This is a genomic window from Streptomyces sp. NPDC002795 (genome assembly GCF_042888725.1).
Classification (GTDB): Bacteria; Actinomycetota; Actinomycetes; order Streptomycetales; family Streptomycetaceae; genus Streptomyces.
Map to the genome: position 1 here is coordinate 1 of NZ_JBIAQB010000009.1, position 54,710 is coordinate 54,710.

Below are 54,710 nucleotides of genomic sequence, written 5' to 3' on the forward strand. Positions count from 1 at the left end.
CAGCACCCCCCGGATCATCAACGACAGGGGCAACAAGTCCTACCGGCCCTGGAGGCCACGAACCCGAACCGGGCTCCACGAAAACGGTAATGGGCGTCACGGCTGGGGAGCCGTGGTGGGCGGGGTGAGTTTGCGGTCTGTCGTCGGGAGTTCCGCGCGGACCTCGAAGCCGCCCGCAGGGGACTCGCCCGCCTCCAGGGACCCGCCCGCCGCCGCGAGGCGTTCGGTCAGGCCCTTGAGGCCGGTGCCGCCGACGGCGGGTGCGGGGCCCGCCCCGTTGTCCGTGACCCGGAGCCGGACCAGGTCGTCCGCACCCTCGATGGTGATCGTGCAGGTCGTGGCCGCGCTGTGCCGGATCGCGTTCGTCACCGCCTCCCGCACCACCCACCCCAGCAACGCCTCCGTCCGCGCCGACAACGGCGGCCCCGACTGACGTACGACGGGCTCGATGGCCGCCGCTGTGAGGGCCGAGCGTGCCCGGTCCAGCTCCATGGCGAGGCTCCCCTCCCGGTAGCCGCTCACCGCCTCGCGGATCTCGGTGAGCGCCTGCCGGCCCACCGCCTCGATGTCGCTGACCTGATCGAGCGCCGCGTCGATGTCGCGCGGCGCGATACGGCGCGCGGCCTCCGACTTCACCACGATCACCGAAAGCGTGTGGCCGAGCAGATCGTGCAGGTCACGGGAGAAGCGCAGCCGTTCCTCGGCCACCGCGTTGCGCGCCAGCTCCTCCCGGGTCGCGCGCAGCTCCCGTACGGTCTCGCCGAGCGAGAGGATCGCCGCGGTCACCATCGTCGAAAGGAACGTGGCGTAGCCGACGGTCGCCCCCGTGCTCGGGTTCTGCGCACCGGCGACGGCGCCGCCGAGCGCGGAGAGAACGATGGCGACCTTGACGAGGTGCCGCCCCCGCATCGCCGCCCCGGCCGCGAGCCCGAGCAGCGGGAAGAACGCCACCCAGCTGCCGCCGTACAGACCCGCGAGCGTGCACGTCACGACGGCCATCGCGAGCAGCGCGAGGCGGGTGGAGAGGGCGTCGCGGGTGACCGGGACGAAGGACCGGAACGCCACGTAGATGTAGAGGGAGTTGAAGGTCAGGAGGCCGATGCCGCCGACCCAGGGGTTCGGGGTCTCGCCCTGGAGGAGGTTCGAGAGCGCTCCGAGGCCGAGGACCAGCCAGGGCAGCATCGTGTACCCGTTCACCCGTGCGCCGCCGATGCCGGCGACGGGCCAGTCCTGCTTGCCCGCCCCGTCCCGCCTGTCGCACTCCCGGCCGGCCGCCTTCGTCTTCGATGTCATGCCGGAAGCGTACGAACGGGTACCCAGGGGAGGGCAGATCCGCTTGTCCCCGGTTCGGCAGTACAAATGTCACGGCCGTCGCCCGGCCGCCCGTATCTGACGTAGTGTCAGAAAACCCGTTCGCGACTCTTCCCAAGCCAACCGCACTTGGCTATACATGGGGATCGCCGGAGGAATGAAACAGGTTCTAGAACCGATCCGGCCCGTGACGACCTCGGTGCGGCCGACGGTGCGGACGGTCGCACCGAGGTCTTCGACCAGCCTTAGGAGCGTTTGCCTCAATGCCCATCGACGCCGCGAAGGCCGTAGCCGCAGAGCCCAGGTCCGCCGAGATCACCTGGGACCATAAGGACATCCAGCTCTACCACCTGGGTCTCGGCGCGGGCCGCCCCGCCACCGACCCCGACGAGCTGCGCTACACGCTCGAGTCGAAGCTGCACGTCCTGCCGAGCTTCGCGACCGTCGCGGGCGCCGGCATGGGCGTCGTCGGCGGCCTCTCCGCGCCCGGCGTCGACGTGAACCTCGCGCACGTGCTGCACGGCGGCCAGACCATCGAGCTGCACCGCCCCATCCCGGTCAAGGGCAGGGCCACGACCACCTCGCGCGTCGCCGCCGTCTACGACAAGACCAAGGCCGCCGTGCTCGTGCTGCGCAGCGAAGTCGCCGACGCGGACGGCCCGTTGTGGACCAGCGACTCCCAGATCTTCGTACGAGGAGAGGGCGGGTTCGGCGGCGAGCGCGGCCCCTCCGAGCGCCTCGACGTCCCCGAGCGCGCGCCCGACCGCACCGTCGAGCGCGCCATCCGCGAGGACCAGGCCCTCCTCTACCGCCTCTCCGGCGACTGGAACCCGCTGCACGCCGACCCGGAGTTCGCCAAGCTGGCCGGCTTCGACAAGCCGATCCTGCACGGCCTGTGCAGCTACGGCATGACGCTGAAGGCGGTCGCGGACACGGCTCTCGGCGGCGACGTCTCCCGCATCACCCGGTACAGCACACGCTTCGCCGGGATCGTCCTCCCCGGCGAGACGCTGCGCATCCGTATGTGGGAGCAGCCGGGCCGGGTGCAGGTCACGGTCACCGCGGTGGAACGCGAGGACACGCCGGTGCTCGCGGACACGCTCGTCGACCACAACTGAGCCCCGCAGGAAGCAGATCACACCCGAAGGAGCCGCACGCCATGCGAGCAGCCGTACTGCACGAGATAGGCCAGGACAAACTCGAGGTACTGGACGACGTCGAGACGGTCGGCTTCGGCCCGGGCAAGGTACGGGTCCGGCTGCGCGCCACCGGCCTGTGCCACTCCGACGTCTCCGCGATGAACGGGGTGCTGCCGCAGCCGGCCCCGTTCATCCCGGGACACGAGGGCGCGGGCGAGATCATCGAGGTCGGCGACGGCGTCACGAACCTGGCCCCGGGCCAGCGGGTCCTGATGTGCTGGCTGCCCGCCTGCGGCACCTGCCCCGCCTGCAAGCGCGGCCAGACCGAGCTCTGTCTCGCCGGATTCATGAACGCCGGCACCCCCAACTTCAAGCGCCCCGGCGGCGACGTCTTCGGCTTCGCGGGAACCGGCACCTTCACCGAGGAGGTCGTGGTCGACGCGGCGTGCGCCGTACCGATCCCCGACGACGTGCCCTTCGACATCGCGGCGCTCATCGGCTGCGGCGTCACCACCGGGCTCGGCGCCGCGATCAACACCGCTGACGTGCAGGCCGGCTCGTCCGTCGCCGTCATCGGCTGCGGCGGCGTCGGCATCTCCGCGATCCAGGGCGCGCGGCTCAAGGGCGCGGCGCAGATCGTCGCCGTGGACCCGGTGGAGTCGCGGCGCGAGTCGGCCCTCAAGTTCGGCGCGACGCAGGCGATCTCACCGGACGAACTGGCCGACGCCAAGCAGAACATCACCGGCGGCGAGGGCTTCGACTACGTCTTCGAGGTCGTCGGCAAGTCCGCCACCGCCCGCACGGCGTACGAGACGACGCGCCGCGGCGGCACGCTCTGCGTCGTCGGCGCGGGCGCGATGGACGACTTCCTCCAACTCAACATGTTCGAGCTGTTCTTCGACGAGAAGAAGATCCTGCCGTCGATGTACGGCGGCGGTGACGTCCTCCAGTCCTACGAGCGGGCGATCGCCCTGTGGCGGGCGGGACGCATCGACCTGGAGTCCCTGATCACCCACCGGGTGCCCCTGTCGGAGATCAACGAGGCCATCGACCAGATGCGAACGGGCGTCGCGCTGCGAACGTGCATCGAGCTGTAGGCGATCAAGCCCCTGCGGTGATTGAGCAGCGGGGTCCGGGGCAGAGCCCCGCGCCCGCAACGCCGTCGCAGCAACACATCTCGGAGAGGAACCGCAACCGTATGTCTACGCCGCTCACCGGCCGCACGGCCATCGTCACGGGTGCCGGCCGCGGCCTCGGCCGTGCCGAAGCCCTCGAACTCGCCCGCCTCGGCGCCAACGTCGTCGTCAACGACTTCGGCCAACCCGGCAGGGACGGCTCCGGCGAGGCCACGACAGGCCCCGCGGAGCAGGTCGTCGCGGAGATCGAGGCCGCGGGCGGTACAGCCACCGCGCACACCGGTGACGTAGCCGACCACCAACAGGCCGGGGAACTCGTCCAGTTGGCGATCGACACCTACGGTCAACTGGACATCCTGGTCAACAACGCCGGTATCCTCCGCGACCGCATGATCTTCTCGATGACCGAGCAGGAGTGGGACTCGGTCATCCACGTCCACCTCAAGGGCCACTACAACACCAGCCACTTCGCGGCCCGCCACTGGCGCGAGGCCTCGAAGGCGGCCGGCGGCCCGGTCTACGGGCGCGTCATCAACACCTCGTCCGAGGCGTTCCTCGCGGGCTCGGCAGGTCAGCCCAACTACGCCGCGGCGAAGGGCGGCATCGTGGGGCTGACCACGTCCACGGCGCTCGCGCTCGCCAAGTACGGGGTGACCGCCAACGTCATTTGCCCCAGGGCCCGCACCCGTATGACGGAGGACGTCTTCGCCGGGTTCGCCGAGCCGGAGGACGGGCTCGACCCGCTCGCGCCCGAGCACGTCGCCCCGCTCGTCGGCTACCTCGCCGCACCCGCCGCGGGCAACGTCAACGGCCAACTGCTCGTGGTGCACGGCGGCATGGTCGCCGTCGTCGACCGGCCCAGGGTGCAGGCGAAGTTCGACACGGCCAAGGACGCGTTCACGTACGACGAACTCGACGCGCTGCTCACCCCGCACTACAAGGACCGGCCCCCGAACGAGACGTTCGCGGCCGCGGAGGTGCTCGGCCTCAAACACGGCTGAGACCGGCCGAGGACATGACTGTCTGGACATGACTGAGGGGCCCGGCTCGCGCCGGGCCCCTCAGAGATACGTTTCCTCACATCGAGTGTCGAGCGTTACGCCTCGTCGGCACGCGGCCCACGGTGCCGCCCGCGCGGCCTCGATTCCTGGTCGCCGCCCACCATGGACGGCGAGGACACCTCGCCGCGGTGCCGACCCGAGCCGGCCCGCGCGCGGTGCGCCGTCTCCGTGTCGAACTCGACATCTGTGCCGTTGCCTTGCGCCATCGGAACATTCACCCCGTAAACACGTACAAGATCTTTCAGTTGCAGCCGGGAAAGTCTAACGGTCCGTGGCTCGGCCACCGAGGGGTGCCTGGGCCAGGGGGACGGGACGCGCCGCGGCGGGTTCCGGCGGTCCGGACTCCTCCCTCGGCTCCCGCCGCGCGGGGCCGGGCTCGGGCGCGGGGAGCCTCGCGAGCCCGCACGGCACCTCCTCGGTGACGTATGGGAGGGAGAGCACCCCGTCGCGCGAGAAGAAGCCGCTGCCCGCGAGCCATCCGCCGGGCGCCGCGACCTGATGCATCCGGCCGTCCGCGGGCCGCCACAGGCCGAGCCACGGGGCGCCGCCCTCCGCGCTCGCCACGTGCAGCGCCACCGCGCAGCCCTCCGGCATCAGCGACTGTCCCGGCTGGATGGCGAAGGGCGTCAGCTCGCAGTCGGTGAGGCGCAGCGACTCAGGGAAGCGGATCGGCAGCGTACTGCCCAACACGCCCCAGCCGAGCCGGAGTTCACCCGGCGTCGGAGCGTCCGAGCGGAGCAGGATCAGGCCGCTGTCGAGATCGGCGAGAAGCAGCCGGTCCTCGCTGTCCTCGGCGATCTGGAGGAGTGGGGAGACCTCGCCGCCCCGGTCCAGATCCACCACCACCGTCTTCACCGGGCCGCCGTCGCCCGCGCCGCCCGCGTCCGCCGGTGCGCGGTCGAGGGCGAGCAGCCGGGCCTCGCGGGACAGCCAGACCCCGCCCGAGCAGTGCCCCGGCACCTCGGCGAGCAGTTCGGGCCCGGAGCCGGTGCCGGCCACCTGCCACACCGCGGTCGACTTCTCGCCGGCCGCCAGCGCGTAGCCACACCGCCCGTCGGGCGCGGGCGGCAGCAGGGTGAGCTCCTCGCACTCCACGGACCCGAGCGGCACCTCGCCCGTGCCGGGGCCCGTCGGGTAGAGCAGCGAGAACATCTGGCGCCCCGCCGCGGCGCGCTGGATCAGCACCCGGCCGTCGGTGAGGGGCAGCACGGCGGTGCCGGGCTCCTCCGGCTGGGGTCCCGGCAGCGGGACCGCGTACGGCTCGGGTCCGTCCAGGGTCCAGCGCTCGGGGAACCACGAGTCGGGGCTCGTGCCGTGCCGTGCGAGGCGCGCCGCGTACGACGCGTCCATCGTGAGCACACATCCGGTGTGCGGCGGTCGTGCCCGAGTCTCCGGCGTGGGTTCCGTGGCCAGAGCCGTCATGGATCAGTCACCTCCGCTTGTTCGGGCCGACGCTAGTTTTCGCACGAACCTCCGTGGCACCTCGCGCCCGCCGTTTCACACGAAAGGTGGGCCATGCCCCGAATTGGCTGTGAACGATGGGTCCCGTGTGCTCTCCTGCTCACCCCTTCCGGGCCGGGGCGGGACGGGCCGGGCTTGGGGGTGGGGCGGGCGGCGCAGGTAACCTGTCTGCGTGCCCCGTCTGTCTGAAGTAACCGCCGCTCTCGAAGCCCTCTGGCCCCCGGCCCTCGCCGAGGGATGGGACGCGGTCGGCACGGTCGCCGGCGACCCGGACGCCGAGGTGGGCCGGGTGCTCTTCGCCGTCGACCCCGTCCAGGAGATCGTCGACGAGGCGGTGAAGCTCGGCGCGGACCTGCTGGTCACCCACCACCCCCTCTACCTGCGCGGTACGACGACGGTGGCGGCCTCGCACTTCAAGGGCCGCGCCGTCCACACGCTGATCAAGAACGACATCGCGCTGCACGTCGCGCACACCAACGCCGACAAGGCCGACCCCGGCGTCTCCGACGCACTCGCGGGCGCGCTCGACGTCCGCGTCGTACGCCCGCTGGTCCCGGACCCCACCGACCCCACGGGCCGCCGCGGCCTCGGCCGGGTCTGCGAGCTGGAGCACCCGCTGACGCTGCGCGAGCTCGCGGGCCGCGCCGCCGACTGGCTGCCGGCCACCGCGCAGGGCATCCGGGTCGCGGGGGACCTCGACGCGAGGGTGCGTACGATCGCTGTGAGCGGTGGCTCCGGCGACAGCCTCTTCGACGAGGTGCGTGCGGCGGGCGTCGACGCTTTCCTCACCGCGGACCTGCGCCACCACCCGGTGAGCGAGGCCCGCGAGACCACGCCTCTGGCGCTGCTCGACGCGGCGCACTGGGCCACCGAGTGGCCCTGGTGCGAGCTGGCCGCAGCTCAGCTCGACGAGATCTCCGACCGCGAGGGATGGGACCTGCGGGTCCACGTCTCGAACACGGTCACCGATCCCTGGACCGCCCACGCGGCGTCCTCCCCTCAGTCTGTATCTACTTTTGGAGCCCCCAACTGAACGCCGCGCCCGCCGACCAGATCCGTCTTCTCGACGTCCAGGCCCTGGACACCCGTCTCCAGCAACTCGCTCACAAGGAGCGGTCGCTGCCCGAGCACGCCGAGGTCGAGTCGCTGACCAAGGACCTCACGCAGCTGCGCGACCTGCACGTCGCCGCGACGACCGAGGAGAGCGACTGCGCCCGCGAGCAGACCAAGGCCGAGCAGGACGTCGACCAGGTCCGCCAGCGCGCCGCCCGCGACCAGAAGCGCCTCGACTCCGGCGCGGTCACGTCCCCCAAGGACCTGGAGAACCTGCAGCGCGAGATCGTCTCGCTGGCCAAGCGCCAGGGTGACCTGGAGGACGTCGTCCTTGAGGTCATGGAGCGCCGCGAGTCCGCGCAGGAGCGCGCGGGTGAGCTGTCCGAGCGGCTCTCCTCGGTGCAGGCCAAGGCCGACGACGCGGTCTCGCGGCGTGACGGGGCGGCTGCCGCCATCGAGGCCGACATCTCCTCCGCCACCAAGGAGCGCGAGGTCGTCGCCGGGTCGATCCCGGCGGAGTTGCTGAAGCTGTACGACAAGCTTCGCGTGAAGGAGGGCGGGGTCGGCGCGGCCAAGCTGTTCCAGCGGCGCTGTGAGGGGTGCCGGCTCGAGCTGAACATCACGGAGCTGAACGAGGTCCGGGCGGCTGCGGCGGATGCCGTGGTGCGGTGCGAGAACTGTCGGCGGATCCTGGTGCGGACGTCCGAGTCGGGGCTGTAGGCGGATGGCGTCGCGGTCGCGGGGCTCTGCCCCGGACCCCGCTGCTCAAACGCCGCAGGGGCTTGATTTGACCGGCTCCACCTTCCTCCTGCTTCGGCACGGGGAGACCGCCCTCACGCCCGAGAAGAGGTTTTCCGGGAGTGGGGGCGGGGACCCCGAGTTGTCCGAGGTCGGGCGGTCGCAGGCCGCGGCCGCCGCCGATGCCCTGGCCGCGCGTGGCGGCGTCGAGGCGATCGTCGCCTCGCCCCTCACGCGCTGCCGGGAGACCGCCGCCGTCGTCGCCGCGCGCCTCGGACTCGACGTACACGTCGACGAAGGGCTGCGCGAGACGCACTTCGGCGCGTGGGAGGGGCTCACGTTCAAGGAGGCGGGCGCCCGCTACCCGGACGACCTGAGCGCCTGGCTCGCCTCGTCCGACGCCGCCCCGACCGGCGGGGGCGAGAGCTTCGCCGAGGTCGCCGAGCGGGTCGCAGAGGCGCGGGACCGGCTGACCGTCGCGTACCGGGGGCGCACCGCGCTGCTGGTCAGCCACGTGACGCCGATCAAGACGCTGGTGCGGCTCGCGCTCGGCGCCCCCGCGGAGGCGATGTTCCGCATGGAGCTCGCGGCGGCGTCCCTGACCACGGTCGCGTACTACGCGGACGGGAACGCGAGCGTGCGCTGCCTCAACGAGACAGCGCACCTGGCGTAGGGACCGCTCAGCGCAGCGAGGACGCCTCGCGGGCCAGGGCCTCGACCCGGTCCCAGTCCTTCGCCGCGATCGCGTCGGCGGGGAGCATCCAACTGCCGCCCACGCAGCCGACGTTCTTCAGCGCGAGATAGCCGGGCGCGTTGGCCGGCGAGACGCCGCCCGTGGGGCAGAACCGGGCCTGCGGCAGCGGGCCCGCCAGCGACTTCAGGTACGCGGTGCCGCCCGCGGCCTCCGCCGGGAAGAACTTCATCTCGTGCACGCCGCGTTCGAGCAGCGCCACGACCTCCGACGTCGTGGAGACGCCCGGCAGGAACGGCACGCCCGACCCCTTCATCGCGTCGAGCAGCGTGTCCGTCCAGCCGGGGCTGACCAGGAAGCGGGCGCCCGCGGCCACCGAGTCGGCGACGTTCGCGGGCGAGATCACGGTGCCCGCGCCGACGACGGCGTCCGGGACCTCGGCGGCGATCGCCCGGATCGCGTCGAGCGCGGCGGGCGTGCGCAGGGTCACCTCGATGGCGGGGAGGCCGCCCGCGACGAGCGCCCGCGCGAGCGGCACCGCGTCAGCGACATCCTCCACCACGACGACGGGGACGACGGGGGCGAGATCCAGCACGGAGGCGGAGCCGGCAGAGGCGGCGGCAGTCGAGGTCATGGCCCCATCCTGCCCCGCCCGCAGCAGCATGCGCAAAGGGCGTTGCGCATGCTGCAATCGATGGTGTCGCGGGTCAGTGGACCTCGTCCACCAGCACGTCCAGGTTCCACGGCCGCCCGGCCTTCGCGGGCTCCTCGACCTCCACGACGTACCCGAGGCCCCGCAGTACGTCGACGAGCTCGGCGGGCCCGGCCGGCGCGGATCCCGCCATCAGCAGCGACCGGACGATCCGCCCCTTGGTCGCCTTGTTGAAGTGAGAGACGACCTTGCGGGTCGGCGCGTGCAGCACGCGCACCGTCGCCGTCCGATCCGCCACCTCGCCCTTCGGCTTCCACGCGCTCGCGTACGCGGAGGACCGCAGGTCCAGTACGAGCCCGTCACCGGCGGCCGCCGGCATCACCTCGGCCATAGGCCCGCGCCAGTACGCCCCGAGCGCGCCGAGCCCCGGCAGCTTCACGCCCATCGAGCACCGGTAGGAGGGGATCCTGTCGGTCACGCCGACCGCGCCCCACAGCCCGGAGAACACGAGCAGTGACTTCGCCGCCCGCTTCTTCGCGGCGGCGTCGAGGGAGGCCAGGTCCAGGGCGTCGTACAGGACGCCGGTGTAGATCTCGCCCGCCGGGCGCGCGCCCGCCGTGCGCAGCTCCACGTTCTTGGCGATCTCGCCGCGCAGCCCCTCGCTCAGGCCGAGCACCTCGCGCGCCTTCTCCTCGTCGGCCGCGCACAGCTCCACCAGCTCGTCCAGGACGGCCGCCCGCGCCTCGGCGAGCCCCGGCAGCGCGAGCCCTTCCGGCTTCAGCGGCGCCCCGCGTCCGGAAGCGGCCTTACCCTCCGACGGCGGCAACAGCACAAGCACGGGGCACTCCTCAAGCACGTACGGGAACACAAGGGGATTCGACGCCCCAGCCTACGGCGTGCCGTCCCCGCTGCCCGCGCCTACGCTCGTGCCATGCCCCGCCGCCACCTCCGTGTGACCGGCGCCGCGCGGGAGCCGCTCGGCGCCGTGCTGCGCGAACTGCGTACGAAGCTGGACGTGCCCGAGGAGTTCCCGGCCGACGTGCTCGCGGAAGCGGAGCGCGTCGCCGCCGCGCCGCCCTGGCTCCCGGACCGCGACGAGACGGCGGTCCCCTTCTTCACGATCGACCCGCCCACGTCGACCGACCTCGACCAGGCCATGCACCTGTCCCGGCGCCCGGGCGGCGGCTACCGCGTGCGGTACGCGATCGCCGACGTCGCCGCGTACGTCACACCCGGCGGCGCCCTCGACGTCGAGGCGCACCGCCGCGTCACCACCCTCTACTTCCCCGACGAGAAGGTCCCGCTGCACCCCACCGCGCTCAGCGAGGGCGCCGCCAGCCTGCTGCCCGACCAGACCTGCCCGGCCGTCCTGTGGACGATCGACCTGGACGCCGACGGGCGCGCCGAGACCACCGACGTCGTCCGCGCCCTCGTCCGCAGCCGCGCCAAGCTCGACTACGCGGGCGTGCAGAAGGCCATCGACGACGGGAGCGCCGAGGAGCCGGTCGCCCTGCTCAAGGACATCGGGCTGCTGCGCGAACAGCTGGAGGTCGAACGCGGCGGCATCTCGCTCGATGTGCCCGAGCAGGAGATCGTCGCGAGCGACACCGCGTACGAACTCGCCTACCGTGCCCCGCTGCCCGCCGATTCATGGAACGCCCAGATCTCGCTGCTCACCGGCATGGCGGCCGCCGATCTGATGCTCGCCTCGGGCACCGGCATCCTGCGTACGCTGCCGACCGCCCCCGACGGCGCGGTCGGCCGTCTTCGCCGCACCGCGAAGGCCCTGCACATCGAGTGGCCGCACCACGTCCCGTACTCCGACCTCGTCCGCTCCCTCGACCCGCGCATCCCGCACCACGCCGCGTTCCTCCAGGAGTGCACGACGCTGCTGCGCGGCGCGGGCTACACGGCCTTCCGCGGCGGCGAGGCCCCGGCGCTCGCCACACACGCCGCCGTCGCCGCGCCCTACACCCACTGCACGGCCCCGCTGCGCCGCCTCGTCGACCGCTACGCGTCCGAGCTGTGCCTCGCCGCTTGCGCCGGGCGGGGCGTTCCCGAATGGGTGTTGACGGCTCTGGACGAGCTCCCGAAGGAAATGGCGGAAGGCACCCGCCGCGCGAACACCGTGGAGCGCGAGTGCGTCGACATCGTCGAGGCGGCGCTCCTGGGGCACCGGGTCGGCGAGATCTTCGACGCGGTGGTCGTGGACGTGAAGGACCGTGAACCGGCCGCCGGGACCGTGCAGTTGACCGACCCCGCCGTCGTCGCCCGGGTCGAGGGCGGCACGTCCGCGCTGCCGCTGGGGGAGCGGCTGCGGGTCCGGCTCACGCAGGCGGACCCGGGGTCGATGAAGGTGCTGTTCACGCCGGCGTGAGCCGCTGCTCCAGGGCGCGCGCGAGCCGCTCGGGATCCTCCGCGTGCAGGCGCACCAGGTGGATGTCCTGCGGGCGGCCGAGGAACGTGAAGTGCCGTACGGGGTCGGTGAGTTCGAGGGTGATGCTGGTCTGGGCGCCGACGTCCAGATTCAGTTCGCCCTCGCGCGGCGTGTGCGTGTACTTGTTCTCTCGGCGCACCGACGCGATCCGCTCCAGCGGTATCCGCAGATCCACATGGGCGGCGCGGCGCACCCGCAGCGCGTCATCGGTGACGACGTGCGGCCGGGTGACGGACGCCGCGTGCAGGCCGAGCACCATCAGCACCGTGTAGACGTCGAGGAAAAGGACGATGTGATGGAGCGTGGGCCAGTCGCGCAGCAACGCCCACATCCCGAAGGACTCGACGACGCACACGAACGTGATGCCGTACATCATCACGGCCTGGCCCCGCGCGTACGGGAACGCGCTCGCCCCGGCCGGAACCCCGTGCCGCCGCCGCGCCGCCCACCGCACGAGGCTCGCGAACACCCGCAGCTCGTGCCCGGCGATCCGGCGGACCTTGTCGGGAACGACCTCCCGCACGGCGTCCCGGCCGCCGCGCCGGTACAGCACGGCGAGCCCGCAGACCTCGACGACGAGCACCGCGACGACCGCGGCCTCGACGGCGCGGGGCGGCCGCGTGCCCGCCAACAGACATACGGTGACGACCAGTTCGGCGGCCAGGGCCGCGTAGGCGAGGACGCGCAGCGACGTCCGCAGGGCCGTCACGGCGCACCGCCCTCGGCGGCCATGTGCAGCGCACGCCGTACGGCCTCGGCCTGGGCGGGGGAGAAGTCGGCGAGGAAGGTGTCGAGCAGGGTGTTCCCCTCCGCGAGCGCCTCGCCGGTCGGCAGGTCGGGCGGTACGCACGCGGCCAGCGCCCGCGCCGCCTCGGCCACCCGGGGGTCGTCCACCGGGGCGTCGGCGAGCGCGTCGAGCCGCGCGTACACGTCCCGGGCGGCAGCGAGGGCGTCGGGACCGGAAAGGGCGGGCAGCAGCACCGACATCAGCTGCTCGCGGTCCTCGGGCGGCGCCGCCGTGTCGATGAGGGCGAGCACCTCGCGGTCCTTCGCGGCCATCGGCGACTCGCGCAGCTCGTCCCCCAGCTCGCCGAAGAACGCGCTCAGTTCGGGGGACAAAGGCCCATCGGCGGGCAGTCGCCCCCGCTCGGCGTCGGACAGCAGATCCCGCAGCCGCGCCCGCCGCTCGTGGATGGCGGCCTCCTGGCGGGCCAGATCGGCGTCCAGCTCGGCGAGCACCTCGACGAGGTCGCGCCCCGCGTCCTCCGCGAGCACGTCCCGCACCTCGGGCAGCCCGAGCCCCAGCTCGGTCAACCGCCGGATCCGGGCGAGCTCGATGGCATGCCGCAGCCCGTACTCCCGGTACCCATTGGCGAGGCGTTCGGGCTCGGGCAGCAGCCCGAGGTGGTGATAGTGCCTGATGGCGCGTGTGGTGACACCGACGATCCGGGCCAGCTCTCCGATCCGCATGCCCTCAGTAGAAACGTTGACGCTACGGCAGGGTCAAGCGGACGGGTGCCGCCACGCCGCCAGGTAGGATGGCCGCACGGCAGACGAGCCGGGCGGGCGGCCGCGTGGGATCCCTTCGGGGGTTTCCCGAGGAACGTCCGGGCTCCACAGGGCAAGGTGGTGGCTAACGGCCACCCGGGGTGACCCGCGGGACAGTGCCACAGAAAACAGACCGCCGGGGACCGCAAGGCCCTCGGTAAGGGTGAAACGGTGGTGTAAGAGACCACCAGCGCCTGAGGTGACTCAGGCGGCTAGGTAAACCCCACCTGGAGCAAGGTCAAGAGGGACCGCCTCTTCGGAGACGGTTCTGCGCGGACGATCGAGGGCTGCCCGCCCGATGTTCGCGGGTAGACCGCAGGAGGCCGGTGGCAACGCCGGTCGTAGATGGATGGCCGTCGCCCCGACGACCGCGAGGTCCCGGGGCACAGAACCCGGCGTACAGCCCGACTCGTCTGCCTTCGCACCCCGGCCCTAGGGCGTGTCCTGCTCAGGCGCCCTGGCCCAGCAGCAGCTCCGGCTGTCCGCCGAAGCCCGCGTCGCGGGCGCGGATCGCGGCCGAGGCGCGGTCGTGGACCTCCAGCTTGGCGAAGATGCGGGTGACGTAGTTACGGACCGTCTTTTCGGCGAGGAAGAGCCGGCGGGCGATCTGCTGGTTTCTCAGGCCGTCCGCGAGAAGTTCGAGGATTTCCAGTTCGCGCGCGGTCAGATCCGCGAATCCTGTCAGCTCCGGAATGCTCGGCATCGTGGAGAAGTATCTGCTGAATCTGGCCGCGATCGTACGGCTGAATACAGCCCCGCCCTGGGCCACGATGCGAATGGAGTGGAGTAGTTCTTCCGGTGAACCGATGCGCGAGATATAGCCGTTGACACCGACGCGCAGAGCCGCCACTATCACGTCGTCGTCATCGTTCCGCGACACGACGAGAGTTTTCGGTCGGCTCGTCGCGTGTCCGTACGTGGAAAGAGTCGCTTGTACGTTCTCGCAGATGAACCGCTTCGACGGCGGCTCGCCGAGGATGATGACGTGGGGCCGTGCCGTCGTGCTCGGCTGACATCGGCGGCCGTCCGTGCTGTCGCCGGGGTGACATATGAGAGTCATCGAGGCGTCCTCGTCGACGATCGCCCTGATGCCGGCGAGCGCCACGGGGTCGTCGCTGCGAATCAGCAGGTTTATTTCGACGGCTGATGTCATTTCCCGAAGACTCCTTCTAGTCATCATCCGCCCGCGTGGGAGATGAGAGAGGTGGGGGAGGAGGGGGCATGGCGCTACGCGTGTTGAGTATGTGGAGGTGATTTAGGGGAACGCAAGTTCTCCTTTCAAGTGGGGTGGTTACCTTCCGGTTAGGGGCGGCCCAGCGATGGTTCTCGGTCAGTGCGGGTGGCGTTGGACGTGTGACCGGTCGAACGAATACTTTCGCCGCATGGTCGTTAGCCGCGTGGTCGATATCCGTGCCCGGCGCCTGGTCCTGCTCGACGTGCCGGCCGCGCTCGGGTTCGCGCTGCTGGTGCAACTGGCGCCGCTGCGGCCCGCGCTGGAGGGCGCGGCGGCGGGCGCGGGTGGCTGGCCGCTCTCCCTCGCCGCCGCGCTGCCCCTGGTCGCACGACGCCTGTGGCCGCTTCCGGTCTTTGGATTCGTGCTGGTCGTGGCCTGTGCGGCACTCACGTACGGGCTCGGCCCGATCCCCTTTCTCGCCGCCGCCTACGCCCTGTACCCGGTGGCCGTGACGCGGCGCGGGACCGGCCGCACCGCGGTCGTCGTCGGCGGGATCTGCGTGGCCGGCGCGGGCCTGCTGACCATGAGCGGCGGCCGCCACTACGAGGGCGGGACCGGCGCCGTGCAGGGGGTGTTCGGGGTGCTGGTCCTCGGCGCGACCTGGACGGCGGGGGCGGCCGTGGGGGAGCGGCGGGAGAGCCTGCGGCGCGTCATCGAGCAGACCGCCGAGCGGGCCAAGGTCGAGGAACGCCTGCGCATCGCCCGCGACATCCACGACGTGGTCACGCACAGCGTGGGCCTCATCGCGGTCAAGGCCGGCGTCGCCAACCACGTCGTCGACATCCGCCCCGACGAAGCGCGGGAGGCCCTCGTCGTGATCGAGGACGTCAGCCGTAAGGCACTGCGTGACATGCGGTCCACCCTCACGTTGCTGCGCAGGGACGAGGAGGCTCCCGACCGGGCCGACCCCGGCGACCTGCGGCCTCTGCCCGGGCTCGGCGCCCTGTCCGAGCTCGCGGCGACGGCCGAGGCCGCGGGCGTCCGCGTCGACCTGCGCGCGCACTGGCCGCAGCAGCCCCCGGACGGCGTCGCCACCTCCGCGTACCGCATCGTGCAGGAAGCCCTGACCAACGCCGTGAAGCACGCCGCCCCGACGAGTTGCCGGGTCCGGGTGGCGGCGGAGGAAGGCCTGTTGGCCATCGACGTCGTCGACGAGGGGCCGGCGCCGGGGGCGCCGCACCGGCCCGCCGTGCCCGGCGGCGGCCTCGGCCTGGTCGGGATGCGGGAGCGGGCCGCCGCCCACGGCGGCACCCTCACGGCGGGGCCGCGCGCGGGCGGCGGCTTCCGGGTCGAGGCGACCCTGCCGTATTGAGGGGCCGCGACGCCGTACCCGGATCGAGCTGCGACGGATGGCCGGAACCGGCCTCATTCTCAAGTATGGGTTCGCGGCGCCGGGCCCGTGCGGTCTTCCCGTCCCGGGACCGATGTGGTCGCGGGAGGCGTCCCGGGAGACTCGTCGTGTGATCGAAGCCTTGAACCTGACCAAGCGCTACGGGGAGCACACCGTCGTCGGCGGGCTCACCTTCACGGTGCGGCCCGGGACCGTCACGGGGTTCCTGGGACCCAACGGAGCCGGCAAGTCCACGACCCTGCGGATGATGCTCGGCCTGACCCGCCCCGACGAGGGATCCGCGCGGATCGGCGGGCACCCCTACCAGCAGCTGCGCCACCCCGCCCGGCACGTGGGCGCCCTCCTGGAGACCTCGGCCGCGCACCGGAGCCTGACCGCGGTCGACCATCTGCGCTGGCTGGCCCGGAGCAACGGGATCCCGCGCCGGCGCGTCGACGAGGTCCTCGACGCGGTGGGGCTCACCGACGCCGCCCGGCGCCGCGTGGGAACCTTCTCGCTCGGCATGGGCCAGCGGCTCGGGCTCGCCGCCGCGCTGCTCGGCGACCCGCCCGTCCTGATGCTCGACGAACCCGTCAACGGTCTCGACGCGGAAGGCATCCGCTGGCTGCGGGAACTGCTGCGAGCGAAGGCGGCCGAGGGCCGCACCGTCCTCGTCTCCAGCCATCTGATGGCAGAGATGTCGATGGTCGCCGACCACCTCGTCGTCATCGACCGCGGCCGGCTCCTCGCCGACACGGGGATGCAGGACTTCATCCAGCGCCACGGACGCTCGTACGTACGCGTCCGCACACCTGAACCCGGCCCCCTGGGAAGGGAGTTGGAGCGCAAGGGCGCCGTCCTCGGCGTCGGCTCCGACGGCAGCACGGAGGTGTCGGGACTGACCGCCGCCGAGGTCAGCGGCGTCGCCGCCGCGGCCGGTCTCGTGCTCGACGAACTCAGCACGCACACCGCCTCGTTGGAGGAGACCTTCCTCACCATGGTCGGCAAGCAGGAGCAGCCCGGAAGGAACTCCCGTGTCTGAGGTCATCGCGGCGGTCAGGGCCGAGTTCATCAAGGTGCGCGCGATCCGCGCCACCTTCCTCGCGCTGCTCCTGTTCGTGCCGCTCAGTATCGCGATCGGCGCCCTCGGCGGCTGGTCCGCGAAGTCGGCGATCGAGTCCGACAACGGCATGCTGCGCGACGACTTCACCGCCCAACAGGCGGGCCTGGACGGCATTCTGTACGGGCAGCTCGCGCTGATCGTGTTCGGGGTGCTCGTGGTCAGCTCCGAGTACAGCTCCGGCATGATGCGCGTCTCGCTGCTCGCCGTGCCCCGGCGCGGCCGCCTCTACGCGGCGAAACTCACCGTCACCGCGGCCGCCGCGCTGCTCGTCGCGATCCCCGTCACCGTCGTCGGCTACCTGGCCACGCAGGCCGCGCTCGGCCCGCACGGCGCGTCCATCAGTGACGACGGCGTGCCCGGCGCGCTGGCCGGAGCGGTGCTCTATCTGACGCTGATGAGCCTGTTCGCCGCCGGGGTGGCAGCCGCCGCACGCAGCGCCGTCCTGCCCCTCGCGATCATGCTGCCGATGGTGCTCGCCGGGTCGCAGATCCTCTCCGTCATCGGGGCGACGAAGGAACTCGCCCGCTACTTCCCCGACCGGGCCGGCACCCAGATGCTCACCGTCGACGCGGACCACGCCGTACGCGGCTGCGTCGTCCTGCTCGTATGGACCGCGGCGGCGCTCGCCCTCGGCTACGTACGGCACCGGCGGTGGGACGCGTGACGGGACCTGGGTGAGGCACTTGTCCCACGACTTTGGGACATGCCATGCCATAGCTTCCTCTCTGTCAGTCGCTTCCGGGCCGTACAGGTCGGCCCGGACGACCGGCTCAACCGGGAGGAAATCCATGTCTGTTGAGATCTACGAGCCCCCGATGCTCCAGGAAGTCGGCGACTTCGACGAGCTCACCAAGTGCCTCGGCGTCGGCAGCTGCAACGACTTCGCCGGCTGTGGTTACGCCGTCGTCTGCTTCTGGTGAACACCTGCGGTGCCGGTGTGTCCACTCGGACACACCGGCACCGCCCGGGGGAACGGGACGACATGGAATTCGCAGTTCTGCCGGACTGCCCGGCGGCGGCCGCGCCCGCCGCGGACCTGCCGGCGAGGCGCAGGATCGACCACGCGTCGGGACGGCCCTGGATCCTGGGCGACTGGCCCGAGGGCGAGGCCGTCGTGATCGAGGCCGGGCCGCGCCGGATGGTGGTCATCGGGCACACCGACCTCGACGAGAACACCGCGGCCGACCGGCTCGGCCGACTGCGCACCCCGCGCGACGCCGACCGGATCGCCACTCAACTCACCGGAAACTTCCACCTGTTGGTGTCGATGGACGGGCAGACCCGCGTCCAGGGTTCCGTCGTCGGCGTCCGACAGATCTACGCGGCCGCCGTCGACGGCGTCACCGTGGCGGCGAGCGGCGTGGCACCGCTCCAGCGGCTCACCGGCGCCGGCCTCGACGAGACCGTCCTCGCCGCCCGGCTGCTCGCGCCGGGCGGAGCCCCCTGGCCCCTCGCCCAGCGGCCCGTCCGCCGCGGCATCGAGGCGCTCAGGACCGGACACTGGCTGCACCTCGACGCGGACGGCCGCGCCCGGCAGGTGCGCTGGTGGCGGCTGCCCGAGGCGACGCTGTCGCTGGCCGAGGGCGCGGGCGCCGTCCGCTCGGCCCTGACCGACGCGCTCGCCGCCCGCGTACGCCCCGACCGGACGATCAGCGCCGACCTGTCCGGCGGCATGGACTCCACCTCGCTGTGCTTCCTCGCCGACGTGGCGGGCGCCGACCTCGTCACGTACCACGTGGCCCCCCTCGACAGCGCGAACGAGGACACCGCGTGGGCACACAAGGCGTCCGCCCTGCTGCCGCGGGCCCGCCACCACACGCTCACCTCTGACCGCGCCGAGAACCTCTTCGACGTCGGCTACACCGCCGACCACGCGGACGCCGCACCCGAAGGCCCGTCGACCTGGGCCTCCGGACTCACCCACATCCGCGACCTCGCCCGGCGCGCCCACGGCGAGGGCTCCGCACTGCACCTGAGCGGCTTCGGCGGCGACGAACTCTTCGGCCGGATGCCCACCTCCGCCTGGTCGTTGGCGCGCGCCCGGCCCGTCAGCGGCCTGCGCCTGGTCAACCGCTACCGGCTCGCCAACCGCTGGTCGTGGGGCGGCACCGTACGGGCCCTCGCCGACCGGTCGACGTTTTCGCGCGGCCTCGCCCGGGTCGCCGCCCGGATCGGCGACCCGCCCCCGCCGCTCGACGAACCCGACTTCGGCTGGGTGTTCGCGCCCCGGATGCCCGCCTGGGCGACGCCGGAAGCGGTGGCCGAGGTCCGACGACTGCTCACCAGGGCCGCCGCCGAGCAGCCCGAACCGCTGGACGCGGACCGGGCCCGGCACCAGGCGCTCGCCTCCCTCGTCTTCGAGGGCTCCACGATCCGCCAGGTCAACACGGCCCTCGCGGGCACCGGCATCGTCTGGGACGCACCGTTCCTCGACGACCGGGTGATCGAGGCCGCACTCGCCACCCGTGTCGAGGAACGCCTGGCGAGCGGCCGGTTCAAGCCGCTGCTGACCGACGCGGTGCGCGGCGCCGTGCCCGACGGCATCCTCGACCGCCGCGACAAGGGCGAGTTCAGCGCCGAGGCGTTCCGCGGCCTCGCCCGCAACCGGGCCCGGATCCTGGAACTCGCCGAGGACTCGCGCCTCGCCGGACTCGGCCTCATCGACCCGGAGAAGTTCCGGGCCGCGGTCCTCAACCCGGGCCCGATGTCCCACCATCTCCAGCCGATCGACACCACCGTGGCGTGCGAGAGCTGGCTCCGTACGCACACGAGCCCCCAGCGGGACGCGGATGTCCAGGACACAGGAGTACGCAGATGAAGCTGAGCCTCGCCCGCGACGTCACGCTCACCGACGTCGAGTCGGGGGCCGTCCTGCTCGACGGACGGCACGGCCGGTACTGGCAGTTGAACGCCTCGGGATCCGCCGTCCTGCGCAGGCTGCTCGACGGGCACGCCCCCGACGAGGTCGCCGCGAGCATGTCCGAGGTGGCGCCGGTCGCCGAGGACCGGGCGCGCAAGGACGTGCAGGCGCTCATCGACTCGCTCAGCGCGGCGCACCTGCTGGAGGTCACCCCGTGACCACCCCCGCCGTCGCCGAACACGCGGCCCGCCTCCCCCTGCGCCACCAGCTCGCGCCCCGCTGCGCGGCCGGCGCCGCCCGCCTCCTGGTCCGGCTGCCACCGGCCCGCCTGCACCGCGTCCTCGGCGTGCTCAGCCGCGGCGCCCGGCCCGCCGCGTACGCCGACGTCGCCCGCGCCCGCCGCTCCGTCGTCTCCGTCAGCACCCGGTGCGCGGGCCTCGGCTGCCTCCAACGCTCCGTCGCCACCGCCCTGTTGTGCCGGTCGAAGGGCCGCTGGGCCGACTGGTGCACCGGCTTTCGCACTCAGCCGTTCGGGGCGCACGCCTGGGTCGAGGTCGAGGGGCGCCCGGTCGACGAACCCGGCGAACTCAGCGCGTTCCGCACCGTCCTCGCCGCACGCCTGCCGGAAGGAGGCCGCACATGACAGCCACCGCGATCAGGGCCGAGGCCCTCTACGCGTACTACGGCACCCACGCGGCCGTGAACGGACTCGAACTGGCCGTGCCGGAAGGCTCGACGTTCGGCTTCCTCGGCCCGAACGGCGCCGGCAAGACGACCACCATCAGCATGCTCACCACCTTGCTCAAGCCCACCGCGGGCCGCGCGGAGGTGGCCGGCTTCGACGTGGCGACCCAGGCCGCCGAGGTCCGCCGCAGCATCGGCATCGTCTTCCAGGAGTCCACTCTGGACCAGGAGTTGACGGCGACCGAGAACCTCCGCTTCCAGGCCGATCTGTGCGGGATGCCGCGCCACGAATCGCGCACGGCGATCGCGGCGATGCTCGACCTGATGGAGCTCTCCGAGCGCAGCAGGGTTCCCGTACGGCAGTTCTCCACCGGCCTGCGACGCCGTCTGGAGATCGCCCGCGGGCTGCTCGGCTCGCCCCGCGTCCTCTTCCTCGACGAACCGACGACAGGCCTCGACGCGCAGACCCGCGCCGCCGTCTGGGAGCACCTCGACCGGCTGCGGCGAGAGCAGGGCATCACCCTGTTCTTCACCACGCACCAGCTGGAGGAGGCCGAGCACTGCGACGAGGTCGCGATCGTCGACCGCGGCAAGGTGATCACGCAGGGAACGCCCGCCGAGCTGAAGTCCGTGATCGGCTCCGACCTCGTGATGCTGTCCACCGAGGACGACGCGCGCGCCGTCGACACGCTCGCCGAACGGTTCGGGATCGCGGCCGAACTCAACCCGGACGGAGTGCTGTTGAGGGTCGCGAACGGCGCCGCGCTCGTGCCCCGGCTGTGCACCGGCCTCGGCCTCACCGTCAAGGCGGTGTCCATCGCGCCGCCCACCCTCGACGACGTCTTCCTGCACCACACCGGGTCCGAGATCCGGGAGAGCGCGGCGAACGCGCACACTCTCGGCACGATAGGGGAGGGACTGCGGTGAGCCGCACCGACACCATCGCCCAGACGCCCGTCGAAGAGCGGCCCCGCGCCGCCCCCGACCGGCGGCCGGGCGCCCTGCGCCCCTATCTCCTGCTGTGGCGGCGGGAGATGATCCGCCTGCGCCACAACCCCGTACGCCTCGCCATGGGCCTGGTCACACCGCTGCTGTTCCTCGTCGTGCTCGGCACCGGGCTCGACGCGGCGTCCGGCAACCTCGGCAAGGCCCAGCTCAACGACTACCGCGCCTTCCTGTTCCCCGGCGTGCTCGTCATGTCGGTGCAGGCACCGGCGATCGCCGTGGGCATCTCACTCGTCTGGGACCGCAGGCTCGGCGTGCTGCGGCAGATGCTCGTCGCCCCGTTCCCGCGCCCCAGCATCGTCCTCGGGCTCGCCCTCGGCGGCGCCACCACCGGCGGCATCTACGGCCTGCTCGTGCTCTGTGTCGGCGGCATCGCGAGCATCCGCTACGAGCCCGTACTCCTGCTCGTCCTCGTCGAGGTCTTCCTGGTCTCCCTGCTGTTCACGGCGCTCGGTCTGCTCGCGGCGGTGACGATCCGGCAGGTCGACACCTTCCAGGTCGTCGTGAACCTGAGCCTGATGCCGCTCATGTTCTTCTCCGGCGCGATGTTCCCGCCGAACGGTCTGCCCGGCTGGCTCGCCGTCGTCGTCAAACTCAACCCCCTGACGTACGGGGTCGACGCCGTCCGCAGGACACTGCCGGGCCCCGACGTGCTCAGCTCCGACCAGACACGACTGATGATCGGCGACTGGCAGCCGCCCGTCGCCGCCGAACTCGGGCTCCTCGTCGCGATCATCGCGCTCGCGCTCGGCGTGGCCACGTACCGGTTCTCCCGGACGAAATGAGCGCCGCACTGATGGTCGGCGCGCGGCTGCTGCTCGCCGGCGTCCTGGGCTACGCGGGCCTGGTGAAGATCGGCGACCTCGCGAACGCCGAACGCTCGGTCGCCGTCTACCAGATCGTCACCGGCGACACGGCCCAACTCGTGGGCGGCGCACTGCCGTTCGTCGAGATCGCGGTGGCGCTGCTGCTCGTGGCCGGGCTCGCCACCCGGGCGGCGGCAGTCGTCACGGCCGCACTCCTCGCCGTCTACATCGCGGCCATCGCCTCGGTGTGGGCACGCGGCCTGTCCATCGACTGCGGCTGCTTCGGCGGCGGAGGCACCCTCACGGAAGGTGCCGAGAGCGGCTACGTCATCGACATCGCCCGCGATCTGCTCCTGCTCGCCGCGGCCGTCCTTCTTGTCCGCAACCCACGCACGCGCTACGCCCTGGACCGCCTGGTCCTCGACATCCCCGACGCACGAGATGCCAGAGACGCAAGAGGTGACTAGCCCCATGGAGCCCACGAACACCACGAGCACCACGGACGCATCTGTACGGGACATGGTCCGCAAGCGGCACCGCAGGCGGCGCACCGTCGTCGTGTCGACCGTCGCCGCAGTCGTCGTCACCGCGGCCGCGCTCGTCGGCGCGGGCCTGGTGAAGGCGAACGACTCCGACCCGGGCAAGGCCCCCGACCGGGCACCCGCGGGGGTGGCCGGCGACAAGGCGGGGATCACGGCGTCGAAGGGGGAGGTCCGCGTCGACCTCTACCTCGACTACCTCTGCCCCGAGTGCCGCAACACCGAGCGCTCCATGGCCCGCACGCTGAAGACCCTGACGGCGAAGGGAGACATCCGTCTCGTCTACCACCCCGTCGCGTTCCTCGACGACTACAGCAGTCCCGGCGGCTACTCGACGAGGGCGGCGTCCGCCGCGGCCTGCGCGGCGGACGCGGGCAAGTTCGAGGAGTACACGGCCGTCCTCTTCGAGAAGCAGCCCCCCGAGCGGGGCCCCGGCCTGAGCGACACCCAGCTCATCAAGTCCGCCGCCGACGCGGGGATCACCGACGCCTCCTTCGCGCGCTGCGTCCGCGACGCCCCGCACAAGCCGTGGGTGCGCTACGTGTCCGACGTGGCAGCCTCCCGCAAGGTGTCCCTGACCCCGACCGTCATGGTCGCCGGGGAACGGATCGACGTCACCGGCGGGAAGGCCGCCGGCGAGCTCACCCGCGCCGTCGCGAAGGCCCGCCGATGAGCCGCCTCACCGTGGCGCTCTCCGGCGACGCCATGGCCACCAGGGGTGCGCCGATCACCGACGGGCCGGCCGCGCGGGACCTGCGCGAGCTGTTGCGCGGCGCCGACTTCGCGTTCACCAACCTGGAGGTCGTGCCCAGCGTGGGGCGCGGCCACCCGGTCCACAACGCCGCGGGCGGCGGCGCCCTCGTCGCCGACGCGGGCGTGCTCGACGGGCTCACCGACGCGGGCTTCACCGTGTTCGGCTGCGCCAACAACCACGCCCTCGACATGGGCGTGGAAGGGCTGCTCGGCACGGTCGACCTGATGACCGCGCGAGGCCTCCCGTTCGCCGGGATCGGCGCCGACCTGACGGCCGCGCGACGCCCCGTCTACGTCGACCGTCCCGGCGGCAGCCTGGCCCTGATCGCGTGCAGCGCCACGTTCCTGCCGGGGCAGGAGGCGGCCCCACCCTCGCCCGACCTGCCCGGCCGGCCGGGCGTGAGCGCGCTGCGGCACAGTGCCACCCTCGACGTGACCGCCGCGCAGCTCGACGTCCTGCGCGCGATCGACGCGGAGACGGGCCTGCGGGCGCGCCGGGCGGAGGCGCGCACCCTGCTCGGCATCGACCCCGCGCTGCCAGGACCCGGCCGGTACACGCTGTACGGGGCGCGGTTCCGGGAGGCGGACGAGCCCGGCATGACGACCGCCTGCGACCCGGGGGACCTCGCCGACATCGGGCGGTGGATCGCCGAGGCGCGCACCCGGGCCGACCTCGTCCTGGTCAGCGTGCACTCCCACGAGCCGGGCCCGACACCCGAGGAACCCGGCGAGTTCCTCCGCACGTTCGCCCACCGGGCGATCGACGCGGGCGCGGACATGGTCGCCGGGCACGGGCCGCACTTCCTGCGCGGCATCGAGCTGTACCGGGGCCGCCCGATCTTCTACAGCCTGGGGAACATCGTCAGTCAGATCGAGCTCGCCGACCGGCTCCCCGCCGAGGACTACGCGAACCTCCCGAACCTCCAACAGCCCACCCCCGGGAGGTACTTCGACGAACTGAGCGGCCACGGCCGCCGTCTGTTCGCCCCGCACCGCCGCTACTGGCGCTCGCTCGTACCGGTCCTCACCTTCGACGACGGCGAGCTGACCGAGGCCCGTCTGCACCCCGTCGACCTGGGCTTCGGCGAACCCGTCCACCGCCGCGGCCGTCCGCGTCTGGCCGGGCAGACCGAGGCCAAGGAGATTCTCACGGACGTCGCCGAACTCTCAGCGCCTTACGGCACGCAGGCGACGGACAGGGGCGACGGCATCGGCGAACTGGCCCTGCCGGGCAACGGATAATGTTCCCCTCATGACTGGAGCCGTGCGGGTACTGATCGCCGACGACCAGACGCTGCTGCGCGGAAGCTTCCGTGTCCTCGTCGACTCGACGCCCGGCATGGCCGCCGTCGGCGAGGCGGGCGACGGCGCGACCGCGGTGCGGCTCGCCCGCGAACTGCGACCCGACGTCGTCCTGATGGACCTGCGGATGCCCGTCATGGACGGCATCGCGGCCACCCGGCAGATCTGCGCCGACGCGACCCTCTCCGGCGTGCGGGTCCTGGCCCTCACCATGTTCGACATGGACGAGTACGTGTACCCGGCGCTCCAGGCGGGCGCGAGCGGCTTCCTCCTCAAGGACGCCTCACCGACCGAACTCGTCCAGGGGATCCGGGTGATCGCCACCGGCGAGAGCGTCCTCGCCCCGACGGTCACCCGCCGCCTCATCGCGAACTTCTCCCGCCCGCCCGCCGCCCCGACTCCCGCGCCCCGACTCGTCGGCCTCACCCCGCGGGAGCAGGAGGCGCTCGTCCTCGTCGCCAACGGCCTGTCGAACGCGGAGATCGGCGAGCGCCTGGTGATCAGCCTGCCGACCGTGAAGACCCACGTCAGCAGCCTCCTCGCGAAACTTCACGCCCGGGATCGCGCGCAGCTGGTCATCATCGCGTACGAGAGCGGGCTCGCGGAGCCGGGGATGCCGGGCTGAGACGGCTTACTGCCGCGCGTCCATTACGCCAGGCCAGAAGCGGAATCAAGGCCTTCATTTAGCTGCCGCTTACAGCTAACGTCTGTGCCCATGAGTGAGCAGGGCGTCACGGGGGCTGCCGCCACCCCGGACATGAACGACACGACGGACCCGGTCGGCAGGCTCGACCGGCTGCCCGTCGGTCCGTGGCACCGGCGGCTGACCGCGATCGTCGGCATCGGAGCCTTCTTCGACCTCTACGAGGTGTTCCTCGGCGGCGTGCTCGCCGCCGCGCTCGCCGAGTCCTGGCAGCTGTCGGGCACCGAGAAGTCGTGGCTGATCGCCTCCGGGTTCCTGGGCATGTTCGTCGGCGCCAATGTGCTGTCCGTGCTCGCCGACCGGTTCGGGCGACGGAAGATGTTCCTGGTCAACCTGGGGCTCTACTCGCTGTTCTCGCTGGCCTGCGCCTTCGCCCAGGACGCGACCCAGCTCTCCGCGCTCCGCTTCCTCGCCGGCCTCGGCCTCGGAGCCGAACTGGTGCTGGTCGACACGTACTTGGCGGAATTCCTGCCGCGCAAGGTGCGCGGGCGCTACATCGCCTGGGCCTACACCCTCGGCTTCGTCGGTGTGCCCGTCGCGGCACTGCTCGGCGCACGGCTCGTCGCCAAGCACGAGCTGTTCGGGGTCGACGGCTGGCGCTGGCTGCTCGTCGGGGGCGCGCTCGGCGCCGCGTTCATCCAGCTCCTGCGGACCCGGCTGCCGGAATCTCCGCGCTGGCTGGCCTCGCGGGGACGGACGGCCGAAGCGGATGCGGTCGTGCGGGCCATCACCTCTCAAGCCCCTGCGGCGATTGAGCAGCGGGGCCCGGGGCAGAGCCCCGCGACCGCAACCCCGGTACAGCGAGCCGAAGCCGCGGACACCCAAAAGGTGCCGCTGGGCCAGATGTTCAAGGCCCCGTACCGACGCCGCACCATCATGTGGTGGATCTTCCAGATCCTGCAGACCGTCGGCTACTACGGCTTCGGCTCGCTCGCGCCCGTCGTCCTCCAGGCCAAGGGACACACCGTCACGGAGTCCCTCTCGTACGCGGCCCTCAGCTACCTCGGCTACCCGGTGGGATCGGCGCTGTCCGTGCCGCTGATCGACCGGATCGAGCGGCGCACGCTCATCATCCTGTCGGCGCTCGGGATCGCCGCGTTCGGCCTGGTCTTCGGGTTCGCGGAGGCGTCCTGGCTGATCGTCGGGGCGGGCTTCCTGCTCACCGTGTGCTCCAACGTCTTCTCGAACGCCTTCCACGTCTACCAGACGGAGATCTTCCCGACGGGCATGCGCTCCAGCGCCATCGGCATCGCGTACTCGCTGTCCCGGCTGACCTCGGTCGTGCTGCCGTTCATCGCGATCGACGTGCTCGAAGACCTGGGCGCGGACGCGGTGTTCATCGGGTCGGGTGTGTTGATGCTGATCCTGTGCCTGAACGTACGGCTGCTCGGGCCGCGGACCACCGGGCGGAGCCTGGAGTCGATCTGACGAGGGCCGTCACGCCACTCGCACGTGCGGGCGCGACGCCGCGATGAAGTCGTGGATCAGGCCCCGCGACTCGTCCCGTACGAGACGGAGTTCCTCGCGGTCGTCGGCCGTCATGATGCGGTCGACGGACGCCATCGCCTCGCGGGCGAGCGTGGTCAGGGCCGGGTCCGCGGTGAGGAGGTCGACGCGGAACATGGCCTCCATGGCCGCCGTCCTCAACCGCTGTGCCTCGCGGCGCAGTTCGTGGACGTCGACCGTCTCGCCCGGCCGGTCGACGTGCGTGGGGAACCAGCGGTCCAGCTGTCCCCGCCGGTAGTTGTCGAGCGCCCCACCGAACGCGCAGTAGGCGGCGATGCGTTCCTGGCGGAGCTGTTCGGCGCGCGCGAAGTTCTGGCCGCGGGCCGCCGTACGGCTCTGCAGTATGTGGCTCAGGGTGGCGCCCAGCAGGGTGCCGAGGACCGCGATGACACTGGTGGCGACGACAATCATGGGGCCAGCGAAGCACCTGAGGGCGGGTGCTGACCCCCGTACGGTCAGATCAGCGGCGGGCGCCCGAGCCGCGTCATCCGCCACACCGTCCGCCACCGCATCGGCCGCCGCTCACCGGCGGACGCGCGCAGGCCCTCGGCGAAGCCGCCCGCCCAGGCGCGCAGGCCGCCGAGGGAGCGAGTACGCAGCAGGGTGATGCCCGTCCACACCGCCAGGTACAGGGGGATCAGCGGGAGGGGGAGGCGGCGGCGGGCCAGCCAGACCCGGTTACGGGCGGTCATCCGGTAGTAGACGGCGTGCCGGGCCGGGGACGTCTTGGGGTGCTGGAGCAGCAGCGCCGGCTCGTACAGCACCTTCCAGCCCGCATCCAGGGCCCGCCACGCGAGGTCGGTCTCCTCGTGCGTGAAGAAGAAGTCGGCGGGCCAGTCACCGGTCTCTTCGAGCATCTTCATAGAGAAACCGTGCGCGCCACCGAGGAACGCGGTCACGAGGCCCCGCTTCATCGGGTCCTTCGCGCGCAGCCTCGGCACATGGCGGCGCTGGGTCTCGCCGAGCTCGTCGGCGATGCGGAAGCCGACGATGCCGAGCCCGGGGTCCTCGGCGAACAGGTGCTGAATGGTGGAGAACACATCGGCGTCGACGAGCAGCCCGTCGTCGTCGAGCTCCACGGCCACGTCCACGTCGCCGAACTCGCGCAGCCGGGCGAGGGCGACGTTGCGGCCGCCGGGGCAGCCGAGGTTGTCGTCCAGCTCGACCGTCGTGACCTCGAACGGGTAGCCGGGGTACGCGGGCAGCGGCGTTCCGTTGCCGATCATGACGACGCGGGTCGGCACCGCATCCTGCTTGGCCACCGATTCCAGGAGGGCGTCCACGTCCTTGGGGCGGTTGCCCATGGTGACGATGGCCACACCCAGGCGCGGGAGTTCGGTGCTGTGGTGCCTGTCAGTCATGGCGGCGATGGTAGCCGTTCACCTGACGTCCCCTACCCGTGTGGGGTTCAGACCTTCTCCAGCGGCCGGAACGGTTCGGCGGGCAGCTCCACCCGGATCGTGTCACCGGCCCTGACCTCGCCGCCGTCCCGTACGACGCTCATGACTCCGGCCTTCCGCACGAGCTCGCCGGTCTCCGGGTCCCGCCCCACGACCTGCTTGAGGAGCCCGTCCTGGAACGCCTCGATCTGAACGCACGGGTTGCGCAGCCCCGTGACCTCGACGACGGCGCCGCCCTCGCCGAGGTGCAGCAGCGTCCCGGTGGGCAGGGCCAGCAGGTCGATGCCGCGCGTGGTGACGTTCTCACCGAGCTCGCCGGGCCGCACCGCGTGCCCCGCCCCGGCGACCTCCCCGAACAACTCCTCGTGCATCAGGTGCACTTGGCGGAGATTCGGCTGCGTCGGGTCCTTGGCGACGCGGGAGCGGTGCTTGACGGTGACACCCGCGTGCACATCGCCCTCGACGCCGAGCCCCGCGAGCAGCGTGATGCTCTGCCGGTTCGGCTTGGTGAAGGAGTACGTCCCGTTACTGCTGACCGCCGTGACGATGCCGCTGTCCACTCCGTGCCCCCTGTGACCATGGCCAATGATCCCCGCCAGCGTAACCGGGAGGGGGTCCGGTCAGGGGCCTGATCGGCCCAGGGAGCGCTCCGCCACCTTCGCCACGTGCGCGCTGAGCGCACCCCGCGGGTCCGGCGTCAGCGTGCCGAGGGCGACCAGAGCCGTCACGACCACGTCGCACAGCTCCGACTCGACGTCACCCCAGGAGTGGCTGACGCCCTTGCGCGGGTTCTGGCCGACCGCGCCGATCACCGCCTCGGAGACCTCGCCGACCTCCTCCGAGAGCTTCAGCATCCGTAGGAGGAGGGCCTCTTGGGGCGGGCGGGCGTTGTTGGCGTCGAGCCAGGCGCGCAGCTGGTCGATCGTGGTCCACAGGGCGTCGTCGTTCGTCGTCACGGGCGACGAGACTAGAGGCTTATTCCTCTTCCTTGGCGTCCTGCGCCGCGGCCACCTGCTTGTTGCGCGTCGCCACCACGGCCAGCGCCGCAGCGCCCGCCCCGACGAGCGCCGCCGGCACCATCCAGTGCCGGTCCAGGGCGTGGCCGAGCGCGTGGTCGAGGGAGTAGCGGCCCGCGCCGGTCACCGCGAGGCCCGCCGCGACGAAGCCGAGGAACGCCGGGTACTCGTAGCCGCCGCCCTGCGCGAAGAACCCGTTCGGCGCGTGCACCGCGGCCGCGCCCGCCATGGTCCCGGCGGCGGCCGCCCCGCCCACCGGCGTCGCGAGCCCGAGCACGAGCAGCGCCCCGCCGCCCGCCTCCCCGAGCCCGGCCGCGACGGCGCTGGCCTTGGGCGGGTGGTACCCCATGGCCTCCATGCCGGCGGCCGTGCCGGACAGCCCGCCGCCCCCGAACCAGCCGAGGAGTTTCTGCGCGCCGTGCACGGCGAGCACCCCGCCGGTGCCGACGCGCAGCGCGAGCAGCCCGAGGTCGCGGCGCCCGGGGCAGGAATTACGAGACGTACGAAAACGTGAGCAGGTCATGACTTCACCGTCCGTCAGTCGTCCGGCCCGCACGCGGTGCGCGGGCCCGTTCGAGTGACAGTAGTTCAGTGGATCAAGACCGCACGCCGGGGCTCGGGGGCAGTCGGGGATCAGCCCCGGCCGATGTACGGCATGTTCGTCGCCAGGACCGTCGCGAACTGGACGTTCGCCTCCAGTGGCAGTTCCGCCATGTGCCGCACCGTGCGGCCCACGTCCGCGACGTCCATCACCGGCTCCGCCGCCAGCTCACCGTTCGCCTGCGGGATGCCGCGCTGCATGACCTCGGTCATGTCGGTCGCCGCGTTGCCGATGTCGATCTGGCCGCAGGCGATCCGGTAGGGGCGGCCGTCCAGGGAGAGCGACTTCGTCAGGCCGGTCAGGGCGTGCTTCGTCGTCGTGTACGCGATCGAGCGCGGGCGCGGCGCGTGCGCCGAGATGGAGCCGTTGTTGATGATCCGGCCGCCCCGCGGGTCCTGCTCCTTCATCTGCCGGAACGCCGCCTGGGCGCACAGGAACGCCCCGTTGAGGTTGACGTCGACGACGTGGCGCCACGCGTCGTACTCCAGGTCCTCGATGCCCACGCCGCCGGGGCCGAACGTGCCCGCGTTGTTGAAGAGCAGGTCGAGGCGGCCGAAGTGGTCGCGGACGGTGGCGAAGAGGGCCGCCACGGCCGCCGGGTCCGACACGTCAGCGCGGACCGCGAGGGAGTCGGCGTCCGGGGCGAGCGCCGCGGTCGCCTCCAGGGTCTCGGTGCGGCGGCCCGCGAGGGCCACGCGCCAGCCCGCGCGCAGCAGTTCCAGGGCGACGGCCCGGCCGATGCCGGAGCCTGCCCCGGTGACGACGGCGGTGCGCGAAGCGGGGTCCGTTTGCGAAGCGTTCATGAGGCCGCAGCGTACGGGTCGCGCGGCCACGCGGAGATCATCGATCCGACATGTGGCTGTTGTGTACGTGACAGTCCACGGTCGTCCCCGGCCACTGCAATAACGCTTCATGCCTCACATACCGCAGCACGCAGCCGAACTTCGCGTCGCCGCCCAGCACTTGGGCCGCAGAAGATTCCTCACCGTCACCGGAGCCGCCGCCGCGCTCGCCTTCGCGACCAACCTGCCGACCGCCGGCACCGCGGCCGCCGCCGAACTCGACGCCCGGAAGATCAAGAGCGACCCCTTCACGCTCGGCATCGCCTCCGGCGACCCGCTCCCCGACTCCGTACTGCTGTGGACGCGGCTCGCCCCGTCCCCGTACGAGACCGGCGGCGGGCTGCCCGCCGCCCGCGTCGACGTGGCCTGGGAGCTGGCGCTCGACGAGAGGTTCCGGCGGGTCATCAGGCGCGGCACCACCACCGCGCACCCCGAGTACAACCACTCCGTGCACGTCGAGGTCGCGGGGCTCGCCGCGGGCCGCGTGTACTACTACCGCTTCCGCGCGGGGAGTTGGGTGAGTCCGGCCGGCCGCACCCGCACCGCGCCCGCCGCCGGCGCGAAGACCTCCGCGCTCACCCTCGCCGCCGTGTCCTGCCAGGCGTACCACGACGGATACTTCACCGCGTACAAGCACCTGGCGCAGGAGGACGTCGACGTCGTCTTCCACCTCGGCGACTACCTCTACGAGTACGCCGTCACCTCCGTCGGCGGCGCCCGGAACTACACCGACCGCGTCCTGCCCGACGTCTTCAACCGGGAGACCACGACGCTGGCGGACTACCGGCTGCGGTACGCCCTCTACAAGACCGACGAGAACCTGCGCGCCGCGCACGCCGCGCACCCCTTCGTCGTCACCTGGGACGACCACGAGACCGAGAACAACTACGCGGGCGACACCGACGAGAACGGCAATCCGCCCGAGGAGTTCCTGCTGCGCCGCGCCTCCGCGTACCGCGCGTACTGGGAGAACCAGCCGCTGCGCCGCCCCCAGGTCCCCAGCGGCCCGGACATGAAGGTCTACCGGCGGCTGCACTGGGGCCGGCTCGCCCAGTTCGACATCCTCGACACCCGCCAGTACCGCACCGACCAGGCCAACGGCGACGGCTGGAAGACCCCGACGCCCGAGTCCGAGGCCACCTCGCAGACGCTGCCCGGCTTCACCCAGGAGCGCTGGCTGACCGACGGCTGGCGCGACTCGCGGGCACTGTGGAACGTCGTGCCGCAGCAGGTCACGTTCTCCCGCCGGAACAACGCCGCCGCGGGCAACACGACGCTCTCCATGGACTCCTGGGACGGCTACCCGGCCTCCCGCGAGCGGATCCTCAAGGGCGCCGAGGCGGCCCGCGTCGAGAACCTGATGGTCCTCACCGGCGACGTGCACGTCTCGTACGCCATGGACATCAAGCGGGACGCCGACGACCAGGACTCGCGCACGGTCGGCACCGAGATCGTCACGACGTCCGTCGCCAGCGGCAAGGACGGCTCCGCCAAGCCGTCCAACTGGGCCGGGTACCTCGCCCGTAACCCGCACATGAAGCACTACAACGGTCAGCGCGGCTACACGACCGTGGAGCTGGGGCAGGACGCGGCGCGGGCCGACTTCAAGACGGTGTCCGCGGTGACCACGCCGGGGGCGGCCCTCACCACGGCGGCCTCGTTCGTGACGGCCGTGGGAGAGCCCGGACTCAAGCCCGCGTAACGCCGGGCGTCACTCGCCGGGATAGCGGACGCCGACCCGTTCCCTGACGGCGTCGAGCGTCCGCATCACGGCGAGCGAACCCTCCAGCGGCACCAGCGGCGACTCCGTGTCGCCCGCCCGGATCCGCCGCATCACCTCGATCGCCTCGTGCCGCATGGAGTCGTGCGGCCCGTCCTCCGGCGCCGCCACGAACTCCTCCGGGTCCCGCCCGTCCCGGTGCAGCACGAACCGCTCCGGGGAGAAGAACGCGCCCGGCACGTCGATCCGCCCGGCCGACCCGGTGACCGACGCGGTCACGCCCGTACCGGCGTTGAGCGCGCAGTGCAGCAGCGCCCGCGCCCCGCTGTCCCACGAGAGCAGCATCCCGGTCTGGAGGTCGACGCCCTCGTCGGAGAGCTGCGCGGACGCCGTCACGGCGGAGGGCTCCCCGAGCAGCAGATGCGCGAACGACACCGGGTACACCCCGAGGTCCAGGAGCGCGCCGCCGCCCTGTGCGGGATCACGCAGCCGGTGCGCGGGCGGGAAAGGCCCGGCGAGACCGAAGTCGGCCTGCACCGTGCGGACTTCACCGATCGCCCCTTCGTCGACGAGCGTCTTCATCCGCCGCACCAGCGGATGGCAGTACATCCACATGGCCTCCATCAGGAACACGCCCCGCGAGCGCGCGAGCGTCACCAGCTCCGCCGCCTCCCGCGCGTTCAGCGTGAACGCCTTCTCGCACAGCACCGGGCGGCCCGCCTCCAGGCAGAGCCCGGCGGCCTCCCGGTGCGCGGCGTGCGGTGTCGCGACGTACACGACATCCACATCCTCGTCCGCCGCGAGCGAGGCCCAGTCGCCGTACGCCCGCTCGATGCCGAACCGTTCGGCGAACGCCTTCGCGGAGGCATCCTTGCGCGAGGCCACCGCCACCACCTCGGCATCCGGCAGATCCAGCAGATCGGCCGTGAACGACGCGGCGATCCCACCCGTCGCGAGGATTCCCCAGCGCACCCGCTCTGTCATCGTGCCCACCCGCTTCACATATTGGTCTCAACCGCACCGCCGAGCTGAGAGCATAGGGAATCGCACAGATGGCCGGGAGAGACGAAGGGAAACGAGGGGCAACGGGATGAAGGACAGCGGATGTTCCACCGGGAGCACCACGGGGGAGGACGCGACCGGTGAGGTCCGCACCGGGACCCCAACACCCGTTCCCAAGGCGGTCGTCGGGGCCGGCGCGAGCCTCCTCGTCACCTTCATCCTCGGCGGGCTGACCGCCGTACCGCCGCTCTCCATGGACATGTACCTCCCGGCCCTGCCGGAGGTCACCGAGGTGCTGCACACCTCGGCCGCCACCGCCCAGCTCACCCTCACCGCCTGCCTGACCGGCATGGCGCTCGGGCAGCTCGTGGTCGGCCCGATGAGCGACAAGTGGGGCCGCCGCAGGCCGCTGATCGTCAGCCTGCTGATCTACATCGTGGCCACCGCGATCTGCGCCTTCGCGCCGAACGCCACGCTGCTCATCGCCTTCCGGCTGATGCAGGGGCTCGCCGGCTCGGCGGGCATCGTGATCGCCCGCGCCGTGGTCCGCGACCTCTACGACGGCGTCGCGATGGCCCGGTTCTTCTCCTCGCTGATGCTGATCTCCGGCATCGCCCCGATCCTCGCGCCGCTGATCGGCGGCCAGGTCCTGCGGTTCACCGACTGGCGCGGCGTCTTCGTCGTGCTCACCGGCATCGGCATCGCGCTCACCGCCGTCGTGTGGAAGTTCCTGCCGGAGACCCTCGCGCCCGAGCGGCGGCACAGCGGCGGCACCGGGGAGGCGCTGCGCACGATGCGCGGCCTGCTCGCCGACCGCGTCTTCCTCGGCTACACCCTCGTCGGCGGCTTCGCCTTCGCGGCGCTCTTCGCGTACGTGAGCGCCAGCCCGTTCGTGATCCAGGAGATCTACGGGGCGTCCCCGCAGACCTTCAGCCTCCTCTTCGGGCTCAACTCGATCGGCCTGATCGCCGTCGGCCAGCTCAACGGCAAGGTGCTCGTCGGCCGGGTCGACCTCAACAAGGTGCTCGGCATCGGCCTCACCCTGGTCGTCCTCGCCGCCGCCTTCCTCCTCCTGGCCGCCAGCGGCGTCTTCGGCACGCCCGAGGAACTCGGCCTCGCCCCCGTCGCCGCGGGCCTCTTCGTCCTTATGGCCTGCATGGCCCTGACCACGCCCAACACCAACGCCCTCGCCCTCATGCGCACCCCGCACGCGGCGGGCTCCGCGTCCGCGCTGCTCGGCACGTCCTCGTTCCTGATCGGCGCCATCGCCTCCCCGCTCGTCGGCATCGCGGGCGAGCACACGGCGGTCCCGATGGCGCTGGTCCAGCTCGTCTGCGGAATCGTCGCGGCGCTCGCCTTCGTGACCCTGTGCCGCCCCTGGCAACAGCGCGCGGCGGGTGAGCAGCGCTGAACACGCCAAGACTGCGGCACGGCACCCCCGAGCGGGCGGGGCTCGACGGGGAGCAGCTCGCCGGGCTCGTCTCCGATGTGCGCCGGCTGCCCGAGGGGGCGCGGCCCTGGTGCGCCGGGGTCGTCGCGCTCGCCGGGCGCGGACCGGTGATCGCGGTGGAGGCGGCGCACGGCTGGGCGGCGCGCTACGCGTCGTACGACGAGGCGACGGACACGGGAATCGAGCTGCCGCCCGAGGCCCGCGTCCCGATGACGGCGGACACCCCCTTCGACCTGGCCTCACTCACCAAGCTCTTCACCTCGATCGCCGCCGTGCAGCAGATCGAGCGCGGCAGACTCGGCATCGACGCGAAGGTCGCCGCCTACGTCCCCGAGTTCACGGCCGCGGCCAGGGGCGCCATCACGGTCCGCCAGCTCCTCACCCACACCTCGGGCCTGCGCCCCGAACTCCCGCTGTACGACGCCCCGGACGCCGCCGCGCGGGCGGCGCTGCTGCACGCGGAGGCGCCGTCCTCGCCCCCGGGCGACTACCTCTACTCCGACCTGAACATGCTGCTCCTCCAGCACGTCCTCGAACGGATCACGGACCGCCCCCTCGACGTCCTCATCCACGAGGGCATCACCCGCCCCCTCGGCATGACCGCCACGTCGTACGGGCCGCGCCCCGACGCCGCCGCCACCGAGGACCAGCGCCGCCCCTGGGCGAAGGCCGACCGGGGCATGCTGCGCGGCGAGGTGCACGACGAGAACGCCTGGGCGCTCGGCGGCGTGGCCGGCCACGCGGGCCTCTTCTCCACGGCGTACGACCTCGCGGTCCTGTGCCGCACGCTCCTCACCGGCGGCTCCTACGGCACGGCCCGCATTCTCGGCCCCGACTTCGTCGACCTGATGCTGACGCCGCCCGGCCTCGGCTTCCGCCTCGACCAGTCGTGGTTCATGGGCGAACTGGCGGGCCGCGGCGCGGCGGGCCACACCGGCTTCACGGGTACGTCCCTGGTCATCGACCCGGCGACCGACACCTTCCTGATCCTCCTCGCCAACACCGTGCACCCCCGCCGCCGCGGCCCCGCCAACGCGCCGCGGGTGGCGGCGGGGAACCGGGTGGCGCGGGCGGTGGTGTGACGCGGACCCGTGGCCACCGCCACCACTCCGTAGAATCGCGGGGTGAACGCCCCGCTCCAGTCGGCCTCCGACACCCTCCGGTCCACCCTCGCCGCGCTCCTCGACGGCCTCCCGCCCACGCAGGCGGCGAAGGCCGTCGAGCGGCTCATCGCGAACTACCGGGGGACGACTCCGACCGACGCCCCGATCCTGCGCGAGCGGGCGGACGTCGTGGCGTACGCGGCGTACCGGATGCCGGCCACGTTCGAGGCGGTGCGCTCCGCGTTCGACGCGCTGGACGCCGCGGCCGACTGGCGGCCCGCCGGGCACCTGGACATCGGGGGCGGCACGGGCGCGGCCGTGTGGGCGGCGCAGGACGTGTGGCCGGGGGAGCGGGCCACGACGGTCGTCGACTGGTCGCAGCCCGCGCTCGACCTCGGCCGTGAACTGGCCGTGACGCAGGGCGAGTTGGCGGACTCCGTACGCTGGGAGCGGGGGCGGATCGGCGCGCACGACACCCCCGAGGCCGACCTCGTCACCGTCTCGTACGTGCTCAAGGAGCTGACCGAGGGCGACCGCGCGGTCGTCGTCGACGCCGCCGCGCGGGCCGCCACCGGCGCCGTCGTGATCATCGAGCCCGGCACCCCGGACGGCTACACCCGCGTCATCGAGGCCCGGGACCGGCTCATCGCCGCCGGGTTCCACATCGCCGCGCCCTGCCCGCACAGCGCCGCCTGCCCCATCGTGCCCGGCACGGACTGGTGCCACTTCTCGGCGCGGGTCGCCCGCTCCTCGCTGCACCGCCAGATCAAGGGCGGCTCCCTCGCGTACGAGGACGAGAAGTTCGCCTACGTCGCCGCGACCCGCTTCGCTCCGACCCCGGCGCCGGCCCGGGTGATCCGCAAACCCCAGACCCGCAAGGGCCAGGTCCTCCTCGACCTGTGCGAGCCGGAAGGGGCCTTGCGGCGGATCACGGTAACGAAGAAGCACGGCGAGGCGTACAAGACCGCACGAAACGCGCAGTGGGGCGACGGCTGGGCCTTTTAAGCCCCTCCGGCGATTGAGGAGCGGGGTCCGGGGCGGAGCCCCGCGCCCCCAACCACGGTGCGGGCCGACGGGGCTTCCGGTCAGCGAAGCTCAAGCGTGCAGCACTTCACACTCCCGCCCCCCTTCAACAACTCACCCAGATCCATCCCCACCGGCACGAACCCCCGCTCCCGGAGCGGCCCGAACAACCCCACCGCCCCCTGCGGCAGCACCACGTTCCGGCCGTCCGACACCGCGTTGAGGCCGAAGGCCACCGCATCCTCCTCGGAGGCGATCAGCGCGCCGGGGAACATCCGCCGCAGCACCGCCCGGCTCCCGGGCGAGAACGCCGCCGGGTAGTACATGACGGAGTCCTCCGCGTCGTCCAGGACCGCGAGCGCCGTGTCCAAGTGGTAGAAGCGCGGGTCGATCAGATCGAGCCCGATCACCGGCCGCCCGAACACCTCCTGCGCCTCCCCGTGGGACAGCGGCGAGGCCCGGAAGCCGCGCCCCGCGAGCACGTACGAGGCGGTGACGGCGAAGTCCCCCTCGCCCTCGTTGACATGGACGGGCTCGTGGACCTCGGCGTAGCCGTGCGCCCGGAACCACTCCAGGTGCGCGGCGGCCTCGGCCTCCCGCTCCCGGTGCGCGAACCGGGCACCGAGCACCCGGCCGTCCACCACGGTCGCGCCGTTCGCCGCGAACACCATGTCCGGGAGGCCGGGGCGCGGGTCGAGCACCTCGACGGTGTGGCCGAGCCCGCGGTAGCGATCCCGCAGGTCCTCCCACTGGGCGACCGCGAGCGGGACGTCGACGGGTTTCGTCGGGTCCATCCACGGGTTGATCGAGTACGTGACCTTGAAGTGTGCCGGTGGGCACATGAGATAGCGCCGGGGTGTGGCGCGACGTTCGACAAGGCGCGGATTACGCAATGAGGGCTCCTCACGACCGCAGTGCTGGGTGGAAGCCCATGGTGCGGTCGGAGGAGCCCTCGGGGCTGTGAACCGAACGGGTGGTTCACGGCTGGCCCTGATCACGAAGCGTCGTGCGTGCCGCGCTTCTCCTGGAGTTTGCGCAGAAGCTCACGCTTCTGCGCCACGGGGTCGGGGCCCCCGCCACCCACGCGTCCACCGCGGCCGCCGCCGCGCATCGCCTTGCGGGACATGTTGCTGCGGCCGCCGCCGACGCCCAGCATGCCGCCTGCTCCACCTCGGGTCATGGTCGTACTCCTTCACTCGTTGCGACGATACGTATCGTCTCGTTGCGTTGACGTGCTCCACTGTGGGCGAGACGATGCGTCTTGTCAAGAGCTTACGAGACGGTACGTCTCGGCTCGCTCGCTGCTACATTCGAACCATGTCAGCCACGAAGAGCCAGTCGGCGAAGAAGGCCGTCCCCGACGCCACCCGCCGCAGCGAACGCTCCCGCCGCGCGATCTACGACGCCGCCCTCTCCCTCGTCGGGGAGATCGGCTACCCGCGCACCACCATCGAGGGCATCGCCGCCCGCGCCGGTGTCGGCAAGCAGACGATCTACCGGTGGTGGGGCTCGAAGGCCGAGGTCCTCATGGAGGCCTTCGTCGACCTCAACGAACGCAACACCGAGGTCGCCGCCGAGCGGCACCCCGGCTACCCGGGCGACCCGGCCGCCCTCCCCGACTCCGGCGACATCGAGGCCGACTTCAAGCTGCTGCTGCACGCCACCGTCGACGTCCTCAAGGACCCCGTGTTCGAGGCCCCGGCCCGCGCGCTCGCCGCCGAGGGCCTGGCCGACCGCGCGTTCTCCGAGGAGTTCGTCGCCCGGCTGCTGATGCCGGGCCTCGACCTGTACGCCGACCGGCTGCGCACCGCGCAGGACGCGGGCCAGGTCCGCGCCGAGGTCGACCCGCTGATCGCCCGCGACCTGTTCTCCGGACCGCTCGCCCAGCGCTGGCTGCAGAACACCGGCCCGCTCGACCACGCGTACGCGGACACGATCGTCGAGTACGCCCTCTATGGCATCGGCCCCCGTAGCTAGTCGCAGCCCCCCTCACCCACCCCGGATGTGGACTGTGGCCACCCGAAGCGCAGGATGGTGGGACACTTTTGGTCCAAGGTTCATCCGGACTCGGCACGACAGCAGTGGCTCGACGGCGATGGTGAGGGGATTGATGGGCGCGGAGCAGGGCCGCCGATTCGGCGGGCGGAGCGGTACGGCGGGGCGTACGACGGGCGGCCTGATCTCCCGCTGGCTGAGGGCCGCGCGCGGCCCCAAGGACACCGCGGCCGCCGACGCGGCCCGTGAGGACCTGCTCTTCGCCGCTGCCGCCGCCGGACTGCCGCTGGCCCCGGCCGCGTACCCCTCCGACTACCGATGTTCGTGCAACCGCGTCGGCTGTCCGACCCCCGGCAGGCACCCCGTCTCCTTCGCCTGGCAGACCCAGTCCACGACGGACCGCGCGCAGATCGAGCGCTGGGCGAAACACCAGCCGCAGGCCAACTTCATCACCGCGACGGGCATGGTCCACGACGTCCTCGACGTACCGCTGGACGCGGGGACCGAAGCGCTGGAGCGGCTGCTCGCCGCCGGGATCGACGTCGGGCCCGTCGCCGAGTCGGGCGGTGACCGCCTGCTCTTCTTCACGGCGACGCGGGGGACGCCGGACGAGGAGGACGAGTGGTGGCCCTGCGAACTGGACTGCCATCCCGAGACCATGGACGAGCATCCCGGGCTGCGGTGGCACTGCCGTGGGTCGTACGTTCTGGTGCCGCCGGCGAGGTTGCCCGGTGAGCGGGAGGTGTTCTGGGTGCGGGGGCTTGAGCATCCGCTGCCTGATCCGTTGACGTTGCTGGAAACGTTGACGGATGCGTGTGCGCGGTATGTGGGGGCGGAGGAGCCGGACTATACGTCGGCGTGGCCGTAGGCCGTCCGGCGTTGCGGTCGCGGGGCTCTGCCCCGGACCCCGCGCCTCAATCGCCGGCGGGGCTTGTTCTTGTTGATTTGGTCAGCTGCCTTCGGCGGTCGTGATGCCCTCCACGCGGGAGACCACGTTCACCTTGCCCGACGTACCCGGAGGGTCGATCGCCGCCTGGCCGGAGACGTAGCCGTACATCGCCGACTGCTTGGGCTCGCCCTTCATCAGCGCCTTCACGTCCGGGCCGATCGCGGGAAGGTTGCTGCCGGGGAACGCGGTCAGCTTCTCGTAGCGGCGGGTCGTGAAGAAGACGAGCGCGCCGCCGTTCTCGGTGCGCAGGGCCACGGGCGCGAAGTTGCCCGAGGTGAGGGACTCGTCGATGAACTGCGTGGTGAGGCCGGGCCGCGTGCCGATCTTGTCGCGGGTCTGGCGCCAGCGCGTCGTGTGCGGGCCCGGGGCGTAGCCGTCCCCGCCCTTCTTGAGGTACTGGATGTACTGCTTGCCCATGTCCTTCGGGCGCTGCGCGAGACCCGAGGCGTCCGGGGCGACGGACTCGCCCCAACCGTCCTTGTCCTGCTTGAACTTGGGGACCGTACCGTCGCGGAACAGGGAGAGGTACGAGACCGCCCACGGTGCGCTCTCGGCGTTGCGGGTGAAGACCATCACCCAGCGGTAGCCGTTCACCCGGTTGTTGTCCGAGTTCGTCACGAACCAGCGCGGCCAGCCCGCCTTCTTCGGCACCGTGATCTGCGTGTCGCTGAGCTGCAACGGGGAGTGCTTCGGGTTGCCGGTCGGGTTGAGCGTGCGGCCCGCCTTCAGCTTCGCCGCGTCGATCGCGCCGAGCGCCCCGGTGACGTGCTTCGCGTCGGCGTCGGCGTCGTACGTCTTGTCCGCCTCGTTGTACGCGTCCACGAACGTGTCGACGGCGCGCGCCGCCTGCCCCTTCGTGGTCGTCGGGACGATCTCCAGCTCGCCGTGCACGGTCACACAGCCGCTCGCGGTGAGGGACAGCACGACCGCGGCAGCGGCCGCTGCGGCCGGTCGGCCGATCCTGTTCCTGGCCTCGCTCATGACGTTCGATTCACCTTCCGCTCCCCAGCCCCTGCCACGGGCCCGAACCCTACCGGGAAGAGGAGGCCCGCACTGCCGCGACCCTGCGGGAAAGCAGTCCGGGAGGCGCGAAGAACAGGGCGAGAGTGGGGACAAGGTAGACGAACCAGACGGTGACCTGGACAACCGTCGGGTCGGGCTGGAAGTTGAAGACGCCCTTCAGGAGCGTGCCGAGCCAGCCGTCCGGGGAGATCGTGGAACTGATGTCGAAGGCCAGGTTGTTCAGGCCGCCGACGAAATCGGCCTCCTGGAGGTCGTGGACGCCGTACGCGAGGACGCCCGCCGCCACGACGACCAGCATGGCGCCGGTCCACGTGAAGAACTTCGCCAGGTTGATGCGCAGCGCGCCCCGGTAGAACAGCCAGCCGAGGACCACCGCCGTGGCGAGCCCGAGCAGCGCGCCGATCACCGGGTCCGTCGTGCCGTTGCTGGTGGCGTGCACCGCCGTCCACACGAAGAGCGACGTCTCCAGGCCCTCACGGCCCACCGCGAGGAACGCCGTCACGACCAGCGCCGCGGTGCCCGTCCGCAAGGCGCTGTCCAGCTTGCCGTGCAGCTCCGTCTTCAGGTGCCGGGCGGTGCGCCGCATCCAGAACACCATCCACGTCACCAGGCCCACGGCGATGATCGACAGCGAACCGCCGAGCGCCTCCTGCGCCTGGAACGTCAGTTCCTGCGAGCCGAATTCCAGTGCCGCGCCGAAGCCGAGCGACACGAGGACGGCGACCCCGACCCCCGCCCACACCGGCTTCAGGGCGTCCCCGCGCTCCGTCTTCACCAGGTACGCGACGAGGATGCAGACGATCAGGCTGGCCTCAAGCCCCTCACGCAGCCCGATCAGATAGTTCGCGAACATCGCGTCTCACGCCTCCTTCTGCTTCTGCTCGAAGAGGCCGCGGCCCCACCAGTCCTGGCCGTCCCGCACTCCCGGCGGCACCGCGAACACCGCCGAACCGACGTGCTGGATGTACTCGTTGAGCGCGTCCGTCGCCAGGCTGCGCTGCACCGGGATGAACCCCTTGCGCACGTCCTTCTGGTACGCGAGGAAGAACAGGCCCGCGTCGAGCCGGCCGAGCCCGTCCGTGCCGTCGGTGAACGAGTAGCCGCGGCGCAGCAGCGTCGCCCCGTGGTTGGTGTCGGGGTGTGCGAGCCGCACGTGCGCGTCCGGCTTCATCGCCTTCAGGAACGGCTCGTCGCGCTCCTTCGCCTTGCCGACAGGGGCGCCCTCGCCCTTGTCCCGGCCGAACACGTCCTCCTGCTCCTGCAACGACGTACGGTCCCAGGTCTCGACGTTCATCCGGATCCGGCGGGCGACCAGATACGAGCCGCCCTCCATCCAGTCGGCACCGGCGCCCGGAGAGTCCACCCACACATGCTTGGCGAGCCGGTCCTTCTCGGTGCCCGCGATATTGCGGGTGCCGTCCTTGAAGCCCAGCAGGTTACGAGGGGTCTGCGCGTCCGGTGTCGTCGACGACGTCTTGCCGAAGCCGAGCTGCGACCAGCGGATGGCGACCTTGCCCATGCCGATCCGGGCGAGATTGCGGATGGCGTGCACGGCGACCTGCGGGTCGTCGGCGCAGGCCTGGACGCACAGATCGCCGCCGCTGCGGGTCTTCTCCAGGTTCTCGCCGGGGAACTTCGGCAGGTCGACGAGCGCCTCGGGCCGCTTGTCGGCGATGCCGAGGGCCTTCCCGTGCTTGGCGAAGAGGGAGGGTCCGAAGCCGATCGTCAGCGTGAGCCGGGACGGCTGGAGCCCCAGCGCCTCGCCCGTGTCGTCCGGCGGCGCCTCGGCGAGCCCGCCGTAAGCGCCCTCGCCGACGGTGTGCCCCTCGGTCATCCGCACGGCGGCCCTCGTCCAGTCCTTCAGGAGCCGCACGAACTCCTCGCGGTCGGCCGTCTTCACGTCGAACGCCGCGAAGTGCAGCCGGTCCTGGACCGCCGTGGCGATCCCCGCCTGGTGCGCGCCGTGGAACGGCACCGCGCCGCCCGCCTCACCGGCGGGCCGCATGTCCGAGCCTTCGTCGGACCGGGCCAGGGCGACGGCGCCGCCCGCGGCCGCGGCGCCGAGCGCGAGCCCGGCGCCACCGGCGGCGAGCAGCGAACGCCGGGAAGGGGAAGGGGAGTTGGAGGTCTCGTCGTGCGCCATGGCGACCCTCTCCTCGTGGTGCGCGTGCATGTCTTCGGCTACTTGACGACCGCTGCGGCCAGCTGCGACAGCGGCTCAGCCAGCGCGTTGACCGCGTCGGACAGCACCTTCTGCTCCGCCTTGTCGACCTTGTCGTAGGAGACGAACTCGTAGCCCTGCTTGCCCTCGCGGTACGTGTCGAGCGACTTGTCCAGGGCGGCGAACTGCTTGTCCAGCTCCTTGGTCAGCGCGGCGTCGTTCTTCGACGCGACCGGCTTCAGCAGCTCGTACGCCTTCTCGGCGCCCTCAAGGTTGGCCTTGAAGTCGACGAGGTCGGTGTGCGAGTAGCGCTCCTCCTCGCCGGTGACCTTGCCGGTGGCGACCTCGTCGAGCAGTTCCTTGGCGCCGTTGGCCATGGAGGTGGGCGTGATCTCCGCCTTGCCGACGCGCTGCTGCCAGTCCTTGAGGTCCTTGTCGAGCCGGTCGGCGAGCCCCTTCTCCGCCTTGCCGATCTTCTTGTCCTTCCACAGCGCCTTCTCCAGGCGGTGCCAGCCGGTCCACTTCTGGCCCTCTTCGAGGCCGTCGGCCCGCACGTCGACCTTCGGGTCGATGTCACCGAAGGACTCGGCGACCGGTTCGGTGCGCTCCCAGCCGATACGGGAGGGTGCGTACGCCTTCTTGGCGGCCGCCAGGTCGCCGTCGCGGACGGCGTCGGTGAACGTCTTCACCTTCGGCAGCGTCTCGTCGGCCTGCGCCTGGGTGTACTGGCGGTAGGCGGCGACGGCGTCGTCGAGCCGCGGGTCCCGCTTCGCCGTGCTCTTCCCACCGGTCACCTGTACGTCCTGGCGGTGGCCCTTGCCCTTCATGCCGGGGATGCAGGCGATGCGGTAGTCGCCGCTCTTCACCTCGGCGGTGAGGCTGTGCCTGGTGCCGGGGCCGATGTTCTCGCGCTCGGAGACGATCCGGTCGTCCGGGAAGAGGATCTCGACCTCGGTGACCCGGGACCCCTTGTTCTCGACCGCCAACTCCACGTGCCCCGCCGGGAATCGCTTCTTCGAGACCTTGCAGCTGTCGTCGTCGGCGATCACCTTGACCGCACCGGAACCGGCGCTCTTGGCGTCGCTCTTCTGAGTGCAGCCCGTGGCGGCGGCCAGGACGGCCACCGCGGCGAGGGCAGTGGAAACAACGGTGGGTCGGGCGGCGCGCATGCGGGCTCCAAGGCGTACAGCAGCGGTACAGGGGGTGCACAGGAACTGGGGCAACTAAGGCCGACCTAACTTATATGAGGCTTACCTCAGTGCCGCCCATGGAGAAGTCAGGGAAGGGTCAAGGCGCGGTCAAGCGCCGGAGGTCGCGTGGTTGACTGCCCGCCATGAACGAGTGCGGCATCGAGTACGACGTGGTGCGCGTCTTCTGCGCCCCCGGCGGCCGGGAGGGCAACGCGCTGGGCGTCGTCCGTGACGGCTCCCGCCTGCCCGGCCTGGACGACCGGCAGGCCTACGCCGCCCAACTGGGCTTCAGCGAGACGGTCTTCGTCGACGACCCCGAGCGCGGCGTCATCGACATCTACACGCCGACCGCGCGCCTGCCGTTCGCCGGACACCCCTGCGTCGGCACGGCCTGGCTGCTCGACGTGCCGGAACTCGTCGTGCCCGCGGGTGTCGTCGGGGCGCGCCAGGACGGCGAGTTCAGCTGGATCGAGGCGCGTGCGGAGTGGGCGCCCGGACGTACGTTGCGGCAGTACGACTCGGTCGCCGAGGTGGACGCGCTGCCGGTTCCTCCGGAGGGGGAGTGGATCTACGCGTGGGCCTGGGAGGACGAGGCGGCGGGCCGGGTCAGGACCCGTGGCTTCCCCGGCCGCGGCGACGGCGTCGTGGAGGACGAGGCGACGGGAGCGGCCGCGCTCGCACTGACCGCCCACCTCGACCGGTCCCTGAACATCCGCCAGGGCCGCGGCTCCCAGATCCTCACGGCTCCCCTGCCGGGGGGTCTGGTGGAGGTGGGCGGCCGGGTCCGCCTGTGACGCCCACCCGCACGGGGCTCCGCCCCGGACCCCGCTGCTCAATCGCCGCAGGGGCTTGATAAATCAAGCCCCTGCGGCGATTGAGCTATCAAGCCCCGCCGGCGATTGAGGCGCGGGGTCCGGGGCGGAGCCCCGCGGCCGCAACGCCGGTACGGGTCACACGATCACGCGGCCGACCGAAACTCCTCGCCCAGCCCACGGAACACCCCGGTATTCAAGGCGAACGCCGCCTTGCACTCGGCCACCACCCGCTGCTTCTCCAACTCGTCCACCCCGATGGCATCGAGCAGCTCCCGGTACCGCCGCTTGAACGCCGCAGGGTTCGCGACCCCCTCGAAAACATAGAACCGCACCCCGTCCCCCTTGCGCGCGAAGCCCCACGTCTTCTCCGCCTTGTCGCGGATGATCTGCCCGCCCGAGAGGTCGCCCAGGTAGCGCGTGTAGTGGTGCGCCACATACCCGGCCGGCCAGGACGCCGCGCACTCCGCGACCCGCTCCGCGTACGCCCGCGTCTGCGGCAGCGCGGAGACGGTCTCCCGCCAGTCCGCGCCCCGCAGATGCGCGAGGTCGCGCTCCAGCTCGGGTGCGCGCAGCAGCTCCGGCTGGATGAAGGGCCCGGTCACCGGATCGTCGGCAAGGCGCCGCACGCCGTCCTCAAGTGCCCGGTACACGAACCACAGTTGCTCCGTGTACCGCGCGTACGCGTCCACGCCGAGCCGCCCGCCGAGCAGGTCACCCATGAACGTCGACGTCTCCGCCTCCGTGTGCTGCTCGTGCGAAGCGGTGCGGATCAGGGTGGAGAACGGGGTGTCCATCGAGCGGCCTCCGGTTTTCCGACAAGCTGTCGGTAAAAGCGTACCCAGTGATCCGGTCAAGGGAACGTAAAAGCAAAAATCCGGAGTCCGGAGCTCGCTACGGCAGCGTGAGGATCTCCGTGCCGCTCTCCGTGACGACGAGCGTGTGCTCGAACTGGGCGGTCCGCTTGCGGTCCCTCGTGACGACGGTCCAGCCGTCCTCCCACATGTCGTACTCGTACGTGCCGAGCGTGAGCATCGGCTCGATCGTGAACGTCATGCCAGGCCGGATCACGGTCGTGGCCTGCGGGGAGTCGTAATGCGGGATGATCAGGCCGCTGTGGAAGGACGAGTTGATGCCGTGGCCCGTGAAGTCACGCACCACGCCGTAGCCGAAGCGCTTGGCGTACGACTCGATGACCCGGCCGATGATGTTGATCTGGCGCCCCGGCTTGACGGCCTTGATGGCGCGGTCGAGGGACTCCCGGGTCCGCTCGACGAGCAGCCTCGACTCCTCGTCGACGTCGCCCACCAGGTACGTGGCGTTGTTGTCGCCGTGCACGCCGCCGATGTACGCGGTGACGTCGAGGTTGACGATGTCGCCGTCCTTGAGGACGGTCGAGTCGGGGATGCCGTGGCAGATGACCTCGTTGACGCTGGTGCACAGCGACTTCTGGAAGCCGCGGTAGCCGAGCGTGGAGGGGTACGCGCCGTGGTCGCACATGTACTCGTGCGCGATCCGGTCCAGCTCGTCCGTGGTGACACCCGGGGCGATCGCCTTCGCCGCCTCCGCCATGGCCCGCGCCGCGATCCGTCCGGCGATCCGCATCGCCTCGACGGTCTCCGGTGTCTGCACCTCGGGTCCCGTGTACGGGGTCGGCGCGGGCTTGCCGACGTACTCGGGGCGCCGGATGTTCCCGGGCACGGAGCGGACAGGGGAGATCTCCCCCGGAACGAGCAGGGCGGGCGAAGCTTGCGACTGGCCAGACATGCCAGCGAGTGTAACGAGCGCGCGTAGGGGAGCATGACGGAGACGAGAGGAGCCGCCGTGGCGCTGTTCAAGAAGCGAACCGTCGGAAAGCCGGGCGAGTGGTACTACTGCCTGGAGCACAAGAAGGTCGAGGAGGGGCCGGAGTGCCCCAACAAGGACCGCTTCGGCCCCTACGCCTCCCGCGAGGAGGCCCAGCACGCGATGGACACCGCCAGGGAACGGAACCTGGAATGGGACAACGACCCCAAGTGGAACAAGGAGAGCCCCGCCGGCGATTGAGGCGCGGGGTCCGGGGCAGAGCCCCGCGCGGGTGACCGCAACCTCACCACCGCGCGGGCGGCGGCGCCGTCAGATGATCGGCGAGCCGGGACAGCCGGTCCCGGAACCCCCGCCGCCCCCGCGGCGCGGCCGCCGCGTTCTCACCGGCCGCCGCACTCACCAGATGCTGCACCGTATCCAGGTCCAGATCGGTGTCACCGGGAACACTCAGCCCGTCGTGGGCCATGGCATGCAGATCCCCACCGCCGGAGGCCTCCGCGTCGAGCGCCAGGATCGTCGCCCCCGCGCGGCGCGCGTCACGCACCCGCTCAAGCAGCGGAGCGCCCGCCTCGGTCGGCGTGACCACGAGGAGCGTCTCGCCGCGCCGCGCCGCTTCGAGCCGCCCGAGGCCGACGGCTAGGTGCGCGGGGTCGTCCGGACGCGCCGCGTGCCGCACGAGGGTGGGGGCCAGCTCGGGCGTGCCGGACCAGGCCGCCTCGTCGACCAGGTGGGCCGCCAGATGCCAGGGCTCGTACGCCGGGGTGCCCACGAGGAGGAGCCCGCCGCCGTGCGCGGCGACCGAGGAGCGCAGCGCCCCGGCGAAGCGGCGGGTGGCGGAGGGCCACTCGGTTCCGGCGAGTACCTCGCGCAGCAGTGCTACTCGTACGGCGTCCATGGGGGTGCATGGTGCCTCAAGTGGCCCCCGTGTTCGCCTCGTTCGAGGGAAGTACGCCCGTACGGGAACGAACGACCGTCGGGTCAACGGGAGTTCACCGAGAGTTGTCCTCTGCGGGAAGCATGGGGGTATGCCTTCCACCCCTGAGCCGTATGCCCTGCCAGAAGCGTCCGTTCCCTTCCGCGCGGGCGACTCCGGCTACGCCAGTTTCCGTATCCCCGCCGTCGTGGCGGCGCACGACGGCACGCTGCTCGCCTTCTGCGAGGGCCGGTTGGCCTCCAGCGTCGATCACGGCGACATCGACATCGTGCTGCGCCGCTCCGCCGACGGCGGCCGCACCTGGGGGCCGCTCCAGGTCGCCGCCGCCCATGGACGGGGCCTCGCGGGCAACCCGGCCCCCGTGGTGCTCGCCTCCGGCCGGGTCCTGCTCGTCCACGTCCGCAACGCGGCCGCCGCGACCGAGGACGCCATCCGTCGCGGGCAGGTCTCCGCGGCCGACGGGCGGCGCGTCTGGGTCACGTACAGCGACGACGCCGGGCTGACGTGGTCGTCCGCGCGCGAGATCACCGGGCAGGTGAAGAAGGCGGGCTGGCGGTGGTACGCGACCACGCCGGGGCACGCCCTCCTCACCCGCGAGGGCCGCGTCGTCGTCCCCGCCAACCACTCCCTCCCGCCCACCGGCACGGACAATGGGACCGAGGGGAAGTACAACGGCGGCCACTGCCTGCTCAGCGACGACGACGGCGCGACCTGGCGGATCGGCTATGTCGACGACGGGACGACGGCGCCGGACGGCTACATCAACGTGAACGAGACCACCGCCGCCCAGCTCCCCGACGGCCGCGTCTACTTCAACACCCGCAACGACTCCCCGGCCCCCGGCACCCGGGCCGACGCGTACTCCTCGGACGGCGGCGACCGCCTCGACGTGGCCTTCCGACCACAGGCGGGCCTCACAGGACCCGTCGTCGAGGGAAGCCTCCTGCACCTCGGCAGGCCCGATCTGCTGCTGTACTCGGGCCCCGCGGATCCTGGCTTCCGCGCCCTGATGACGGTTCGCCGCAGCCTCGACGGCGGCGTGACCTGGCAGTCCGCCCACACCGTCGACGGGCTGCCCGCCGCGTACAGCGATCTCGTCCGCGTCGACGAGGAAACCGTCGGACTGCTCTACGAGACAGGGGACTTCTCCGCCTACGGGACGATCACGTTCCGGCGGATCCCGGTAGCGGCGCTCACCAGCCCGTACGCCTGAGTAAGGTCGGCTGCATGACCTCTACGACCTCTTCCGAAAGCACCCAGAAGGCCCCGGCCAAGGACCCCTGGGACCTGCCCGACGTGTCCGGCCTCGTCGTCGGCGTCCTCGGCGGGACGGGCCCGCAGGGCAAGGGACTCGCCTACCGCTTCGCCCGTGCGGGCCAGAAGGTGATCCTCGGCTCCCGCGCCGCCGAGCGCGCGCGGTCCGCCGCCGAAGAGCTCGGCCTCGGCATCGAGGGCGCCGACAACGCCGAGTGCGCCCGCCGCAGCGACATCGTGATCGTCGCCGTGCCGTGGGACGGCCACGGCGCCACCCTCGAAGCCCTGCGCGAGGACCTCGCGGGCAAGCTCGTCGTCGACTGCGTCAACCCGCTCGGCTTCGACAAGAAGGGCGCGTACGCCCTGAAGCCGGAGGAGGGGAGCGCGGCGGAACAGGCCGCGGCGCTGCTGCCGGACTCGCGGGTCACGGCCGCCTTCCACCACCTGTCGGCCGTCCTGCTCATCGACCCGGAGGTCGAGGAGATCGACACCGACGTCATGGTCCTCGGCGAGGAGCGCGCCGACGTGGAGCTCGTCCAGGCGCTCGCCGGGCGAGTGGCCGGCATGCGCGGCATCTTCTCGGGCCGGCTGCGCAACGCCCACCAGGTCGAGTCCCTGGTCGCGAACCTCATCTCGGTGAACCGCCGCTACAAGGCGCACGCGGGGCTGCGCGTAACCGACGTATAGCCACGTACGGGGTGCCTTCCGGCGCTCACGGGGCATGGGGGACACTGGTCGGCGTACTACCCGTCGCGCCGCCTGTCTGGAGCCGAGCCCCATGCCCCGCATCGCACTGTTCGCCCTCGTCGTCTGCGCCCTCGCGGTCGTGGCGGCCGTGGTCTCCTTCGTCGAGGGCAGCTTCCTCGGGATCGTCTGGGTGCTGATCGCGGGTGTGACGTCGAACATGTCGTGGTTCTACCTGCGCAAGGCGAAGGCAGAGAAGCAGGCGGCGCGGGCCCAGGCCGCGCCTACTGCGTGAACGTCGGGATCTCCGGGGTGCCCTGCCAGAACTGGTAGAACTCGCGACCCCAGTACGTGTCCCACTCGTGCACCCCGAGCGCGGCAAGGACCCAGTCGACCGCCTCGAAGAACCACTGGTTGATCTCCGGGATCCACAGCAAGGCGAACACGGCGATCAGACCGAACGGCGCGAACGGCTCGACCTGCCGCCTGATCTTGTGCGACAGCCAGGGCTCGATCACCCCGTACCCGTCCAGGCCCGGTACGGGAAGGAAGTTCAGGATCGCCGCGGTCACCTGGAGCAGGGCGAGGAACCCGAGCGCGTAACGGAACGTGTCCGGCACCCCGTCCAGCGCGTCCAGCCAGAACGGCGCCGTGCACACGATCGCGAACAGGACGTTCGTCAGCGGCCCGGCCGCCGAGATCAGGCTGTGCCTCCAGCGCCCCCGGATCCGGCCCCGCTCGATGAAGACGGCGCCGCCGGGCAGGCCGATCCCGCCCATGATCACGAAGAGCACGGGGAGGACGATGCTGAGCAGGGCGTGGGTGTACTTCAGCGGGTTCAGGGTCAAGTACCCCTTCGCGCCGATCGAGATGTCGCCGCTGTGCAGGGCCGTGCGCGCGTGCGCGTACTCGTGCAGACACAGCGAGACGACCCAGGCGCCCGTCACGAACAAGAACACCGCGAAGCCCGGCTGGGACGCGAAGTCCGTCCAAACCGCCCAGCCGGCCACCGCCGTGATCGCGGCGATGCCGAGGAAGACGGGGCTGATCCTGTTGTCGCCGCGACGTGCGGTGGCGGTGGTCATGGGGTGGAACTCCCGGGGCAGGCTGGTCGGCTGGCTCACCGAACGTACTCGCTGTATGCGGGAAACGTGTCGCGGTATCGCGGGAGTTCCGGACAAGGTAGGGGCATGACGAGATCCAGGCGGGTACCAGGCGCGGCGGTCCTACGGCAGCGGGGACAATAGGTCAGTGCGCTACCGCATCCTCGGCACCACGCAGGCGCTCCGCGACGACGGCACGGCCGTCCCCGTCGGCGGGGCGCGGCTGCGTGCCCTGCTCACGGTGCTCGCCCTGCGGCCCGGCCGCGCCGTGCCCGCCGCGTTCCTCGTCGACGAGGTGTGGGGCGACGAGCCGCCCGCGGACGCGGCGGGCGCGCTGCAGGCGCTGGTCGGGCGGCTGCGCAGGGCCCTGGGGGCGGAGGCGATCACCTCGTCCGAGGGCGGCTACCGGCTCGCCGCCGCCGCGGACGACGTCGACCTGTTCCGCTTCGAGCGGCTGACAGGGGACGGGGTGCGGGCCTTCGCGGACGGGGACCCGGCCAAGGCGCTCGACGTCCTCGACGACGCGCTCGCGCTGTGGCGGGGGCCCGCCCTCGCCGATCTCCCGGACCGGTCCGTCGAGGCCACGCGCCTGGACACCCGGCGCCTCGACGCCCGGCGCACCCGGCTCGCCGCGTGTCTGGACCTCGGCCGTGCGGACGAGGTCCTGCCGGAGGTGACCTCGCTCGGTGACGCGCACCCGTTGGACGAGTCGTTGCAGGTGTTGCGGCTCCGGGCGTTGCGCTCCGCGGGGCGGGCGGCGGAGGCGTTGGCGGCGTACGAGGGGGTGCGGCGGGGGCTCTCCGAGAGCCTGGGTACGGACCCGGGGCCGGAACTGCGTGCGCTGCACGGAGAGTTGCTGGCCCCCGTGGCCCCCACGCCACGGGGCTCCGCCCCGGACCCCGCTGCTCAAACGCCGCAGGGGCTTGGTGTGCCTGGCAATCTCCGTGCCCGGCTCACCTCCTTCGTCGGGCGGGACGGGGATCTCGGTGCCATCCGGGCCGACCTGGGGCGCGTACGGCTGGTGACTCTGCTCGGGCCCGGTGGGGCCGGGAAGACGCGGCTTTCGCAGGAGGCCGCCGAAGGGCTCGGTGCCGCTCCGGACGGGGTGTGGCTCGCGGAGCTGGCTCCGGTGAGCGACCCGGCCGCCGTGCCGGAGGCGGTCGTCGGCGCGCTCGGGGCCCGCGAGACGGTGCTGCGCGGCGCCGGCGCCGAAGAGCTGCGTGTCGCGGGTGAGCGCCAGGGCGACGACCCCCTCGTGCGCCTCGTGGAGCACTGCGAGGACCGCCGACTCCTGCTGATCCTCGACAACTGCGAGCACGTCATCGGCGCGGCCGCCGCCCTCGCCGAGCACCTCCTCGCCCACTGCCCCGGCGTCACGATCCTGGCGACGAGCCGTGAACCCCTCGGCGTACCGGGCGAGTTGCTGTACCCGGTGGAACCGCTCCCGGAGCCGTACGCGCTGCGCCTGTTCGGTGAGCGTGCCGCCGCGGTGCGTCCCGGCTTCACGGTGGACGAGGCGCCGGAAGCGGTGGGCGAGATCTGCCGCCGCCTCGACGGTCTGCCGCTCGCCATCGAACTCGCCGCGGCGCGGCTTCGTATGCTCACGCCCCGCCAGATCGCCGACCGCCTCGACGACCGTTTCCGTCTCCTCACCTCCGGCGCCCGCACCGCCCTGCCCCGCCAGCAGACGCTCCGCGCGGTCGTCGACTGGTCGTGGGACCTGCTCGACGCGTCCGAACGGGCCACCCTCGCCCGCCTCTCCGTGTTCAGCGGCGGCTGCGACCTGTCCGCCGCGGAGGCGGTCTGCGGCCCGGACGCGCTCGACACCCTGGCCTCCCTCGTCGACAAGTCGCTCGTGGTCGCCGCCCCGGAGGAGGTCAGCCCGGGTGAGGGCAGCGGCGACATGCGCTACCGCCTCCTCGAAACCGTCTCCGAGTACGCGGGCGACCGCCTCGACGAGTCGGGCGAGCGCGCCGCGGCCGAGCGCGCCCACCTCACGTACTACCGCGAACTCGCCCGCACCACCGACCCGTTGCTCCGCGGCAGCGGCCAGCGCGCGGCCATCGCCCGGATCGAGCGGGACTACGAGAACCTGCGCACGGCCCTGCGGCACGCGGTCGCGGCCCGTGACGAGCAGGAGGCGTTCAGCCTCGTGCTGTCGCTGTCCTGGTTCTGGCAGATGCGGGACCTGCGCGTCGACGCCCGTACGTGGACGGGGGAGGCCGCGGCGCTCGGCCCCGACCCGTTCGCCGGGCCCGTGCGCCCCGCCCCGCCGATCTTCGAGCGCTGCACCGACACCCCGCCCCCGCTGACCGGCGAACTCTTCGAAGAGGCGCGCCGCCAGGTCCATCTGTGCCGGCTCGGCTACATGGACATGGAGATGGACCACTGGCAGTCGGACGAGGGCCAGGCCAGGCTCCGCGCCGTCATCGACACCTACCGCGCCGACCTCCCGCAGGCCTGCCGCCCGCCCGGCAACATCTGGTACTTCGCCGTCCTGATGACCGGTGATATGGGCCGGCTGCAGGAGCTCGCCTCGGTGTCCGCGCGGACCTGCCGCGAGCTGGGCTACGACTGGGAGCTGGCGCTCGTCCTCCAGATGCGGGCCAACGTGTTCGCCAACCGCAGCGACTGGGCCGAGAAGGGACTCGCGTACGCCGACGAGTCGCTGGAACTGTTCAGCCGCCTCGGCGACGAGTGGGGGACGGCGGAGGCGCTGTCCGCGCGCGGCGAGGCGCGCGAGAAGCTCGGAGACTTCGAGGGCGCCGCCGCCGACTACACGCGCGCCCGTGAGGTCGCGCACAGCATGGGCGCGCACTCGCAGGCCGCGATCCTCCAGGTCAGGCTCGGTCAGGCGCGGATCGAGCAGGGGGACATGGAGGAGGGTGAGGCGCTGCTGTGGGAGTCGCTGAGGGACGGGCGCCGGCACACCAACGAGTCCCGGCCCGCCGCCCGCCTCTTCCTCGTCTCCCATCTCGCGTTCACCGGCCGCACCGTCGAGGCGCGCGAGCAACTCGCCGCGCTGCGCAGTGAGTTCAAGGTGACTCAGGTCGGGTTCTTCGACGGCATGACCGTCGGCATGGAGGCGATGATCGACGCCGTCGACGGGCGCAGCGATGTCGCCCTCGCGCATGTGCGGCGCTGCCTCGACATCGCGCGGGACCCGCTGTCCGCGCTCGTCATGCCGCAACTGGTGGGGATACACCTGTGCACGGCGGCCAAGGCCCTCGCGCAGCGGGGCGGGGAGGGCGACGCGGTGGGCGCCGCGCGGCTGCTGGGCGCCGCCGACGTGGCGACGCCCGAGGGCCACAAGCCGGCGCTCCTCGAACGCAATTGGCGGGCGGACGCGGAGGCGGAGATCCGCGCGCTGCTCGACGCGGAGACGTACGAGCGGGCATACGCGGAGGGCGGCGGCCTCTCCGTGGAGGAGGCCGCCGCCCTGTTGGACGACTGAAGAGCGACGCGAATCGACCCGGTCGCCCGGACTCGTTCCGCGTCGGGTCAGCTCTTCGTGGTGAACTTGCGGATCGCGATCGGGGCCATGACGGCCGTGATCAGCGCCGTCCACCC

At 72.0% G+C, this 54,710-nt stretch carries 58 protein-coding genes, 1 other RNA gene and 1 pseudogene (1 of these 60 running past the window's edge); 34 read left to right on the top strand and 26 right to left on the bottom strand.

Features of this window, described 5'->3' with window-relative positions; translation table 11 throughout:
- Positions 1–96: 96 nt before the first annotated feature.
- The gene (locus ACFYWS_RS26200) at positions 97–1,293 is read right to left on the bottom strand and encodes a sensor histidine kinase (protein ID WP_389280562.1); all 1,197 of its coding nucleotides are present in this window, start codon (positions 1,291–1,293) and stop codon (positions 97–99) included.
- A gap of 281 nt (positions 1,294–1,574) precedes the next feature.
- Here ACFYWS_RS26200 and ACFYWS_RS26205 point away from each other — a divergent pair, with 281 nt between their 5' ends.
- From ACFYWS_RS26205 to ACFYWS_RS26215, 3 genes are all read left to right on the top strand, one after another.
- Positions 1,575–2,429, top strand: coding sequence for a MaoC/PaaZ C-terminal domain-containing protein (locus tag ACFYWS_RS26205; protein ID WP_389280563.1), 855 nt, complete (start codon positions 1,575–1,577; stop codon positions 2,427–2,429).
- 41 nt (positions 2,430–2,470) lie between these two features.
- Positions 2,471–3,547, top strand: coding sequence for a Zn-dependent alcohol dehydrogenase (locus tag ACFYWS_RS26210; protein WP_389280564.1), 1,077 nt, complete (start codon positions 2,471–2,473; stop codon positions 3,545–3,547).
- A gap of 101 nt (positions 3,548–3,648) precedes the next feature.
- Complete coding sequence (locus ACFYWS_RS26215) at positions 3,649–4,587, top strand: 3-oxoacyl-ACP reductase (RefSeq protein ID WP_389280565.1); 939 nt, start codon at positions 3,649–3,651, stop codon at positions 4,585–4,587.
- Positions 4,588–4,682: 95 nt separating this feature from the next.
- Here ACFYWS_RS26215 and ACFYWS_RS26220 read toward each other — a convergent pair whose 3' ends face one another.
- Together ACFYWS_RS26220 and ACFYWS_RS26225 are read right to left on the bottom strand one after the other, a co-directional pair.
- Complete coding sequence (locus ACFYWS_RS26220) at positions 4,683–4,853, bottom strand: hypothetical protein (protein WP_389280566.1); 171 nt, start codon at positions 4,851–4,853, stop codon at positions 4,683–4,685.
- Positions 4,854–4,908: 55 nt separating this feature from the next.
- The gene (locus ACFYWS_RS26225) at positions 4,909–6,069 is read right to left on the bottom strand and encodes a hypothetical protein (RefSeq protein WP_389280567.1); all 1,161 of its coding nucleotides are present in this window, start codon (positions 6,067–6,069) and stop codon (positions 4,909–4,911) included.
- 211 nt (positions 6,070–6,280) lie between these two features.
- Between ACFYWS_RS26225 and ACFYWS_RS26230 the strand changes: the two genes are divergently transcribed.
- From ACFYWS_RS26230 to ACFYWS_RS26240, 3 genes and pseudogenes are all read left to right on the top strand, one after another.
- Positions 6,281–7,141, top strand: coding sequence for a Nif3-like dinuclear metal center hexameric protein (locus ACFYWS_RS26230; protein WP_389280568.1), 861 nt, complete (start codon positions 6,281–6,283; stop codon positions 7,139–7,141).
- Complete coding sequence (locus tag ACFYWS_RS26235; protein ID WP_389281042.1) at positions 7,138–7,881, top strand: zinc ribbon domain-containing protein; 744 nt, start codon at positions 7,138–7,140, stop codon at positions 7,879–7,881. The genes ACFYWS_RS26230 and ACFYWS_RS26235 overlap by 4 nt, the downstream gene beginning before the upstream one ends.
- Before the next feature lie 31 nt (positions 7,882–7,912).
- Positions 7,913–8,572, top strand: a pseudogene (locus ACFYWS_RS26240) (histidine phosphatase family protein); the annotation flags it as partial.
- Between the two features lie 7 nt (positions 8,573–8,579).
- Here ACFYWS_RS26240 and eda read toward each other — a convergent pair.
- Both eda and yaaA read right to left on the bottom strand, forming a co-directional pair.
- Complete coding sequence (gene eda, locus ACFYWS_RS26245; protein ID WP_389280569.1) at positions 8,580–9,224, bottom strand: bifunctional 4-hydroxy-2-oxoglutarate aldolase/2-dehydro-3-deoxy-phosphogluconate aldolase; 645 nt, start codon at positions 9,222–9,224, stop codon at positions 8,580–8,582.
- A gap of 73 nt (positions 9,225–9,297) precedes the next feature.
- Positions 9,298–10,080, bottom strand: coding sequence for a peroxide stress protein YaaA (gene yaaA, locus ACFYWS_RS26250; protein ID WP_389280570.1), 783 nt, complete (start codon positions 10,078–10,080; stop codon positions 9,298–9,300).
- Between the two features lie 93 nt (positions 10,081–10,173).
- On the opposite strand from yaaA, the gene ACFYWS_RS26255 reads away from it, so the two are divergent.
- Entirely contained in the window at positions 10,174–11,619 is a 1,446-nt protein-coding gene (locus ACFYWS_RS26255; protein WP_389280571.1) for an RNB domain-containing ribonuclease, read from the top strand.
- Here the strand turns inward: ACFYWS_RS26255 and ACFYWS_RS26260 are convergent.
- Together ACFYWS_RS26260 and ACFYWS_RS26265 are read right to left on the bottom strand one after the other, a co-directional pair.
- Positions 11,606–12,388 carry a hypothetical protein gene (locus ACFYWS_RS26260; RefSeq protein WP_389280572.1) on the bottom strand — a complete coding sequence of 261 codons (783 nt, stop codon included), beginning with the start codon at positions 12,386–12,388 and terminating at the stop codon, positions 11,606–11,608. The genes ACFYWS_RS26255 and ACFYWS_RS26260 overlap by 14 nt on opposite strands.
- Entirely contained in the window at positions 12,385–13,149 is a 765-nt protein-coding gene (locus ACFYWS_RS26265) for a MerR family transcriptional regulator (RefSeq protein WP_389280573.1), read from the bottom strand. The genes ACFYWS_RS26260 and ACFYWS_RS26265 overlap by 4 nt, the downstream gene beginning before the upstream one ends.
- A gap of 84 nt (positions 13,150–13,233) precedes the next feature.
- Between ACFYWS_RS26265 and rnpB the strand changes: the two genes are divergently transcribed.
- Positions 13,234–13,643, top strand: an RNA gene (gene rnpB / locus ACFYWS_RS26270) — RNase P RNA component class A.
- A gap of 32 nt (positions 13,644–13,675) precedes the next feature.
- Here the strand turns inward: rnpB and ACFYWS_RS26275 are convergent.
- Positions 13,676–14,380: a DNA-binding response regulator gene (locus tag ACFYWS_RS26275; protein WP_389280574.1), complete on the bottom strand. Its 705-nt coding sequence runs from the start codon at positions 14,378–14,380 to the stop codon at positions 13,676–13,678.
- A 229-nt stretch (positions 14,381–14,609) separates the two neighbouring features.
- Between ACFYWS_RS26275 and ACFYWS_RS26280 the strand changes: the two genes are divergently transcribed.
- From ACFYWS_RS26280 to ACFYWS_RS26345, 14 genes are all read left to right on the top strand, one after another.
- On the top strand, positions 14,610–15,773 hold the full coding sequence (locus ACFYWS_RS26280) for a sensor histidine kinase (protein ID WP_389280575.1): 1,164 nt from the start codon (positions 14,610–14,612) through the stop codon (positions 15,771–15,773).
- Between the two features lie 148 nt (positions 15,774–15,921).
- Complete coding sequence (locus tag ACFYWS_RS26285; RefSeq protein ID WP_389280576.1) at positions 15,922–16,833, top strand: ABC transporter ATP-binding protein; 912 nt, start codon at positions 15,922–15,924, stop codon at positions 16,831–16,833.
- Positions 16,826–17,578 (top strand): ABC transporter permease, encoded by a 753-nt coding sequence (locus ACFYWS_RS26290; RefSeq protein ID WP_389280577.1) that lies wholly within the window; start codon positions 16,826–16,828, stop codon positions 17,576–17,578. The genes ACFYWS_RS26285 and ACFYWS_RS26290 overlap by 8 nt, the downstream gene beginning before the upstream one ends.
- Positions 17,579–17,702: 124 nt before the next feature.
- Complete coding sequence (locus ACFYWS_RS26295) at positions 17,703–17,834, top strand: aborycin family tricyclic lasso peptide (protein ID WP_311306310.1); 132 nt, start codon at positions 17,703–17,705, stop codon at positions 17,832–17,834.
- A 62-nt stretch (positions 17,835–17,896) separates the two neighbouring features.
- Positions 17,897–19,732: a lasso peptide isopeptide bond-forming cyclase gene (locus ACFYWS_RS26300; RefSeq protein ID WP_389280578.1), complete on the top strand. Its 1,836-nt coding sequence runs from the start codon at positions 17,897–17,899 to the stop codon at positions 19,730–19,732.
- On the top strand, positions 19,729–19,992 hold the full coding sequence (locus ACFYWS_RS26305; RefSeq protein ID WP_389280579.1) for a lasso peptide biosynthesis PqqD family chaperone: 264 nt from the start codon (positions 19,729–19,731) through the stop codon (positions 19,990–19,992). Before ACFYWS_RS26300 ends, ACFYWS_RS26305 begins: the two co-directional genes overlap by 4 nt.
- Entirely contained in the window at positions 19,989–20,417 is a 429-nt protein-coding gene (locus tag ACFYWS_RS26310) for a lasso peptide biosynthesis B2 protein (protein WP_389280580.1), read from the top strand. Before ACFYWS_RS26305 ends, ACFYWS_RS26310 begins: the two co-directional genes overlap by 4 nt.
- Positions 20,414–21,385, top strand: a complete 972-nt coding sequence (locus ACFYWS_RS26315; protein ID WP_389280581.1) for an ATP-binding cassette domain-containing protein — start codon at positions 20,414–20,416, stop codon at positions 21,383–21,385. Before ACFYWS_RS26310 ends, ACFYWS_RS26315 begins: the two co-directional genes overlap by 4 nt.
- Positions 21,382–22,248: an ABC transporter permease gene (locus ACFYWS_RS26320; protein ID WP_389280582.1), complete on the top strand. Its 867-nt coding sequence runs from the start codon at positions 21,382–21,384 to the stop codon at positions 22,246–22,248. Before ACFYWS_RS26315 ends, ACFYWS_RS26320 begins: the two co-directional genes overlap by 4 nt.
- Positions 22,245–22,736, top strand: coding sequence for a MauE/DoxX family redox-associated membrane protein (locus tag ACFYWS_RS26325; protein WP_389280583.1), 492 nt, complete (start codon positions 22,245–22,247; stop codon positions 22,734–22,736). Before ACFYWS_RS26320 ends, ACFYWS_RS26325 begins: the two co-directional genes overlap by 4 nt.
- A gap of 4 nt (positions 22,737–22,740) precedes the next feature.
- Positions 22,741–23,481, top strand: coding sequence for a DsbA family protein (locus ACFYWS_RS26330; RefSeq protein WP_389280584.1), 741 nt, complete (start codon positions 22,741–22,743; stop codon positions 23,479–23,481).
- Positions 23,478–24,803: a lasso peptide C-terminal Trp epimerase gene (gene mslH / locus ACFYWS_RS26335; protein WP_389280585.1), complete on the top strand. Its 1,326-nt coding sequence runs from the start codon at positions 23,478–23,480 to the stop codon at positions 24,801–24,803. The genes ACFYWS_RS26330 and mslH overlap by 4 nt, the downstream gene beginning before the upstream one ends.
- A gap of 10 nt (positions 24,804–24,813) precedes the next feature.
- Entirely contained in the window at positions 24,814–25,488 is a 675-nt protein-coding gene (locus ACFYWS_RS26340) for a response regulator (protein ID WP_389280586.1), read from the top strand.
- 132 nt (positions 25,489–25,620) lie between these two features.
- Positions 25,621–26,994: an MFS transporter gene (locus tag ACFYWS_RS26345; RefSeq protein WP_389281044.1), complete on the top strand. Its 1,374-nt coding sequence runs from the start codon at positions 25,621–25,623 to the stop codon at positions 26,992–26,994.
- Positions 26,995–27,003: 9 nt separating this feature from the next.
- On the opposite strand, the gene ACFYWS_RS26350 is transcribed toward ACFYWS_RS26345, so the two are convergent.
- From ACFYWS_RS26350 to ACFYWS_RS26375, 6 genes are all read right to left on the bottom strand, one after another.
- Positions 27,004–27,483, bottom strand: coding sequence for a hypothetical protein (locus tag ACFYWS_RS26350; protein WP_389280587.1), 480 nt, complete (start codon positions 27,481–27,483; stop codon positions 27,004–27,006).
- Positions 27,484–27,527: 44 nt separating this feature from the next.
- Positions 27,528–28,433: a glycosyltransferase family 2 protein gene (locus ACFYWS_RS26355; RefSeq protein ID WP_389280588.1), complete on the bottom strand. Its 906-nt coding sequence runs from the start codon at positions 28,431–28,433 to the stop codon at positions 27,528–27,530.
- Positions 28,434–28,480: 47 nt separating this feature from the next.
- On the bottom strand, positions 28,481–29,032 hold the full coding sequence (locus ACFYWS_RS26360) for an MOSC domain-containing protein (RefSeq protein ID WP_389280589.1): 552 nt from the start codon (positions 29,030–29,032) through the stop codon (positions 28,481–28,483).
- Between the two features lie 60 nt (positions 29,033–29,092).
- Positions 29,093–29,428, bottom strand: coding sequence for a MazG-like family protein (locus tag ACFYWS_RS26365; protein WP_389280590.1), 336 nt, complete (start codon positions 29,426–29,428; stop codon positions 29,093–29,095).
- Positions 29,429–29,447: 19 nt separating this feature from the next.
- Positions 29,448–30,011, bottom strand: a complete 564-nt coding sequence (locus ACFYWS_RS26370; protein ID WP_389280591.1) for a DoxX family protein — start codon at positions 30,009–30,011, stop codon at positions 29,448–29,450.
- Positions 30,012–30,121: 110 nt separating this feature from the next.
- Entirely contained in the window at positions 30,122–30,892 is a 771-nt protein-coding gene (locus ACFYWS_RS26375; RefSeq protein ID WP_389280592.1) for an SDR family oxidoreductase, read from the bottom strand.
- A gap of 109 nt (positions 30,893–31,001) precedes the next feature.
- On the opposite strand from ACFYWS_RS26375, the gene ACFYWS_RS26380 reads away from it, so the two are divergent.
- A complete protein-coding gene (locus ACFYWS_RS26380) occupies positions 31,002–32,633 on the top strand; it encodes an alkaline phosphatase D family protein (RefSeq protein ID WP_389280593.1) in 1,632 nt (543 codons plus the stop codon).
- Positions 32,634–32,642: 9 nt separating this feature from the next.
- On the opposite strand, the gene ACFYWS_RS26385 is transcribed toward ACFYWS_RS26380, so the two are convergent.
- Complete coding sequence (locus ACFYWS_RS26385; protein WP_389280594.1) at positions 32,643–33,635, bottom strand: Gfo/Idh/MocA family protein; 993 nt, start codon at positions 33,633–33,635, stop codon at positions 32,643–32,645.
- Between the two features lie 106 nt (positions 33,636–33,741).
- Between ACFYWS_RS26385 and ACFYWS_RS26390 the strand changes: the two genes are divergently transcribed.
- The 3 genes from ACFYWS_RS26390 to ACFYWS_RS26400 are packed head-to-tail and all read left to right on the top strand — an operon-like array spanning position 33,742 to position 37,211.
- Positions 33,742–35,064 carry a multidrug effflux MFS transporter gene (locus tag ACFYWS_RS26390; protein WP_389280595.1) on the top strand — a complete coding sequence of 441 codons (1,323 nt, stop codon included), beginning with the start codon at positions 33,742–33,744 and terminating at the stop codon, positions 35,062–35,064.
- A complete protein-coding gene (locus ACFYWS_RS26395; protein ID WP_389281046.1) occupies positions 35,061–36,185 on the top strand; it encodes a serine hydrolase domain-containing protein in 1,125 nt (374 codons plus the stop codon). The genes ACFYWS_RS26390 and ACFYWS_RS26395 overlap by 4 nt, the downstream gene beginning before the upstream one ends.
- A 42-nt stretch (positions 36,186–36,227) precedes the next feature.
- Positions 36,228–37,211, top strand: coding sequence for a small ribosomal subunit Rsm22 family protein (locus ACFYWS_RS26400; protein WP_389280596.1), 984 nt, complete (start codon positions 36,228–36,230; stop codon positions 37,209–37,211).
- Positions 37,212–37,291: 80 nt separating this feature from the next.
- On the opposite strand, the gene ddaH is transcribed toward ACFYWS_RS26400, so the two are convergent.
- Positions 37,292–38,122, bottom strand: coding sequence for a dimethylargininase (gene ddaH, locus ACFYWS_RS26405; protein WP_389280597.1), 831 nt, complete (start codon positions 38,120–38,122; stop codon positions 37,292–37,294).
- A gap of 101 nt (positions 38,123–38,223) precedes the next feature.
- A complete protein-coding gene (locus ACFYWS_RS26410; protein ID WP_389280598.1) occupies positions 38,224–38,409 on the bottom strand; it encodes a DUF6243 family protein in 186 nt (61 codons plus the stop codon).
- 137 nt (positions 38,410–38,546) lie between these two features.
- Between ACFYWS_RS26410 and ACFYWS_RS26415 the strand changes: the two genes are divergently transcribed.
- Both ACFYWS_RS26415 and ACFYWS_RS26420 read left to right on the top strand, forming a co-directional pair.
- Positions 38,547–39,206, top strand: a complete 660-nt coding sequence (locus tag ACFYWS_RS26415; protein WP_389280599.1) for a TetR/AcrR family transcriptional regulator — start codon at positions 38,547–38,549, stop codon at positions 39,204–39,206.
- Positions 39,207–39,339: 133 nt separating this feature from the next.
- Positions 39,340–40,092 carry a bifunctional DNA primase/polymerase gene (locus ACFYWS_RS26420; protein ID WP_389280600.1) on the top strand — a complete coding sequence of 251 codons (753 nt, stop codon included), beginning with the start codon at positions 39,340–39,342 and terminating at the stop codon, positions 40,090–40,092.
- Between the two features lie 81 nt (positions 40,093–40,173).
- Here ACFYWS_RS26420 and ACFYWS_RS26425 read toward each other — a convergent pair whose 3' ends face one another.
- The 4 genes from ACFYWS_RS26425 to efeO are packed head-to-tail and all read right to left on the bottom strand — an operon-like array spanning position 40,174 to position 44,526.
- The gene (locus tag ACFYWS_RS26425; RefSeq protein ID WP_389280601.1) at positions 40,174–41,154 is read right to left on the bottom strand and encodes a hypothetical protein; all 981 of its coding nucleotides are present in this window, start codon (positions 41,152–41,154) and stop codon (positions 40,174–40,176) included.
- A 49-nt stretch (positions 41,155–41,203) separates the two neighbouring features.
- Positions 41,204–42,049, bottom strand: a complete 846-nt coding sequence (efeU, locus tag ACFYWS_RS26430; protein WP_389280602.1) for an iron uptake transporter permease EfeU — start codon at positions 42,047–42,049, stop codon at positions 41,204–41,206.
- A 6-nt stretch (positions 42,050–42,055) separates the two neighbouring features.
- Complete coding sequence (efeB, locus tag ACFYWS_RS26435; protein WP_389280603.1) at positions 42,056–43,369, bottom strand: iron uptake transporter deferrochelatase/peroxidase subunit; 1,314 nt, start codon at positions 43,367–43,369, stop codon at positions 42,056–42,058.
- 8 nt (positions 43,370–43,377) lie between these two features.
- Complete coding sequence (efeO, locus tag ACFYWS_RS26440) at positions 43,378–44,526, bottom strand: iron uptake system protein EfeO (protein WP_389280604.1); 1,149 nt, start codon at positions 44,524–44,526, stop codon at positions 43,378–43,380.
- Between the two features lie 164 nt (positions 44,527–44,690).
- Between efeO and ACFYWS_RS26445 the strand changes: the two genes are divergently transcribed.
- Positions 44,691–45,341 (top strand): PhzF family phenazine biosynthesis protein, encoded by a 651-nt coding sequence (locus ACFYWS_RS26445; protein WP_389280605.1) that lies wholly within the window; start codon positions 44,691–44,693, stop codon positions 45,339–45,341.
- Between the two features lie 164 nt (positions 45,342–45,505).
- Here ACFYWS_RS26445 and ACFYWS_RS26450 read toward each other — a convergent pair whose 3' ends face one another.
- Both ACFYWS_RS26450 and map read right to left on the bottom strand, forming a co-directional pair.
- Positions 45,506–46,156 carry a heme oxygenase (biliverdin-producing) gene (locus tag ACFYWS_RS26450; RefSeq protein WP_389280606.1) on the bottom strand — a complete coding sequence of 217 codons (651 nt, stop codon included), beginning with the start codon at positions 46,154–46,156 and terminating at the stop codon, positions 45,506–45,508.
- A 97-nt stretch (positions 46,157–46,253) separates the two neighbouring features.
- Complete coding sequence (gene map / locus ACFYWS_RS26455) at positions 46,254–47,126, bottom strand: type I methionyl aminopeptidase (RefSeq protein ID WP_389280607.1); 873 nt, start codon at positions 47,124–47,126, stop codon at positions 46,254–46,256.
- 57 nt (positions 47,127–47,183) lie between these two features.
- On the opposite strand from map, the gene ACFYWS_RS26460 reads away from it, so the two are divergent.
- On the top strand, positions 47,184–47,405 hold the full coding sequence (locus ACFYWS_RS26460) for a hypothetical protein (RefSeq protein WP_389281047.1): 222 nt from the start codon (positions 47,184–47,186) through the stop codon (positions 47,403–47,405).
- A gap of 43 nt (positions 47,406–47,448) precedes the next feature.
- On the opposite strand, the gene ACFYWS_RS26465 is transcribed toward ACFYWS_RS26460, so the two are convergent.
- Entirely contained in the window at positions 47,449–48,060 is a 612-nt protein-coding gene (locus ACFYWS_RS26465; RefSeq protein ID WP_389280608.1) for a hypothetical protein, read from the bottom strand.
- Positions 48,061–48,190: 130 nt separating this feature from the next.
- Here ACFYWS_RS26465 and ACFYWS_RS26470 point away from each other — a divergent pair, with 130 nt between their 5' ends.
- The 3 genes from ACFYWS_RS26470 (at position 48,191) to ACFYWS_RS26480 (ending at position 50,332) form a co-directional block, all read left to right on the top strand.
- The gene (locus ACFYWS_RS26470) at positions 48,191–49,312 is read left to right on the top strand and encodes an exo-alpha-sialidase (protein ID WP_389280609.1); all 1,122 of its coding nucleotides are present in this window, start codon (positions 48,191–48,193) and stop codon (positions 49,310–49,312) included.
- 14 nt (positions 49,313–49,326) lie between these two features.
- Positions 49,327–50,040 carry an NADPH-dependent F420 reductase gene (gene npdG, locus ACFYWS_RS26475; protein WP_389280610.1) on the top strand — a complete coding sequence of 238 codons (714 nt, stop codon included), beginning with the start codon at positions 49,327–49,329 and terminating at the stop codon, positions 50,038–50,040.
- Positions 50,041–50,131: 91 nt separating this feature from the next.
- Entirely contained in the window at positions 50,132–50,332 is a 201-nt protein-coding gene (locus ACFYWS_RS26480; protein ID WP_389280611.1) for a hypothetical protein, read from the top strand.
- Here ACFYWS_RS26480 and ACFYWS_RS26485 read toward each other — a convergent pair.
- Positions 50,322–51,122: a site-2 protease family protein gene (locus ACFYWS_RS26485; protein ID WP_389280612.1), complete on the bottom strand. Its 801-nt coding sequence runs from the start codon at positions 51,120–51,122 to the stop codon at positions 50,322–50,324. The two genes, ACFYWS_RS26480 and ACFYWS_RS26485, sit on opposite strands and share 11 nt — an antisense overlap.
- Before the next feature lie 166 nt (positions 51,123–51,288).
- On the opposite strand from ACFYWS_RS26485, the gene ACFYWS_RS26490 reads away from it, so the two are divergent.
- Complete coding sequence (locus tag ACFYWS_RS26490) at positions 51,289–54,594, top strand: BTAD domain-containing putative transcriptional regulator (RefSeq protein WP_389280613.1); 3,306 nt, start codon at positions 51,289–51,291, stop codon at positions 54,592–54,594.
- A 47-nt stretch (positions 54,595–54,641) separates the two neighbouring features.
- Here the strand turns inward: ACFYWS_RS26490 and ACFYWS_RS26495 are convergent, their stop codons facing one another.
- Positions 54,642–54,710 carry the 3' portion of an ABC transporter permease gene (locus ACFYWS_RS26495; protein ID WP_389280614.1) on the bottom strand. 768 nt of this gene lie beyond the right edge of the window, so 69 of the gene's 837 nt are visible here — the last part of the coding sequence; its start codon lies off the right edge, out of view; it ends in the stop codon at positions 54,642–54,644.

Bases quoted from the DNA above. Each gene is read 5' to 3' on its own strand.
- ACFYWS_RS26200 (WP_389280562.1), bottom strand. From the start codon at position 1,293: ATGACATCGAAGACGAAGGCGGCCGGCCGGGAGTGCGACAGGCGGGAC.
- ACFYWS_RS26205 (WP_389280563.1), top strand. From the start codon at position 1,575: ATGCCCATCGACGCCGCGAAGGCCGTAGCCGCAGAGCCCAGGTCCGCC.
- ACFYWS_RS26210 (WP_389280564.1), top strand. From the start codon at position 2,471: ATGCGAGCAGCCGTACTGCACGAGATAGGCCAGGACAAACTCGAGGTA.
- ACFYWS_RS26215 (WP_389280565.1), top strand. From the start codon at position 3,649: ATGTCTACGCCGCTCACCGGCCGCACGGCCATCGTCACGGGTGCCGGC.
- ACFYWS_RS26220 (WP_389280566.1), bottom strand. From the start codon at position 4,853: ATGGCGCAAGGCAACGGCACAGATGTCGAGTTCGACACGGAGACGGCG.
- ACFYWS_RS26225 (WP_389280567.1), bottom strand. From the start codon at position 6,069: ATGACGGCTCTGGCCACGGAACCCACGCCGGAGACTCGGGCACGACCG.
- eda (WP_389280569.1), bottom strand. From the start codon at position 9,224: ATGACCTCGACTGCCGCCGCCTCTGCCGGCTCCGCCTCCGTGCTGGAT.
- ACFYWS_RS26255 (WP_389280571.1), top strand. From the start codon at position 10,174: ATGCCCCGCCGCCACCTCCGTGTGACCGGCGCCGCGCGGGAGCCGCTC.
- ACFYWS_RS26265 (WP_389280573.1), bottom strand. From the start codon at position 13,149: ATGCGGATCGGAGAGCTGGCCCGGATCGTCGGTGTCACCACACGCGCC.
- ACFYWS_RS26275 (WP_389280574.1), bottom strand. From the start codon at position 14,380: ATGACATCAGCCGTCGAAATAAACCTGCTGATTCGCAGCGACGACCCC.
- ACFYWS_RS26280 (WP_389280575.1), top strand. From the start codon at position 14,610: ATGGTCGTTAGCCGCGTGGTCGATATCCGTGCCCGGCGCCTGGTCCTG.
- ACFYWS_RS26295 (WP_311306310.1), top strand. From the start codon at position 17,703: ATGTCTGTTGAGATCTACGAGCCCCCGATGCTCCAGGAAGTCGGCGAC.
- ACFYWS_RS26300 (WP_389280578.1), top strand. From the start codon at position 17,897: ATGGAATTCGCAGTTCTGCCGGACTGCCCGGCGGCGGCCGCGCCCGCC.
- ACFYWS_RS26305 (WP_389280579.1), top strand. From the start codon at position 19,729: ATGAAGCTGAGCCTCGCCCGCGACGTCACGCTCACCGACGTCGAGTCG.
- ACFYWS_RS26315 (WP_389280581.1), top strand. From the start codon at position 20,414: ATGACAGCCACCGCGATCAGGGCCGAGGCCCTCTACGCGTACTACGGC.
- ACFYWS_RS26325 (WP_389280583.1), top strand. From the start codon at position 22,245: ATGAGCGCCGCACTGATGGTCGGCGCGCGGCTGCTGCTCGCCGGCGTC.
- ACFYWS_RS26330 (WP_389280584.1), top strand. From the start codon at position 22,741: ATGGAGCCCACGAACACCACGAGCACCACGGACGCATCTGTACGGGAC.
- mslH (WP_389280585.1), top strand. From the start codon at position 23,478: ATGAGCCGCCTCACCGTGGCGCTCTCCGGCGACGCCATGGCCACCAGG.
- ACFYWS_RS26340 (WP_389280586.1), top strand. From the start codon at position 24,814: ATGACTGGAGCCGTGCGGGTACTGATCGCCGACGACCAGACGCTGCTG.
- ACFYWS_RS26345 (WP_389281044.1), top strand. From the start codon at position 25,621: ATGAACGACACGACGGACCCGGTCGGCAGGCTCGACCGGCTGCCCGTC.
- ACFYWS_RS26350 (WP_389280587.1), bottom strand. From the start codon at position 27,483: ATGATTGTCGTCGCCACCAGTGTCATCGCGGTCCTCGGCACCCTGCTG.
- ACFYWS_RS26355 (WP_389280588.1), bottom strand. From the start codon at position 28,433: ATGACTGACAGGCACCACAGCACCGAACTCCCGCGCCTGGGTGTGGCC.
- ACFYWS_RS26370 (WP_389280591.1), bottom strand. From the start codon at position 30,011: ATGACCTGCTCACGTTTTCGTACGTCTCGTAATTCCTGCCCCGGGCGC.
- ACFYWS_RS26375 (WP_389280592.1), bottom strand. From the start codon at position 30,892: ATGAACGCTTCGCAAACGGACCCCGCTTCGCGCACCGCCGTCGTCACC.
- ACFYWS_RS26380 (WP_389280593.1), top strand. From the start codon at position 31,002: ATGCCTCACATACCGCAGCACGCAGCCGAACTTCGCGTCGCCGCCCAG.
- ACFYWS_RS26385 (WP_389280594.1), bottom strand. From the start codon at position 33,635: ATGACAGAGCGGGTGCGCTGGGGAATCCTCGCGACGGGTGGGATCGCC.
- ACFYWS_RS26390 (WP_389280595.1), top strand. From the start codon at position 33,742: ATGAAGGACAGCGGATGTTCCACCGGGAGCACCACGGGGGAGGACGCG.
- ACFYWS_RS26410 (WP_389280598.1), bottom strand. From the start codon at position 38,409: ATGACCCGAGGTGGAGCAGGCGGCATGCTGGGCGTCGGCGGCGGCCGC.
- ACFYWS_RS26415 (WP_389280599.1), top strand. From the start codon at position 38,547: ATGTCAGCCACGAAGAGCCAGTCGGCGAAGAAGGCCGTCCCCGACGCC.
- ACFYWS_RS26420 (WP_389280600.1), top strand. From the start codon at position 39,340: ATGGGCGCGGAGCAGGGCCGCCGATTCGGCGGGCGGAGCGGTACGGCG.
- ACFYWS_RS26425 (WP_389280601.1), bottom strand. From the start codon at position 41,154: ATGAGCGAGGCCAGGAACAGGATCGGCCGACCGGCCGCAGCGGCCGCT.
- efeU (WP_389280602.1), bottom strand. From the start codon at position 42,049: ATGTTCGCGAACTATCTGATCGGGCTGCGTGAGGGGCTTGAGGCCAGC.
- efeB (WP_389280603.1), bottom strand. From the start codon at position 43,369: ATGCACGCGCACCACGAGGAGAGGGTCGCCATGGCGCACGACGAGACC.
- efeO (WP_389280604.1), bottom strand. From the start codon at position 44,526: ATGCGCGCCGCCCGACCCACCGTTGTTTCCACTGCCCTCGCCGCGGTG.
- ACFYWS_RS26445 (WP_389280605.1), top strand. From the start codon at position 44,691: ATGAACGAGTGCGGCATCGAGTACGACGTGGTGCGCGTCTTCTGCGCC.
- ACFYWS_RS26450 (WP_389280606.1), bottom strand. From the start codon at position 46,156: ATGGACACCCCGTTCTCCACCCTGATCCGCACCGCTTCGCACGAGCAG.
- map (WP_389280607.1), bottom strand. From the start codon at position 47,126: ATGTCTGGCCAGTCGCAAGCTTCGCCCGCCCTGCTCGTTCCGGGGGAG.
- ACFYWS_RS26465 (WP_389280608.1), bottom strand. From the start codon at position 48,060: ATGGACGCCGTACGAGTAGCACTGCTGCGCGAGGTACTCGCCGGAACC.
- ACFYWS_RS26470 (WP_389280609.1), top strand. From the start codon at position 48,191: ATGCCTTCCACCCCTGAGCCGTATGCCCTGCCAGAAGCGTCCGTTCCC.
- npdG (WP_389280610.1), top strand. From the start codon at position 49,327: ATGACCTCTACGACCTCTTCCGAAAGCACCCAGAAGGCCCCGGCCAAG.
- ACFYWS_RS26480 (WP_389280611.1), top strand. From the start codon at position 50,132: ATGCCCCGCATCGCACTGTTCGCCCTCGTCGTCTGCGCCCTCGCGGTC.
- ACFYWS_RS26485 (WP_389280612.1), bottom strand. From the start codon at position 51,122: ATGACCACCGCCACCGCACGTCGCGGCGACAACAGGATCAGCCCCGTC.